General features: G+C 69.4%; 50 protein-coding genes (1 of these 50 cut by a window edge). 24 read left to right on the forward strand and 26 right to left on the reverse strand.

Annotation, left to right across the window (positions count from 1 at the left end; translation table 11 throughout):
- Positions 1-200: 200 nt before the first annotated feature.
- Positions 201-1205: an adenosine deaminase gene (locus GH664_RS08310; protein ID WP_153167606.1), complete on the forward strand. Its 1005-nt coding sequence runs from the start codon at positions 201-203 to the stop codon at positions 1203-1205.
- A 26-nt stretch (positions 1206-1231) separates the two neighbouring features.
- Here the strand turns inward: GH664_RS08310 and GH664_RS08315 are convergent, their stop codons facing one another.
- From GH664_RS08315 to GH664_RS08335, 5 genes are read right to left on the reverse strand one after another with little or no spacing between them, the layout of a single operon-like run.
- The gene (locus tag GH664_RS08315) at positions 1232-1573 is read right to left on the reverse strand and encodes a hypothetical protein (RefSeq protein WP_153167608.1); all 342 of its coding nucleotides are present in this window, start codon (positions 1571-1573) and stop codon (positions 1232-1234) included.
- 44 nt (positions 1574-1617) lie between these two features.
- Complete coding sequence (locus GH664_RS08320; protein ID WP_153167610.1) at positions 1618-2748, reverse strand: GTP-binding protein; 1131 nt, start codon at positions 2746-2748, stop codon at positions 1618-1620.
- Positions 2749-2756: 8 nt separating this feature from the next.
- On the reverse strand, positions 2757-4160 hold the full coding sequence (adeC, locus tag GH664_RS08325) for an AdeC/AdeK/OprM family multidrug efflux complex outer membrane factor (protein ID WP_153167612.1): 1404 nt from the start codon (positions 4158-4160) through the stop codon (positions 2757-2759).
- Positions 4160-7318: an efflux RND transporter permease subunit gene (locus GH664_RS08330; RefSeq protein WP_153167614.1), complete on the reverse strand. Its 3159-nt coding sequence runs from the start codon at positions 7316-7318 to the stop codon at positions 4160-4162. The genes adeC and GH664_RS08330 overlap by 1 nt, the downstream gene beginning before the upstream one ends.
- Before the next feature lie 11 nt (positions 7319-7329).
- On the reverse strand, positions 7330-8529 hold the full coding sequence (locus GH664_RS08335; protein WP_153167616.1) for an efflux RND transporter periplasmic adaptor subunit: 1200 nt from the start codon (positions 8527-8529) through the stop codon (positions 7330-7332).
- 174 nt (positions 8530-8703) lie between these two features.
- Here GH664_RS08335 and GH664_RS08340 point away from each other — a divergent pair, with 174 nt between their 5' ends.
- A complete protein-coding gene (locus GH664_RS08340) occupies positions 8704-9318 on the forward strand; it encodes a TetR/AcrR family transcriptional regulator (RefSeq protein ID WP_153167617.1) in 615 nt (204 codons plus the stop codon).
- 91 nt (positions 9319-9409) lie between these two features.
- Here GH664_RS08340 and GH664_RS08345 read toward each other — a convergent pair whose 3' ends face one another.
- From GH664_RS08345 to GH664_RS08365, 5 genes are all read right to left on the reverse strand, one after another.
- Positions 9410-10201, reverse strand: coding sequence for a YXWGXW repeat-containing protein (locus tag GH664_RS08345; protein WP_153167618.1), 792 nt, complete (start codon positions 10199-10201; stop codon positions 9410-9412).
- Positions 10202-10356: 155 nt separating this feature from the next.
- Positions 10357-11640, reverse strand: coding sequence for a TRAP transporter large permease (locus tag GH664_RS08350; protein WP_153167620.1), 1284 nt, complete (start codon positions 11638-11640; stop codon positions 10357-10359).
- Positions 11637-12131, reverse strand: a complete 495-nt coding sequence (locus GH664_RS08355) for a TRAP transporter small permease (RefSeq protein ID WP_153167622.1) — start codon at positions 12129-12131, stop codon at positions 11637-11639. The genes GH664_RS08350 and GH664_RS08355 overlap by 4 nt, the downstream gene beginning before the upstream one ends.
- 170 nt (positions 12132-12301) lie before the next feature.
- Entirely contained in the window at positions 12302-13333 is a 1032-nt protein-coding gene (locus tag GH664_RS08360) for a DctP family TRAP transporter solute-binding subunit (protein WP_153167624.1), read from the reverse strand.
- A 64-nt stretch (positions 13334-13397) separates the two neighbouring features.
- Complete coding sequence (locus tag GH664_RS08365; protein WP_153167626.1) at positions 13398-15023, reverse strand: bifunctional aminoglycoside phosphotransferase/ATP-binding protein; 1626 nt, start codon at positions 15021-15023, stop codon at positions 13398-13400.
- A 210-nt stretch (positions 15024-15233) separates the two neighbouring features.
- Between GH664_RS08365 and GH664_RS08370 the strand changes: the two genes are divergently transcribed.
- Together GH664_RS08370 and GH664_RS08375 are read left to right on the forward strand one after the other, a co-directional pair.
- Positions 15234-15467 (forward strand): AbrB/MazE/SpoVT family DNA-binding domain-containing protein, encoded by a 234-nt coding sequence (locus GH664_RS08370; RefSeq protein WP_228111436.1) that lies wholly within the window; start codon positions 15234-15236, stop codon positions 15465-15467.
- The gene (locus GH664_RS08375) at positions 15460-15861 is read left to right on the forward strand and encodes a type II toxin-antitoxin system VapC family toxin (protein WP_153167629.1); all 402 of its coding nucleotides are present in this window, start codon (positions 15460-15462) and stop codon (positions 15859-15861) included. Before GH664_RS08370 ends, GH664_RS08375 begins: the two co-directional genes overlap by 8 nt.
- Positions 15862-15912: 51 nt before the next feature.
- Here the strand turns inward: GH664_RS08375 and GH664_RS08380 are convergent, their stop codons facing one another.
- Entirely contained in the window at positions 15913-16464 is a 552-nt protein-coding gene (locus tag GH664_RS08380) for a redoxin domain-containing protein (RefSeq protein ID WP_153167631.1), read from the reverse strand.
- Positions 16465-16487: 23 nt separating this feature from the next.
- Positions 16488-17648 carry a metal-dependent hydrolase gene (locus tag GH664_RS08385; RefSeq protein ID WP_153167633.1) on the reverse strand — a complete coding sequence of 387 codons (1161 nt, stop codon included), beginning with the start codon at positions 17646-17648 and terminating at the stop codon, positions 16488-16490.
- A gap of 150 nt (positions 17649-17798) precedes the next feature.
- Here GH664_RS08385 and GH664_RS08390 point away from each other — a divergent pair, with 150 nt between their 5' ends.
- Positions 17799-22967, forward strand: a complete 5169-nt coding sequence (locus GH664_RS08390; protein WP_153167634.1) for a RecQ family ATP-dependent DNA helicase — start codon at positions 17799-17801, stop codon at positions 22965-22967.
- A gap of 138 nt (positions 22968-23105) precedes the next feature.
- Positions 23106-24893 (forward strand): carbamoyltransferase C-terminal domain-containing protein, encoded by a 1788-nt coding sequence (locus GH664_RS08395; protein ID WP_153167636.1) that lies wholly within the window; start codon positions 23106-23108, stop codon positions 24891-24893.
- A 39-nt stretch (positions 24894-24932) separates the two neighbouring features.
- Here GH664_RS08395 and GH664_RS08400 read toward each other — a convergent pair whose 3' ends face one another.
- A complete protein-coding gene (locus tag GH664_RS08400) occupies positions 24933-25643 on the reverse strand; it encodes a hypothetical protein (protein ID WP_228111437.1) in 711 nt (236 codons plus the stop codon).
- Positions 25631-25840, reverse strand: coding sequence for a hypothetical protein (locus GH664_RS08405; protein ID WP_153167639.1), 210 nt, complete (start codon positions 25838-25840; stop codon positions 25631-25633). The genes GH664_RS08400 and GH664_RS08405 overlap by 13 nt, the downstream gene beginning before the upstream one ends.
- A 212-nt stretch (positions 25841-26052) precedes the next feature.
- Here GH664_RS08405 and GH664_RS08410 point away from each other — a divergent pair, with 212 nt between their 5' ends.
- The 5 genes from GH664_RS08410 to GH664_RS08430 all read left to right on the forward strand — a co-directional run bounded on the left by GH664_RS08410 (position 26053) and on the right by GH664_RS08430 (position 28607).
- On the forward strand, positions 26053-26772 hold the full coding sequence (locus GH664_RS08410) for a CsgG/HfaB family protein (protein ID WP_228111438.1): 720 nt from the start codon (positions 26053-26055) through the stop codon (positions 26770-26772).
- Positions 26773-26795: 23 nt separating this feature from the next.
- Positions 26796-27164 carry a DUF4810 domain-containing protein gene (locus GH664_RS08415; RefSeq protein ID WP_153167640.1) on the forward strand — a complete coding sequence of 123 codons (369 nt, stop codon included), beginning with the start codon at positions 26796-26798 and terminating at the stop codon, positions 27162-27164.
- Positions 27165-27172: 8 nt separating this feature from the next.
- Complete coding sequence (locus GH664_RS08420; RefSeq protein WP_153167642.1) at positions 27173-27868, forward strand: DUF799 domain-containing protein; 696 nt, start codon at positions 27173-27175, stop codon at positions 27866-27868.
- A 92-nt stretch (positions 27869-27960) separates the two neighbouring features.
- Entirely contained in the window at positions 27961-28251 is a 291-nt protein-coding gene (locus GH664_RS08425; protein ID WP_153167644.1) for a nucleotidyltransferase family protein, read from the forward strand.
- Positions 28248-28607, forward strand: coding sequence for a DUF86 domain-containing protein (locus GH664_RS08430; RefSeq protein WP_228111439.1), 360 nt, complete (start codon positions 28248-28250; stop codon positions 28605-28607). The genes GH664_RS08425 and GH664_RS08430 overlap by 4 nt, the downstream gene beginning before the upstream one ends.
- 158 nt (positions 28608-28765) lie before the next feature.
- Here the strand turns inward: GH664_RS08430 and GH664_RS08435 are convergent, their stop codons facing one another.
- Both GH664_RS08435 and GH664_RS08440 read right to left on the reverse strand, forming a co-directional pair.
- Complete coding sequence (locus GH664_RS08435; protein WP_228111440.1) at positions 28766-29680, reverse strand: DNA-3-methyladenine glycosylase; 915 nt, start codon at positions 29678-29680, stop codon at positions 28766-28768.
- A gap of 35 nt (positions 29681-29715) precedes the next feature.
- Entirely contained in the window at positions 29716-30204 is a 489-nt protein-coding gene (locus GH664_RS08440; protein ID WP_153167646.1) for a YbaK/EbsC family protein, read from the reverse strand.
- Positions 30205-30839: 635 nt separating this feature from the next.
- On the opposite strand from GH664_RS08440, the gene GH664_RS08445 reads away from it, so the two are divergent.
- The 4 genes from GH664_RS08445 to GH664_RS08460 all read left to right on the forward strand — a co-directional run bounded on the left by GH664_RS08445 (position 30840) and on the right by GH664_RS08460 (position 34499).
- Positions 30840-31730, forward strand: coding sequence for a hypothetical protein (locus GH664_RS08445; RefSeq protein ID WP_153167649.1), 891 nt, complete (start codon positions 30840-30842; stop codon positions 31728-31730).
- Complete coding sequence (locus tag GH664_RS08450; protein ID WP_228111441.1) at positions 31727-32539, forward strand: hypothetical protein; 813 nt, start codon at positions 31727-31729, stop codon at positions 32537-32539. Before GH664_RS08445 ends, GH664_RS08450 begins: the two co-directional genes overlap by 4 nt.
- Positions 32536-33471, forward strand: a complete 936-nt coding sequence (locus tag GH664_RS08455) for a mechanosensitive ion channel family protein (RefSeq protein ID WP_153167651.1) — start codon at positions 32536-32538, stop codon at positions 33469-33471. Before GH664_RS08450 ends, GH664_RS08455 begins: the two co-directional genes overlap by 4 nt.
- An 89-nt stretch (positions 33472-33560) precedes the next feature.
- The gene (locus GH664_RS08460) at positions 33561-34499 is read left to right on the forward strand and encodes a zinc ribbon domain-containing protein (protein ID WP_194270358.1); all 939 of its coding nucleotides are present in this window, start codon (positions 33561-33563) and stop codon (positions 34497-34499) included.
- Positions 34500-34579: 80 nt separating this feature from the next.
- Here GH664_RS08460 and GH664_RS08465 read toward each other — a convergent pair whose 3' ends face one another.
- From GH664_RS08465 to GH664_RS08490, 6 genes are all read right to left on the reverse strand, one after another.
- Positions 34580-35791, reverse strand: coding sequence for an MFS transporter (locus GH664_RS08465; RefSeq protein ID WP_194270359.1), 1212 nt, complete (start codon positions 35789-35791; stop codon positions 34580-34582).
- Complete coding sequence (locus tag GH664_RS08470) at positions 35788-36057, reverse strand: chromate resistance protein ChrB domain-containing protein (RefSeq protein ID WP_228111442.1); 270 nt, start codon at positions 36055-36057, stop codon at positions 35788-35790. Before GH664_RS08470 ends, GH664_RS08465 begins: the two co-directional genes overlap by 4 nt.
- Positions 36054-37418, reverse strand: coding sequence for a chromate efflux transporter (chrA, locus tag GH664_RS08475; RefSeq protein ID WP_153167654.1), 1365 nt, complete (start codon positions 37416-37418; stop codon positions 36054-36056). The genes GH664_RS08470 and chrA overlap by 4 nt, the downstream gene beginning before the upstream one ends.
- Positions 37415-38353, reverse strand: a complete 939-nt coding sequence (locus GH664_RS08480; RefSeq protein WP_153167656.1) for a chromate resistance protein ChrB domain-containing protein — start codon at positions 38351-38353, stop codon at positions 37415-37417. The genes chrA and GH664_RS08480 overlap by 4 nt, the downstream gene beginning before the upstream one ends.
- 130 nt (positions 38354-38483) lie before the next feature.
- Complete coding sequence (locus GH664_RS08485) at positions 38484-41606, reverse strand: AAA family ATPase (protein WP_153167658.1); 3123 nt, start codon at positions 41604-41606, stop codon at positions 38484-38486.
- Positions 41603-42769: an exonuclease SbcCD subunit D gene (locus GH664_RS08490; protein ID WP_153167659.1), complete on the reverse strand. Its 1167-nt coding sequence runs from the start codon at positions 42767-42769 to the stop codon at positions 41603-41605. Before GH664_RS08490 ends, GH664_RS08485 begins: the two co-directional genes overlap by 4 nt.
- Positions 42770-42947: 178 nt before the next feature.
- On the opposite strand from GH664_RS08490, the gene GH664_RS08495 reads away from it, so the two are divergent.
- Both GH664_RS08495 and GH664_RS08500 read left to right on the forward strand, forming a co-directional pair.
- Positions 42948-43259, forward strand: coding sequence for a BON domain-containing protein (locus GH664_RS08495; RefSeq protein WP_153167661.1), 312 nt, complete (start codon positions 42948-42950; stop codon positions 43257-43259).
- A 138-nt stretch (positions 43260-43397) separates the two neighbouring features.
- Positions 43398-44765 (forward strand): CHASE3 domain-containing protein, encoded by a 1368-nt coding sequence (locus GH664_RS08500; protein WP_153167663.1) that lies wholly within the window; start codon positions 43398-43400, stop codon positions 44763-44765.
- Positions 44766-44810: 45 nt separating this feature from the next.
- Here the strand turns inward: GH664_RS08500 and GH664_RS08505 are convergent, their stop codons facing one another.
- From GH664_RS08505 to GH664_RS08515, 3 genes are all read right to left on the reverse strand, one after another.
- The gene (locus GH664_RS08505; protein WP_153167665.1) at positions 44811-45209 is read right to left on the reverse strand and encodes a response regulator; all 399 of its coding nucleotides are present in this window, start codon (positions 45207-45209) and stop codon (positions 44811-44813) included.
- Between the two features lie 16 nt (positions 45210-45225).
- Positions 45226-45861 (reverse strand): response regulator transcription factor, encoded by a 636-nt coding sequence (locus tag GH664_RS08510; RefSeq protein WP_153167667.1) that lies wholly within the window; start codon positions 45859-45861, stop codon positions 45226-45228.
- 103 nt (positions 45862-45964) lie between these two features.
- Positions 45965-46129: a DUF1328 domain-containing protein gene (locus GH664_RS08515; protein ID WP_153167669.1), complete on the reverse strand. Its 165-nt coding sequence runs from the start codon at positions 46127-46129 to the stop codon at positions 45965-45967.
- Positions 46130-46362: 233 nt separating this feature from the next.
- On the opposite strand from GH664_RS08515, the gene GH664_RS08520 reads away from it, so the two are divergent.
- Entirely contained in the window at positions 46363-47031 is a 669-nt protein-coding gene (locus GH664_RS08520) for a DsbA family oxidoreductase (RefSeq protein ID WP_153167670.1), read from the forward strand.
- A gap of 43 nt (positions 47032-47074) precedes the next feature.
- On the opposite strand, the gene GH664_RS08525 is transcribed toward GH664_RS08520, so the two are convergent.
- Complete coding sequence (locus GH664_RS08525; protein WP_194270360.1) at positions 47075-47302, reverse strand: hypothetical protein; 228 nt, start codon at positions 47300-47302, stop codon at positions 47075-47077.
- A 256-nt stretch (positions 47303-47558) separates the two neighbouring features.
- Between GH664_RS08525 and GH664_RS08530 the strand changes: the two genes are divergently transcribed.
- The 6 genes from GH664_RS08530 to GH664_RS08555 all read left to right on the forward strand — a co-directional run.
- On the forward strand, positions 47559-48560 hold the full coding sequence (locus tag GH664_RS08530) for a YcjF family protein (RefSeq protein ID WP_153167672.1): 1002 nt from the start codon (positions 47559-47561) through the stop codon (positions 48558-48560).
- A gap of 321 nt (positions 48561-48881) precedes the next feature.
- The gene (locus GH664_RS08535; protein ID WP_153167674.1) at positions 48882-50339 is read left to right on the forward strand and encodes a toll/interleukin-1 receptor domain-containing protein; all 1458 of its coding nucleotides are present in this window, start codon (positions 48882-48884) and stop codon (positions 50337-50339) included.
- A complete protein-coding gene (locus GH664_RS08540) occupies positions 50336-54013 on the forward strand; it encodes an AAA family ATPase (protein WP_153167675.1) in 3678 nt (1225 codons plus the stop codon). The genes GH664_RS08535 and GH664_RS08540 overlap by 4 nt, the downstream gene beginning before the upstream one ends.
- Positions 54014-54130: 117 nt before the next feature.
- Entirely contained in the window at positions 54131-54928 is a 798-nt protein-coding gene (locus GH664_RS08545) for an EcsC family protein (RefSeq protein WP_153167676.1), read from the forward strand.
- Positions 54929-55025: 97 nt separating this feature from the next.
- Positions 55026-55988, forward strand: coding sequence for a hypothetical protein (locus GH664_RS08550; protein WP_153167677.1), 963 nt, complete (start codon positions 55026-55028; stop codon positions 55986-55988).
- Positions 55985-56314, forward strand: the 5' end (the start) of a protein-coding gene (locus GH664_RS08555) for an arginase family protein (RefSeq protein WP_153167678.1). It continues 597 nt past the right edge of the window; 330 of the gene's 927 nt are visible here — the first part of the coding sequence; its start codon is at positions 55985-55987; its stop codon lies beyond the right edge, outside the window. The genes GH664_RS08550 and GH664_RS08555 overlap by 4 nt, the downstream gene beginning before the upstream one ends.

Raw genomic sequence — 56314 nt, forward strand, 5'->3', positions numbered from 1 at the left:
GTTTGTGGTCGTTTCGACACTTCCACTTTGGCACATCGATGCCGTCAGGTAACAGGAGGGCTCTTCTCATTGAAGAGCACTGCGGACCCATACCTGAGGCGGGAGGGAGGCGTCCATTACATCTCCTGCGGTACCTGCTCCACGCAGCTTCCCGGCATTCGCTATGATCGTCGCCATCCGCACCTCCCAAGGAAGCCACCATGGAACTCGACAACTACGTCCGCGCGCTGCCCAAGGCCGAACTGCACCTGCACATCGAAGGCACGCTGGAGCCCGAGCTGATGTTCCAGCTCGCGGCGCGCAACGGCGTCGCCCTGCCGTGGAAGAGCGTCGAGGAAACCCGCGCCGCCTACGACTTCACCGACCTGCAGAGCTTTCTCGACCTGTACTACGCGGGCGCCGCGGCATTGATCCATGAACAGGACTTCCACGAGCTGGCGATGGCCTACTTTGCCCGCGCACAGGCGGACGGCGTGGTGCATGCGGAGCTCTTCTTCGACCCGCAGACGCACACCGCGCGCGGCGTCGCCTTCGACACCGTGCTGACCGGCCTGGAGCGCGCCTGCGCCGATGCGCTCGGCCGCTACGGCATCAGCTCACGGCTGATCCTGTGCTTCCTGCGCCACCTGAGCGAGGAAGACGGCTTCGCCACCCTGCAGCAGGCGATGCCGCACCTGGGACGCATCCACGGCGTGGGGCTGGATTCGTCGGAAATGGGCCATCCGCCGTCGAAGTTCGCGCGCCTCTTCGCGCGCTGCCGCGAGCTCGGCCTGCACATCGTCGCCCACGCCGGCGAGGAAGGCCCGCCGGCCTACATCGTCGAAGCGCTGGACATCCTGAAGGTGGAGCGCATCGACCACGGCGTGCGCGCTGCCGAAGACCGGGTGCTGATGGCGCGGCTGGCGCGCGAGCAGGTGCCGCTCACCGTGTGCCCGCTGTCCAACGTCAAGCTGTGCGTGTTCCCGACGCTGGCGCAGCACAACCTGAAGACGCTGCTGGATGCCGGCCTGAAGGTGACGATCAACTCCGACGACCCGGCGTATTTCGGCGGCTACGTGGCGAAGAACTACCTCGACACCGCCTGGGCGCTGGACCTGACCCGCGCGGAGCTCAAGTGCATCGCGCGCAACAGCCTGCAGGCAGCCTTCGTCGATGACGCGCTCCGCGCGCCGTGGCTCGCCCGGCTGGAGGCGCTACCCGACTGAGCAGCGTCCGTGCGCCCGGGGGCCGCTCAACCCGCCTTGCCGCGCAGCGCGGCCTCCGCCCACAGGGCGCGGCCGAAAATCTTCCACACCGGCCCGCCGTGGGTCTCGAAGCCGACCTCGGCGCTTTCTTCCATGGCGCGCAGCATCAGGTTGGCGAGGCCGAACAGCGTCGCCTTGGCGGCGAGCTGCTGGTCCGATGGGTCGGACGCAGCCTGACGCACACGATCCGCGGAATGCTCCAGCGCTTCGCGTGCCAGCGCGCGCACCTGCGCCTCGTCATTCCAGTCCACGCCCAAGGCGACACCCATGCGCTCGATCTCGAGTTCGATGTTGCGGATTTCGTCCTGGTAGTTCTCGAATCCGGCCATGTGGGCCTCCGCGGTAGGTCTGGTTGATGGCGTCGGTGCGCCGGTCAGGTGGGCGCCTGGCCGAGGAAGGACGCGAACATCGCCTCGACGTCCTCGCGCGGCAGGTCGCGCACGATGAAGACCAGCCGCGAGCGGCGGTCGTCGAAAGGCGGCTGCTGCGGCCAGGCGGGCAGGCTGCGCGGCGGATAGACGGAATGCTGCACGCATTGCATCACCCGCGGCAGCGGATCGCCAAGCACATTGAGCAAGCCCTTGATGCGCAGGATACGCTCGCCGTGAAGCTGCAGCAGCAGGCCCAGTGCATCGGAAAACTCGAACCACGGCAACGGTGCGTCGAAGCGCAGCACGAAGCTGGTGACGCCTGCGTCGTGACGACGCGCCGCCGTGTCAATGGCGGCATCGGCCGCGGCGCGCTGCGGCAGCGCACCCGGGCGGCGCCACCGCCCTGCCTGTGCTGCCGCCTGCTGCGCGCGCACTGCCTCCTCGCCCAGCCAGGCGGCAACGTCCGGCGCCTTGCCGGCCGCGTCGTACAGGCCACAGCCGAAGAAGGCTGCGGCATCGGCTGCGCCCGCTCGCACCTCGATCTGCGGCGCCGCCGGGTTGAGCTCGGCCAGGCGCTGCCGCACCGCGTCGCGCGCGGCGTCATCGGCCAGGTCGCACTTGGTGATCAGCAGCCGGTCGGCCATCGCCGCCTGGCGCACCGCCTCGCGGTGGGCGCCGAGCTGCTGCAGCGCATGCGTGGCGTCGACCGCGGTGATGACGCCGTCGCAGCGGTAGCGTTCGGCGATGAAGGGCTCCGCCATCAGCGTGTGGATCACCGGCGCCGGGTCGGCCAGGCCGGTGGTTTCGATCAGCACGCGGCGCAACGCCGGGATCTCGCGCCGCAGCGCGCGCATGAAGAGCCCCTTCAGCGCGCGCACCAGGTCGCCCTGCACGCTGCAGCAGATGCAGCCCGAGTCGAGCACGACGAGCGTCTCGTCGACCTCGCCCAGCAGGCGCGGGTCGAGCAGTTGCGGGTCGATGCCGACCGTGCCCAGCTCGTTGATCAGCACCGCGCTGCCCGCGGCCTGCGGCTGGCGCAGCAGGTGGTTGAGCAGCGTGGTCTTGCCCGCGCCGAGGAAGCCGGTGAGCAGGGTCACCGGGATGCGCCTGTCCTCGCCGCCGGCGTCCGTCATCGTCCGTCCTACTTCCAGCCGCCGCCCAGCGCCTTGTACAGCGCCACACGGCTGGACGCCTCCGACAGACGCACGCCGATGAGGTCGAGCTCGGCACCGTACAGCGCGCGCTGCGCGTCGAGCAGGCCGAGGTAGCTGTCCACGCCGGCGCGATAACGTGCGTCGGACAGCCGGTAGGTCTCGGCCGTGGCCGCCACCAGCTTGCGCCGCGCGTCGAGCTGCTCGGTCACCGTGGCGCGCACCGCCAGGCCATCGGCGACTTCGCGGAAGGCACTCTGGATCGCCTTCTCGTAATGCGCGACGTTGATGTCACGCTGGATCTCGGCGGCATCCAGGCTGGCCTGCAGGCGCCCGCCCTCGAAGATCGGGATGCGGATCTGCGGCAGGAAGCTCCAGGTGCCCGAGCCGCCCTGGAACAGGCCGTCGAGCGAGGCGCTGGCCGTGCCGGCAGCGGCGGTCAGCGTGATGCTGGGGAAGAACGCGGCGCGCGCCGCGCCGATGCTGGCGTTGGCGGCGCGCAGCGCGCGTTCGGCCTGCAGGATGTCGGGCCGCCGCACCAGCACCTCGGAGGGCACGCCGGCGGGCAGCTCGGCCACCGTGGTGAGCGCATCGGTGAGCTTTTCCGGCAGCGTCTCTTCCGGCAGGGGCGCACCGACCACCAGCGCCAGCGCGTTGCCGTCCTGCGCGACCAGCGCGGTGTAGCGCGCCACGTCGGCGCGCGCGCCTTCGAGCAGGGTCTCCGCCTGGCGCAGGTCGAGCGCCGACACCGCGCCTGCGTCGAAGCTGCGTTTCGTCAGATCGTAGGATTTCTGCCGCGTGCCGTAGGTGCTGCGCGCCAGCGCCAGGCGCTCGCGGTCGGCCGCCAGCGTCAGCCAGGTGTTGGCCACCTCCGCCACCAGCGCGATCTGCGCGCTGCGGCGCGCCTCCTCGGTGGCGAGGTACTGCTCCAGCGCCTGCTCGTTGAGGCTGCGCACACGGCCGAAGAAATCCAGCTCATACGCAGAAAAGCCCAGCGTGGCACTGAACTGGCGGCTGATGCCGGCCTCGCCGCCCTGCCGCAGGTCGCCCGGCAGGCGCTGCGCGTTTTCTGCACCGGTGGCGCCGATCGCCGGGAACAGCGCGGCGCGCTGGATGCCGTACTGCGCGCGCGCCCTCTCGATGTTGAGCGCGGCCACGCGCAGGTCGCGGTTGCTGGTCAGCGCCAGCTCGATCAACTGGCGCAGACGCGCGTCGGCAAAGTAGTCGCGCCAGGCAAGCGCGTCGGCCTGCGGCGCCCCGGTGGCGGCTTTGGACGGCGCGTTCGGGAAGGCAGCCGGCACCGGCGCCGCGGGGCGCTGGTATTCCGGGATCAGCGAGCAGCCCCCCGCCAGCATGGCGGCGAGCGCGATCGTCGTGATGCGTAGGCGGTTCATTACTTGAGCTCCTGTGCGGGGCTGGCCACAGCCGATTCCGCAGGTTTGTCCTTGAAGACGCGCTTGATGGCGACGTAGAACAGCGGCACGAAGAAGATGCCCAGCACGGTGGCGCCGATGGTGCCGCCGAGCACACCGGTGCCGATCGCGTTCTGGCTGCCCGAGCCGGCGCCGGTGGCAATGGCCAGCGGCAGCACGCCCAGGCCGAAGGCGAGTGACGTCATCAGGATGGGGCGCAGACGCATGCGCACCGCCTCGAGCGTGGCGGCGATCAGTTCCTTGCCCTCCTGCTCCATCTGCGCCTTGGCGAACTCCACGATCAGGATCGCGTTCTTCGCCGAGAGGCCGATGGTGGCGAGCAGGCCGACCTGGAAATACACGTCGTTCGACAGCCCGCGTCCGGTCGCCGCCAGCAGCGCGCCGAGCACGCCCAGCGGCACCACCAGCATCACCGCGAACGGCACCGACCAGCTCTCGTACAGCGCCGCCAGGCACAGGAACACCACCAGCAGCGACAGCGCGTACAGCGCCGGCGCCTGGGCTCCGGAGCGGCGCTCCTCGAACGAGGTGCCGGTCCATTCGTAGCCGACGCCCGGCGGCAGCTTGGCGATGATCTCCTCGACCGCCTTCATCGCCTCGCCCGACGACAGCCCGGGCGCGGCCTGGCCGAGAAGTTCGACCGACGACTGGCCGTTGTAGCGCTCGAGGCGCGGCGAGCCGTACACCCACTTCGCGGTGGTGAAGGCGGAGAACGGCACCATCTCGCCCGCCTTGTTGCGCACGTACCACTTGCCCAGGTCCTCCGGCGTCATGCGCGCGGGGGCGTCGGCCTGCAGGTAAACCTTCTTGATGCGGCCGCGATCGAGGAAGTCATTGACGTAGATGCCGCCCCACGCGGTACTCAGCGTGTCGTTGATGTCCGCCACGGTGACGCCCAGCGCGCCGGCCTTGGCGTGGTCGATGTCGAGCTGGTATTCGGGCGTGTCGTCCTGGCCGTTCGGCCGCACCCCCACCAGGCGCTTGTCCTGCGCCGCCATGCCGAGGAACTGGTTGCGGGCGTCGATCAGCGCCTTGTGGCCGATGCCGGCGCGATCCTGCAACTGCACGTTGAAGCCGTTCGAGGTGCCGAGCTCGATCACCGCCGGCGGCACGAAGGCGAACACCATCGCCTCCTTGATCTGCGCGAACGCGCCCATCGCGCGCCCCGCCACCGACTTGACGTCCATGCCGGGCTTCTTGCGCTCGTCCCAGTGCTTCAGGTTGACGAAGCCGATGCCCATGTTCTGGCCGCTGCCGCCGAAGCTGAAACCGGCCACGGTGAAGACCGCGCGCACCGTGTCCTTCTCGTTCTCGAGGAAGTGCTTCTCGACCTTTTTCAGCACCTCGACCGTGCGCTCCTGCGTCGCGCCGGCCGGCAGCATGATCTGGTTGAACATGACGCCTTGGTCTTCCTCGGGCAGGAAGGAGGTGGGCATGCGCACGAACAGCAGGCCCAGCACCACGACGATCGCGAGGTAAATCGCGAGGTAGCGCTTGCTGCGTTGCAGGATGCCGCCGACGCCCGATTCGTAGCGCTGCGTGCCGCGCGCGAACTTGAGGTTGAACCAGTGGAAGAAGCCGCCGAACAGGCCGCCCTCGCCATGTTCGTGGCCCTTCTCCACCGGCTTGAGCATGGTCGCGCACAGCGCCGGGGTGAACACGATGGCCACCAGCACCGACAGCGCCATCGCCGCGACGATGGTGATGGAGAACTGGCGGTAGATCACGCCGGTCGAGCCGCCGAAGAAGGCCATCGGCACGAACACGGCCGACAGCACCAGGCCGATGCCGATCAGCGCGCCGGTGATCTGGTCCATCGAGCGTTTGGTCGCCTCCTTGGGCGGCAGGCCCTCTTCGCTCATCACCCGCTCGACGTTCTCCACGACGACGATGGCGTCGTCCACCAGCAGACCGATGGCGAGCACGATACCGAACATGGTCAGCGTATTGATCGAGAAGCCGAACGCCGCCATGACGCCGAAGGTACCGAGCAGCACCACCGGCACGGCGATGGTCGGGATCAGCGTGGCGCGGAAGTTCTGCAGGAACAGGTACATCACCAGGAAGACGAGGACGACGGCTTCGATCAGCGTCATCACCACTTCCTGGATGGAGATCTTGACGAAGGGCGTGGTGTCGTAGGGCACCACCGCCTTCACGCCCGCCGGGAAGTAGCGCTCCATCTCGGCGATCTTGGCGCGCACCGCGGTCGCGGTGGCGAGCGCATTCGCACCGGAAGCGAGCTTGACGCCAACGCCCGCGGCGGGCTGGCCATTGAAGCGCGCGATGGTGCCGTAGTTCTCGGCACCGATCTCGATGCGCGCGACATCCTTCAGGCGCACCTCACCCCCCTGCGCCGAAGTGCGCAGCAGGATCTGCTCGAACTCCTCGACCGTCTGCAAACGGCTCTGCGCGGTGATCGTGGCGGAAAAACCCTGCCCTGGCAGGGCCGGCGTGCCGCCGAGCTGGCCTGCGGACACCTGGGTGTTCTGCGCCAGCAGTGCGGCGCGCACGTCGGCCGGCACCAAGCGATAGTTGGTGAGCCGGGCTGGATCCACCCACACCCGCATCGCATACTGCGCGCCGAATACCTGGACCTCGCCGACGCCGCTGACGCGCGACAGCGGATCCTGCACCGTGGACACGAGGAAGTCGGACAGGTCGACCTGCTCCTGGCTGCCGTCCTCCGACACGAAGCCGATCACCATCAGGAAGTTGCGCGACGACTTCGCCACCTGCACGCCCTGCTGCTGCACCGCCTGCGGCAGCAGCGGCAATGCCGTCTGCAGCTTGTTCTGCACCTGCACCTGGGCGATGTCGGGGTTGGTGCCGGCATCGAAGGTGAGCGTGACCGAAGCATTGCCGAAGGCGTCGCTGGACGAGTTCATGTACAGCAGGCCGTCGAGCCCGGTCAACTTCTGCTCGATGATCTGGGTGACGGAGTCTTCCACCGCCTTCGCCGAGGCGCCGGGGTACTTGGCGTTGATGACGACCGCGGGCGGCGCGATCGAGGGATATTGCGACACCGGCAGCTTCAGGATCGACAGCGATCCGAAGAGCATGATGACGATGGCGATGACCCAGGCGAAGATGGGCCGGTCGATGAAGAAACGAGCCATGGCGGGCTACCTCACTTCGCCGCCGCGGCAGGCGCGGCGGGTGGCGTCGCAGGCGCGGCGCCGGCTTCCTGGGCCTGCACCTGAGTGCCCGGGCGGGCGCGCTGCAGCCCCTCGACGATGACCCGCTCGCCGTCGGCCAGCCCTTCGGTGATCACCCACTTGTCGCCCAGCGACTGGCCGGCCTTCACCGGCCGCGCCTCGACCTTGCCCTCGCCATTGACCACCATGACCAGCGCGTTGCCACGCGGATCATGGCTCAGTGCGGCGTGCGGCACCAGGAAGGCGGCACCCTGCACGCCCTGCGGCAGCCGGGCGCGCACGTACATACCCGGCAGCAGCTCGCCCTTCGGATTGGCGAACACCGCGCGCAGGGTGATGCTGCCGGTGCCCTGGTCGACCGTGACTTCGGAAAAGGCCAGCTTGCCCTCGACCCCGTACAGCGATCCATCTTCCATCACCAGCCGCACCGGCACGGCATCGCTGCCATTGCGCTGCACCTTGCCCGCCGCGATCTCGCGCTTCAGGCGCAGCAGGTCGGCGCTGGATTGCGTCACGTCGACGTAGATCGGGTCGAGTTGCTGCACCGTGGCCAGGGCGGTCGCCTGGTTGGCGGTGACCAGCGCACCCGGCGTCACCGCGGAACGGCCGATGCGACCGGAGATGGGCGACGCCACGCGGGTGAATTCGAGGTCGATGCGCGCCTTGTCCGTCGCTGCGCGCGCTGCGGCGACGTCGGCGTGGGCCTGCTTCAGCGCGGCTACCGCATCGTCATTCTGCTGCTTGCTGACAGCCTCGATCTTCACCAGATCGGCATAGCGCTGCGCCTTCAGGCGCGCTGCGTAGACGTTGGCCTCGGCGCGCGCCAGGCTGGCCTTGGCGCTGTCGTAGGTCGCCTGGTAGGTGGCCGGATCGATCTGATAGAGGGACTGGCCGGCCTTGACTTCACCGCCTTCGGTGAACTGGCGCTGCTTGACGATGCCGGTGACCTGCGGCCGCACTTCGGCGATCAGGGAGGGCGTGGTGCGGCCGGGCAGTTCGGTCACCTGCGGCACCGCCTCGCTCCTGACCGTCATCACGGTCACCGCGGGTGCCGCCGGCGCACCGCCTTGCTGCGGGCCGCCCTGCTTGCTGCCGCCGCAGCCTGCCAGCACCAGGGCGCCTGCCAGCGCCAGAGCGGCCGGGGTGAGCACGGAAATACGGGGAATCTGCATGGTTCGCCTCTCGCGATTGGGGCACGGTGCAGGGAAGCGCACACTCATGGCGTCCGCGTCCTGCGACCTCACATTAGAATGTTGGTTCTAGATTGAACGATCATTCTATGCTAGCCTTTCTCCCGGTGCAAGGTCGTCGAGACGCATTCTCAATCACTCATCACTCTGGCCCAGATGTCCGCTGAATACCGCAGCCCTTCCGAACAGCAGCGTGCCGAAGCCCGGCGCGAGCAGATCCTGTGCGCCGCCGCCACGTGCTTCCGCAACCATGGCTTCCATGGCGCCAGCATCGCGCAGATCTCCAAGGCGGCGGGGATGAGCGCCGGCCACATCTACCACTATTTCGACAACAAGGAAGCGATCATCGCCGCGATCGTCGAGCGCGACCTGGAGTACCTGCTGACGCTGAGCGCACAGTTGCGCGCGGCACGGGACACGCGCGAGGCGATGATCGAGCACGTGACCGAGGGCGTGCGCAGGAGCCTGGAGCCGCACGACGCCGGCCTGAAGCTCGAAGTGGTGGCGGAGGCGGCGCGCAATCCGCAGGTGGCCGAGATCGTGCGCGAGGCCGACCGTGTCTGCCGCGCCAGCCTCGCGACCACGTTGCGCGCCATCCGCCGCGCCGACGGCCACGACGACCACGAAGGCGCGATCGACACGATGGTCGAATTGCTCGCCGCGATGTTCGAGGGGCTGATGATCCGCGGCATCCGCAATCCGCAGATGGATCGCGCCGCCGTGGCGCGTCGCTTCCAGGCTACCGTCCGCCAGTTGCTGACCCAGCCCTGAACTCACGAAGGCGCGGAGCGAACGAGCGCGCAAAAAGGCCGCCTCGGCGAGGCGGCTTCGGAAAAATCCAGTCTGCGGCCTGGCGGGCCGCTCAACGCTCCTGGACCTGCCGCAGGCGATCGGCCCATTCCGGGCGGACGCGCTCACCCGACTGCCGCTGGCGGCCAGCGTCGTCGGCGCCTCTCCCGTCCTGGTCGCGGTCGCGATTGCGCAGCCACTCCGGCCGCCGCTCCTGCTCGCGCGGGCGGTCCTGCGCGCGCTGGCGCTCCTGCTCCAGATCACGCTGCCGTGTGCGATCCACATCACGCTGCCGCTCACGCTCCATGCGCAACTGCTGATCGCGTTCGCGCTCCGTGTCACGCTGGCGGTCACGCTCCATGCGCAACTGTTGATCGCGCTGACGGTCACGTTCCATGCGCAACTGCTGATCGCGCTGGCCGTCACGCTCCATGCGCAACTGCTGATCGCGCTGGCGGTCGCGCTCGCGGGCCAGATCGCGTTCACGATCTCGCGCTTGCTCGCGATCCCGGCGCCACTCCTCCTCTCGCGCGTGTTCGCGCTGGCGGACGATCGCGCGCTCGCGCTCACGTTCCCAGGCGCGCTCGCGCTCGATGCGCTGCTGCAGGCGCCAGCGCTCACCCGGCGGGGCCCAGTAGCCCGGCTTCCAGTCGTAGCCACGGCCGGCGCGATCCCAGTAGCCGTCGATCCAGATGTAATCGACCGCCGGCGGATAGCCGCGGTATTCCACCCGCGGCGGCGGCGGCGCGACATAGACCTCATCGTCATAGTAAGGATCGACCGGCGCCACCACGCAACCGCTGAGCAGGGCGGCAGCCGCGAGGGAAAGAACCCAGATGCGCGAACCTGCAATGACGGACTTCATGCTTGTGGCCCTCGGCTGGCGGGAAACGGCGCAGTCTCACCGGCGCGAAAAGTCGCACCGGTGCCTGCCTGCGCACGATAGGGCAATCGTTTCAGCAAGGGTGTTACGCCGGGTAATGAGTTGTAAAGGGCCATTTCGTCGTCCACGCGATTCGGCTACAGGTAGCCCAGCCTGCCCGGCAACCACAGCGCCAGTTCCGGAAACACCACCATCAGCGCCAATCCGGCGCCCATTGCCAGCACCAGCCAGATCACCCAGCGGAAGGTCTCTTCCATCCCGATGCCGGCGATCCGCGATGTGATCATCAGCGCGATCGCCATCGGCGGCGTGAACTGCCCGATGGCAAGGTTGATCGTCATCATCACGCCGAACCACACCAGGTCCCAGCCCATCGCGATGGCGATCGGCACCAGTAGCGGCAGCAAGATCAGGAAGATGGAGATCGCGTCGAGGAACATGCCCGCCACCAGCAACAGCAGGTTCACCGACAGCAGCATGCCCCATTGCCCGGGATGCATGTCGACCAGCGCCTTCGCCGCCGCGTCGAAGATGCCCAGCGTGTTGCCGGCCCAGGCGAACACCGACGCGATGCCGATGATCATCATCACCACCGCCGACAGCTCGCCGGCATCGACCAGCAGGCGGAACAGGTCGCGCACGCCGATGCTGCGATACACGACCATGCCGACGAAGGTGCCATAGGCCACCGCCACCACCGCCGCCTCGGTGGGCGTGAAGATGCCGGTGCGCAGCCCGCCGAGGATGATGACCGGCGCCAGCAGGCCCCAGATGGCATCGATCAGGCTCTGCCCCAGCGGCGGACGCGGCTCGCGGTATTCGCGGCCGAAGCCGTAACGGCGGCTGATCACCACCGCCGGCACCAGCAAGCACAGCGCGGCGATGATGCCGGGGAACAGGCCAGCGGCGAACAGCGCCGGCACGGTGGCCGCCGGCACCATCACGCTATAGACGATGAAGGCTACCGAGGGCGGGATGATGATCGCCGTCGAGCCCGACGCAGCGATCAGACCGGCGGCAAAGCCCTTCGGGTAGCCGCGCTTCACCATGGAAGGCAACATCACCGCCGCCACCGCCGCCGCGTCCGCCGGCCCGGAGCCTGAGATGCCGCCCAGCAGCATCGACACCAGCACGGCGACGACCGCGAGCGAGCCGGTCCACTCGCCGACGATGGCGGTGACGAAGCGCACCAGCCGCAGCGCCACGCCGGAGCGCTCGAAGATCATGCCGGCGAGGATGAACATCGGGATCGCCAGCAGCGGATACTTGGCGATGCCGGCGTAGATGTTGGTGGGCACCGCCAACTGGTCGAAGCCGGCCAGCGCCAGCACCGCCACGCTCGCCACCCCCAGGCCCACCGCCAGCGGCACGCCCGCGACCAGGGTCAGCAGGAAGAGACCGATCAACACCGCGCCGTTCATGCCCGCCTCCGCAGCCGCGTGACGACCAGGCGCAGCACGATCGCCGCCGCCAGCGCCGGCATCCAGATCGTGTACCACCACTGCGGCACGCCCAGTGCCGGCGAGGTCTCCTCGAAGCGGTACTGGTCCCAGGTCAGCCGCCCGGCGTAGAAGGCGATGAAGCCGAACAGCGCCGCGGTGACGACGAAGGACAGCCAATCCGCCGCCGCACGCCAGGCGGCGGGCAGCAGGTCGATGAAGAAGGTGACGCGGATATGGCGGTCCAGCGCGAAAGCCACCGACGAACCGAGGAAGGAGAGGATCAGCAGCAGCGCGATGGAGAACTCCTCGGTCGCGGCGAAGGACTGCGAAGTGAAATAGCGCGCCACCACGTTGCCGAAGGTGATCAGCACGATCAGACCCATGGCAACGCCGGCAAGGATCTGCTCGATGGTGTAGGAAGGCGGTGCGGCATCGTGCGCGCCGCCGTCGGGTGAAGCTTCAGGGTTCATCAGGAAAGGATGTTCGAGTTTTGATGGGCGGGCAGCGGGTGCAAGAAAGCGGTCCAGTCCGCCCCCACCGCCTCGCAGCGTGTCGTGGGAGCGGGCTTGACCGCGATCTGCCGTGCGAGGTCGCGGTCAAGCCCGCTCCTACAGCGACCGCGACGGTCTGAGCCGGAAGCTCAACGCCTGGCGATGTCTTCCTCGGCCTGCTTGACCAGGTCGGCGCCGATCTTGTCGGCCCATTCCTTGTACACGCCGGCGGTGGCCTTGCGGAAGGCGCCGCGCTCGGCGTCGGTCAGCGTCACCACCGACACGCCGTTAGCCTGGATCTCCTTGAGCAGCGCGTCGTCGCCGGCCGAGATGCCGGCGCGGGCGCGGGCCACCTCTTCCTTCGCCGCCTGCAGCGCCGCCTCGCGCACCGCCTTCTGGTCGTCGGCGCTCCAGGAGTTCCACACGTTCTTGTTCACCACGAACATCAGCGGATCGGCGACGTAACCCCACAGCGTCAGGTGCTTCTGGCCCACCGTGTGCAGCTTGGCGGCGTTGAACACGGCCAGCGGGTTCTCCTGCCCATCGACCGCGCCGGTGGCCATCGCCGGCTGGGCGTCGGCCCAACTCATCTGCGTCGGGTTGGCGCCGAGCGCGGTGAAGGTGGCGAGGAACAGCGGCGAGCCGACCACGCGCATCTTCAGGCCCTTGAGGTCTTCCGGCGAGCGGATCGGCTTCTTCGAGTTGCTCACCTCGCGGAAACCGTTCTCGCCCCAGGCCAGCGGCACCACGTCACGCTCGGCGAGCAGGTCGAACACCTTCTTGCCCACGCGGCCCTGGGTCAACGCGTCGAGCGCCTTGTGGTCGGGCATCAGGAAGGGCAGCGCGAACAGGTTCAGTTCCTTGATCTGCGGCGACCAGTTGATCGTCGAGCCGACCGCGATGTCGATCACGCCCTGGCGCAGCGCAGTGAATTCCTTGGTCTGGTCACCCGACACCAGCGAAGCGCCCGGATAGACCTTGATCTTGATGCGGCCCTGGGTCTTCTCGGCGACGAGATCGGCCCAGCGCTTGGCGCCCCAGCCCCAGGGATAGGCCTCGCCCAGCACGGTGGACAGCTTGTATTCGTCCTTGTAGGTGGCCGACGTCGCGGGCAGCGACAAACCGAGCGCGGCGGACGCGAACATACCGGCGATGAGGGCGGTGAAGCGGCGTTTTTGCATGAGAAGCTCTCCCTGGGTGAAGCGCTGTGCATCGTGTTGGTGCGCGGCGTCGAGACCCGGGATTCTACAAACCGCCGCCGGAATGACCAAACCGCGCAGATTGGCGCGCCACCAGGGCATCGAGGGCCGGCAGCAGCGACGGCCACGACACCGCCGTCGCCGTGTCCACCGCCAGCGTCATGGCGCGCTCGTCATCCGACAGCGGCTCGCGCAGCGCGAGCTGCACGTCGAGCACCGCCACGTCGGCCTCCGACGCATCGCCGCCCCGCGCCGCACGCGCCGCCACCCGCGCGCGCAGCGTCGCCTCGGGCGCATCGAAGGCAAGGATGGCGAAGGGCACCTGCAGCCGGCGTGCAAGCTCGGCGAAAGCGGCGCGCTGGCCCCGGCGCAGGAAGGTGGCGTCCGCCAGCACCGGCCAACTGGTCATGAGCGCGATGGCGGCCACTTCCGCCAGCCGCGCGTAGGTGCGCCGGCTCGCCTCCGCATTGTAGATGCCACCCGCCACCGCAACGCTGGAATCCTCCGCCGCGAGGCCGAACAGGCGCTTGCGCTCGACATCGGCGCGCACGCGGATCACGCCGCGCGCCTCGATGAGGCCCTGCGACTGGCTGGTCTTGCCCGAACCCGATACGCCACTGGCGATGGCGAGGAAAGGCTGCGCCGCCTGGCCCTGGGCCACCGCCAGCGCAACGTAGGCGCGGCATTCCTGCAGGCAGTCGGCGCGCGCCTCGCCGTCGAGCTGGGCGAGGCGGATCGCGGCGATCTTGGCACGCACCATCGCGCGGTAGGCGATGTAGTAGCGCATCACGCGCAGGCTGTCGTAGTCGCCGGTCCGCTCCAGCCAGGCATTGAGGAAGCGCGCGCCCAGATCGGAGCGGCCACGCCGCTGCAGGTCCATGAAGAGGAAGGCGACATCGGCGGCGACGTCGATCCAGCGCAGTTCGGCGCTGAACTCGATGCCGTCGAACAGCCGCGGCTCGCCGTCGAGCAGGATCAGGTTGCCCAGGTGCAGGTCGCCATGGCATTCGCGCACCCGGCCCTCCGCCAGCCGGCGCTCGAACACCGGCGCCAGCAGCGCGAACTGCGCCTCGCTCCAGCGCTCGGCCGCCGCGGCCTGCGCCAGCAGCCCTGCGTCGTCGATGAACTCACGCAGTTGCGCGAAGTTCTGCCGCACCGGGCCGTGCACCGCCTGCGCGTCGCCGTAGCCATCACCCGGCGCAGCAATTGCCGCCGCCGCATGAAAATCCGCCACATGGCGCGCCAGGCGATCGAGCAGTTCGGGCGGCAGCGCGCCCCGTTCCAGCGCATCGCCCAGCAGCGCCGACTGCGCGAAGCGCCGCATGCGCACCGCGTACTCGATCGGCTCGCCTTCGCCGCCGATGTGCGGTGCCTCGACGCTGCCGGTGACCGGCACCACGTCCAGGTACAGCTCGGGCGCGGTACGCCGGTTCAGCCGCAGCTCCTCGTCGCAGGCGCCGCGGCGCTTGTCCAGCGAACTGAAGTCGAGAAAGCCGAGATCCAGCGGCTTCTTCAGCTTGTAGGCGAAATCGCCCGCCAGCACGACGGAAGAGATGTGCGTCTCGATGCAGGCGATGTCGGCGGCGGGATGCGGAAAGGCATCCGGCCGACGCAGGTTGCGGATCAGGCTTTGCTGGTCTTCGGGAGAGCAGTCGGCAGCATGGGAGTTCATGGTCTTCACCGTGATTGCGGCGGGTCGGGCAGGTCGGCCGGGCAGATGGACACAGCCGGCAGTGTTGCAGCAAGCCCGCCGCGCGTCGAATCGCGACGGGCCGTGACCGCTTCGCCTGGAGTACCAGACAGCTCCACGTCCATGACAAACCGCACCTTGCATTCTAAAATGTCAGGAAGACCCACACATGGAAATCAACCCGTGATAACGATGAAAATGTCAGATGGAGGACGTGTTGTCATTCCAGCCGAGATCCGCCAGGCGCTCGGCATCAAGGAAGGCGACCTGGTGTGCTGGGAGCTGGTCGATGGCGAAGCACGGCTGTCGACACGGGCGACGCGTTTGCGTCGCGCGCAGGCGCTGGTGCGGCGCCACGTTCCCGAAGGCGTCTCCCTGGCCGATGAGCTGATCGCCGAGCGGCGGACCGAGGCGGCGCATGACTAAGGTCGTCCTCGATGCCTCCGCCGTGCTCGCCCTGCTCAATGCCGAACCGGGCGCAAACGAGGTCGAGTCCGTGCTCGGGCAGGCCGTCATCTCGACCGTCAACGTCACCGAGGTTTTCAGCCGGCTGCTGGACTGGGGGATGTCGCCCGCCGAAGTCGAAGCCGTGTTTGCCGCGCTCGACCTCGAACAGCAAGCCTTCGATTCGGTCCTGTGCCGGCGCGCCGCGTGGCTGCGCAGCGCCACACGAGCATCTGGGCTTTCGCTCGGCGACCGCGCCTGCCTGGCGCTGGCGCAATCGCTCGCCGCGCCGGTGCTGACGACTGACCGCGCCTGGCTGGCGGTCGCGGGCGAGTTGCAGATCGATGTGCGCGTGATCCGGCCCGATTCGCGCTGAACGCCTCCGGCCGCCGGGGTGGCATGCCGCGCACAGCCGCAACGCGCACGATCAGGCCAGCCCCGCCCACCACAGCCGCAGCCGCATGCCCAGCTCGGTAGTGAAGCCCACCGACACCGAGCGGACGCGGCCCTCGCCGTCGATCACCACGATTGCCGGCACACCGCGCAGGCCGTAGCCGCTGGTGATCCGCCCATCGGCATCGATCGCGGTGGGCCAGTCGAGCCCGCGCTCGCGCAACACCTTCGCCACCGCGGGCGCATCGCCCGACTGCATCGCCACGGTCAGCACCGGCCAGTCGGCACGCAGTGATTCGACGCTGCGCTGCTGCGCCTTGCAGATCGAGCACCAGTCGGCCCAGAAATACACCGCTACCGGCTGGCCCGGATAGGCGCCGCGCCACTCGTCAAGGCTGCCATGGCGGCCATCGGCGAAGGGCGCCTCGATCGCGGGCGCAGGCCCATCGGGCACGTTCCAGCTCTGCCACCACTGGATCGCGATCAGCGCCAGCACGAAGACCGCCAGCTCCACCAGCCAGCGGCGCCTGGGTTTGCGCGTTGGCGCGGCGGGCGCAGCAGCGGCGCTGACGCGTTCTTGCTGCATGCTTGTCTCGCTGTCGTCCGGCGTCATCGTGCGACGACCCACCGCCGCCCGTCCACCATGCGCTCGAACAGCCGCCACCCGCCTTCACGACTGCATAGCCCGTAGCGGAAGGGAATCTCGTCGCGCCCCGGCGTCAGGAAGCGCAGGTCCATGAAGTTCGCACACGCGTTGCCGCCGGCACCATGCTCGGCGTGATCCAGCACCGGGAACATCGCGAACCAGCGGTAGAAGGCGAAGTCCTCGGCGTTCCACACCGTCTGCGCCAGCGCTCGCGTACCGTCACGGCCGAAGCGTTCGCGCACCTCCCAATGCGCCTGCGCCACCGGCAGGTAGGGCGCGGAGAACCGACGGATGAAGCTGTCATCGGCGCCAGCCACCAGCGCTTGGCTGCGCCGCGTGTTGATGTGCGCATAGTGGTAGCGTTCGCCGTCGAACACGATCGCCGTCCAGTTGAAGGGCGAAGCCGGCCGCGGCGCGGCATCCACCTGCACCACCGGGATGTGGTTGGCGGCCGCGTAGGCGCGCGCCGCATCGATCGCCTCGGAACGCCCCATCCATCCCACGCCCACCCAGCCGGCCAGCATCACCAGCGAGATCGCCGCCGGTACCCGGCTGCGCCGCCAGATCGCGCTCGCCGTCAGGCCGGCGACGATGATGCCGGTGAACACCAGGTCGATGATGAAGGTGGTGCCGATGCCGAAGCGCCGGTCGGAGAACGGCGCCAGGATCATGGTGCCGAACTGGGTGATGAGGTCGCCGGCGATGTGGATCAGGATCGCGCTGCACACCACGAGGTAGAACGAGCGCCAGCTCGGCACCCCGGCCGAGTCCTGCTCCCGCCCGCCGCGTCCGCGATGTCGCCGAAAAAACCGCGCCAGCAGCCAGGCGATCGCCAGGCCCCACAGCGGCAGCAGCACGATGGAATGGGTGACGCCGCGGTGCCCGCGCAGATAGGCGAGCTCCGACACCCAGCCGAGCACGAAATCGAGATCGGGAAAGGTCGCTGCCACGGTGCCGGCGACGACGAACTGCCACACCGGCGGCACGGCCGCGGCCACGCCGCCAAGCGCTGCGAAAGAAGATCCGGCAGCCGAAGAAGCAGATGAAGACGACGCCGCCGCCTGGCGACGTGCGAGCAGGCGGCCCACCAGGGCGCCGGAAAGGGCATGAGTCAGGGTATCCACGGCGGGTTGGAGGTGAGACCCCGGGCTTGGTTCCCGGGCGGGATAGCGTTCACCGCGCCCCGGAGATGTCGCCAGTTCCATGACATCCGCCCGCGGCGACCGCGGCTCAGCATGGCATCATCGGCTGTCCGATTGATTACACGCGCCGGAATGAGCATAGCCGGTCCTTTGCCGAAATTCGCACCAAAAGCGCTCTGCCTCGACATCGAGACAGCCGCCGACGACCGCCTGGACCTGCGCAAGCTGGCAGCATGGCGGCCGGATACCGGCGCACAAATCGAGGTGGCCAACCTCGGCCGGACGCCGGACCTCGCCGAACAGCTCGATGCGCTGACCGAAGGCGCCGTCTTCGTGCTCGGCCACAACCTGGTGCAGCACGACCTGCCGGTGCTGAGGCAACGCCTGCCGCAACTACGCCTGCACGCACTCCCCGCGGTCGACACGCTGATCCTGTCGCCCATCGCCTTTCCGCAGAACCCGTATCACAGCCTGGTCAAGGACTACAAGCTGGTGCGCGACGCGCGCAGCAGCCCGCTGAAGGATGCCCAGCTCGCACTGAAGCTGTGGCAGGACCAGTTCGACGCTTTCGCCGCGCTGAAGGCCCAGTCTCCGCAGGAGCTGGCCTGCCACCACTTCCTGCTGACGCGCGACCCGGCGCTGGGCTACGGCAGCTTCTTCGCGACCGTGCGCCGCGCCGTTCCGCCACCCGCCGGCGAAGTGCGCGAACGCTTGCTGGCCCTCACCGCCGGCAAGGTCTGTGCGACCCGCATCGGCACGCTGGTCGATGACTGCCTTGCCGAGCCCGCGCTGGCCTTGCCACTGGCTTACCTGCTCGCCTGGCTGCGGGTCAGCGGCGGCAACTCGGTCCTGCCACCCTGGGTGCGGCTGAACTACCCGCAGGTGCGCGAGTTGCTGCGCCAATTGCGCGAAACGCCATGCGACGCACCCGACTGCGCGTACTGCCGCACCTATCTCGATGCGCGCCGCGAACTGTCGCGCTATTTCGGCTTCGACGCCTTCCGCCCCGAACCGGCGAACGCGGACGGCGATTCGCTGCAGGAGGACATCGTCAATGCCGCCTACGCTGGCCGCTCCATCCTCGCCATCCTGCCCACCGGCGGCGGCAAGTCGATCTGCTACCAGTTGCCGGCACTGTCGCGCCACTGGCGCAGCGGCAGTCTGACCATCATCGTGTCACCGCTGCAATCGCTGATGAAGGACCAGGTCGACAACCTGGTGCGGCAGGGCATCTTCAGCGCGGCCACGCTGAACGGCATGCTGAGCCTGCCCGAGCGCCGCGACGTGCTCGACAAGACGCGGCTCGGCGACGTCGGCATCCTGCTGGTGTCACCGGAGCAGTTCCGCAACCCGGCCTTCGCCGAGGCCATCCGCCATCGCGAGATCGGCGCCTGGGTGTATGACGAGGCGCACTGCCTGTCGAAATGGGGACAGGATTTCCGCCCGGACTATCTTTACGTGTCGCGCTTCATCCGCGAGCGCAGTCGTGATCGCCTGGCGCCGGTCTGGTGCTTCACCGCCACCGCCAAGCGCGAGGTGGTCAAAGATCTGCGCCAGCATTTCCACGATGCGTTGGGCATCGAGCTCGACAGCTTTGACGGCGGCCACGAGCGCCACAACCTGCACTACGAGGTGATGCAGGTGGGCACGGCCGAGAAGTCGCCGGAGATCCATCGCCTGCTGCAACGCGAACTCGACGCCAGCCCCGGCGGCGCGGTGGTGTTCGCCGCAAGCCGCAAGCGCTGCGAGGAGATCGACGGCTTCCTGCGCGACATGGGCTGGCCAAGTGCGCACTTCCATGCCGGCCTGGACCCGGGCGTGAAGAAGGAAGTACAGCGCGCCTTCATTGCCGGCGATCTGCGCGTGATCGTCGCCACCAACGCCTTCGGCATGGGCGTGGACAAGCCCGACGTGCGCATCGTGATCCACGCCGACATTCCCGGCTCGCTCGAAAACTACCTGCAGGAAGCCGGCCGCGCCGGGCGCGACCGCCAGGATTCACGCTGCGTGCTGCTCTACGACGAGGCAGACGTCGAGACGCAGTTCGGCCTCGCGGCGCGCTCGCAGCTTTCGCGGCGCGACATCGCCGGCATCCTGCGCGCGCTGCGGCGCTACTCCGCGCGCACGAAGAGCACCGAGGTCGTCGTCACCCCCGGCGAGATCCTCGCCGACGACGACATCGACACCTCCATCGAAGCCGAGAACCCCGATGCCGACACCAAGGTCCGCACTGCCATCGCGTGGCTCGAGCGCGCCCGCTTCGTGCAGCGCGACGAGAACCACACCCGCGTCTTTCCGGGCAGCCTGCGCATCGGCTCGCTGGCCGAAGCGGAGAAGCGCCTGGCGCGCGCCAACCTGTCGGACGACATGTGCCGGCGGCACCTGGAACTCGTCGGCGCGCTGATCAACGCCGACGACGACGAAGGCATCAGCACGGACACGCTGATGTTGCAGCTCGGCCTGCCAAGCCAGGACTGCATCCGGATGCTGCACCAGCTCGAACAGCTCGGCATCGTCTCCAACGACCTCGCACTCACCGTGCTGCTGCGCAAGGGCGTCAAGGATGCATCGGCCGCCCGTTTCGAGCGCCTCGCGCAACTGGAGTCGGCCCTGCTCGACCTGCTGCCCGAACTCGCCCCCGACGCCGACGCCGGTAGCGCGGCCGGCTCGGACTGGCAGGACATGAACCTGCGCGGCCTGTGCCAGGAGCTGAAGACCCGCGCCGCACTGGACTTCCGGCCGGACGAGCTGCTCACCCTGATGCGCTCGCTGGCCCGCCCCTTCGGCAGCGAGGAGGCAGGCCGCCGAGCAATGTTCGATGTGCGTCTGCTGCGCCGCGAGCTGTTGCGTGTGCGCCTGCTGCGGCCATGGCGCAGCATCCGTGAGATCGGCGGGCGCCGCCGCGCCGTCGCCGCGGTGCTGCTGCAGAACCTGCTCGCCCGGCTCGACGGCCAGCCCCCTGGTGTCGACCTTCGCGTGGCCTGCAGCATGGCCGAACTGGGCACCGCGCTGCGCGCCGACACCGAGGTCGGTCCCGGCCTGAAGGATGAAATGCGTGCGATCGAGGCGGGGCTTCTATACCTTCACGACAACGGCGTACTGATCATCGACCGCGGCAAGAGCGTGTTCCGCTCGGCGATGACGATCCGCATCCGCCCCGAGGAAAAGGGGCGGCGCTTCTCGGCGAGCGACTTCGAGCCGCTCAAGGAGCACTACAGCGAGCGCACCTTCCAGGTCCATGTGATCCAGGAATACGCCCGCCTCGGCCTCAGGAAGCTGTCCGACGCGCTGGCCTTCGTACTCGCCTATTTCACGCTGCCACGCATCACCTTCACCCGCCGCTATTTCGCCGGCCGGCGCGAGATGCTGGAGCGTGCCACCACCGAGGAATCCTGGCGCCGCATCGTCGAGGATCTTCGCCACCCGCTGCAGGAAGCCATCGTCTCGGCAAAGGCCGACGGCAACCGGCTGATCCTCGCCGGCCCCGGGTCGGGCAAGACCCGCGTCATCGTGCATCGCGTCGCGTACCTGGTGCGCGTGGCGCGCGAGCCGGCGCGCGGCATTCTGGTGCTGGCCTACAACCGCGCAGCAGCGGCCGAGATTCGCCAGCGCCTGCGTGCGCTTGCCGGTGCCGACGCCGCCGGCGTCACCGTGCTGACCTACCATGCGCTCGCGCTGCGCCTGACCGGCACCAGCCTCGCCGGGCTGGCAACACACGGCGCGGAAGCGAACTTCGACGCCATCCTTGATCGCGCGCTGGCATTGCTCGAAGGCCGCGGCGAAGACGCCAATGACGGCGACGAACTGCGCGAACGGCTGCTGGCAGGCTACCGCCACATCCTCGTTGACGAGTACCAGGACATCGACGCGCGCCAGTATGGCCTGATTGCCGCGCTCGCCGGGCGTCGACTGGCGGATGGGGATGCACGCCTGACGCTGCTCGCGGTGGGCGACGACGACCAGAACATCTACGCCTTCCGCCACACCAGCAACGAATTCATCCAGCGCTTCCAGACCGACTACGAGGCCGGTACCGACTATCTGGTGGAGAACTACCGCTCCACCGCCCACATCATTGCCGCCGCGAACGCGGTGATCGCCGGCAGCCCGGGACGGCTCAAGGCGGATCACTCGATCCGCATCAACCATACGCGGCGCAATGATGCTCCTGGCGGCCGCTGGGCCCGGCTGGACGCAATCGCCGGGGGGCGCGTTCAGGTGCTGGCGGTGCCGCGCGACCTGCGCGCCCAGGCCGCGATCGTGATGGCGGCGCTGTCGCGGCTGAAGACGCTCGATTCCGGCGCCGACTGGTCGGAGTTCGCCGTGCTCGCGCGCAACCGCGCAAGCCTGGCGCCGATCCGCGCATGGTGCGAACTGGAAGGCGTGCCCTACTGCTCCAGCGAACGCGACGCCAGCCAGCCCCGCCTGCACCAGACGCGCGAGGCGCGCGCCCTGCTCGACCTGCTCAATGCCCGGCCTCGCCGGCGGCTACGCGCGGCAGCGCTGCTGCGCTGGTTCGCGCGGCGCTTTGGCGGCACCGGCGCCGACGATCCCTGGCTGGGACTGCTCGCCGAGTTCCTTGACGAACTGCACACAAGCTGGCCCGAAGGCCGCGTCCCAACCGGCATCGTCATCGAGGCGCTGTACGAGTTCGGCAACGAGGCCCGCCGCAGCGAGCGCGGCCGTCTGGTGCTGTCGACCGTGCACGGAGCGAAAGGCCGCGAATTCCGCCATGTCGCGCTGCTGGACGGCGGCGATTGGCGCAGCGCGGCACCGGACGAGCGCCGCCTCTACTACGTCGGCATGACCCGCGCGCGTGACAACCTGGTCCTGTGCGAAGGAAGCGCCGACACCAACCCTTTCTCGCCGGCATTGGGCGGCGAAGGCCTGCTGCGCGCGCCATTGCCGGCGCAGCTCGATTGCCGGCCGGAGTTGGGCCGCCTCTACCTTGCACCCGGTCTTGCCGACGTCGACCTCGGTTTTGCGGGGCGCCAGCCGGCCGGCCACCCGGTGCACCGCGCCATCGACTTGCTCCGCCATGGCGACTCGCTGCAATGGCTCACCGACAATGGCCGCCACCGGCTCGTGACGTCCTCCGGCATCGTTGTGGGCCGGCTCGCCGCTCGTTTCAACCTGCCGCCAGGTCAGGTCTTGCGCGTCACCGTCGCCGCGATCGTGCATCGCACGCGTGCGCAGATACAGGATTCGCAGTGGCGCGACGCGGCGAAGGTCGAAGAATGGCGGGTGGTCCTGCCGGAAATCGTGCTGGCGCCCTGCGACCCCCCGACGGTTCCCGGATAGTCGTCTTCGTGCGCGCCGAAACGCATGACCCGCTCGCGCAGGATGAGGTTGTCTTGGGCCGATCGCCTGCGGAGCAGAATATGATTGAAAGCCGCTGCGGAAAACCCGCAGGAATGCGTCGAACTCAGAGTTCCCAGAATGAACGTCCTCGGCATCTCGGCCTTCTGTCATGACGCCTCGGCCGCGCTGATCGCGGACGGCAGGCTCTTCGCGGGGGCGGAAGAGCGCTACACCCGCATCAAGCACGACCGCGGCTTCCCCGCGCTCGCCATCGCCGATTGCCTGCGCCGTGCGGGGCTGACGAGCGAAGAGCTGGACGCGGTGGTCTTGCACGAGGTGCCGGATGACGCACTCGCAGCGCGGGCCGGCGATACGCGCACCGGACCGACGGCCACCCGCGCTGAGGATGGGACACTCGCCCGCCTGCGGCTGCGCGACGAACTGAGCCGGCGCCTGCACATCCCACCGTCGCGGGTAGCGTTCTGCCCGCATCATCTGAGCCATGCCTGCCAGGCGTTCATCGGCGCGCCCTTCGACGAAGCGGCGGTGCTGGTCGTGGATTCGGCCGGCGCGGGCACGAGCACCGCGCTGTTCCATGGCCGCAAGGGCGAAACCCTGGAGATGCGGCTGCTGCAGGACATCCCCCATCCGCACTCCCTCGGGCTGCTGTATTCCGCCTTCACCGCCTTCCTCGGCTTCCAGCCCGACGACGGCGAATCGAGCGTCATGGCGCTCGCCTCCTTCGGCCGGCCGCGCCATCTCGAGCAGGTCGGCAGGATCCTGCGGCTGCAGACGGACGGCAGCTACGAGATCGACCCACGCTATCTCGACCCGTGCGGCGACGTCCCGTACACGTCCGCCTTCCTCGCGCTGTTCGGGCGTCCGCGCGGCGCCCGCGACCCACTCCCGTTCGACACCCTGGCCACCGGGCCCGTCGCCGTCGGGCCGGACCACCAGCGCTACGCCGACATCGCCGCCAGCATCCAGCGCGCGCTGGAAGAGGCATTGCTTCATCTGGCGCAGCGGCTGCACCGGCTGACGGGGCTCACGAACCTGTGCCTGGCCGGCAGCGTCGCGCTCAATTGCGTGGCCAACAGCGTCCTGCTGCAACGTTCGCCATTCTCGCGCCTGTACGTGCCGCCTGACCCCGGCGACGGCGGCGCGGCGCTCGGTGCGGCGGCCTTTGGCGCCTTTCGCGACCACCCGGTGCCACCGCTCGAGCTGCATCCCTATCTCGGCAGCAGCCATGACGAGGAGGAGGAGATCGCCATGCTGTCGGCGATCGACCTCGAGCAGTGGGAGGCGTACCGCCCGCCTGGCGCACCCTCGCTGCGCGACCTGCGGCTGGACATCCAGCGCCATCGGCATGTCGACGATCTCGTCGCCACGGTGGTGGCGGATCTGAGAGCCGGCAGGGTCGTCGGCTGGTATCAGGGTAACTACGAGATCGGGCCGCGCGCACTCGGCAACCGCTCGCTGCTCGCCGACCCCAGCCGTGTCGACGTGGCGCGCCGCCTGAGCCGGAGCATCAAGAGCCGAGCCGGTTTCCGGCCCTATGCCTTCTCCGTTGCTGCCGAGCACGCCCACCGCTGCATGGAGCTGCCCGCGGCGCTGCCGGCGCCGTCGAAATGGATGCAGATGGTGGCGAATGTGCGCGACGAAGCACGCGACGCGGTGCGCGCCGCCATGCATGTCGACGGCACGAACCGAGCGCAGGTCTGCGCGGCTGCGGACAATGCCCGCTACCACCGCCTCCTCGCCGCGTTCGGCGCCGCCTCGGGCCTGGGCGCCCTCCTCAACACTTCGTTCAACGAGAGCGGATTTCCGATCGTGAGAACGCCGGCGGAGGCAGTGCGGATGTTTGCCCGCACCGATCTCGACACGCTGGTGCTGAACGACTCGATCGTCCGGAAAGTCGCAGGCTAAGCCGGCCGGATGTCGTCGGCCGGATGTCGCCCGCCACCCTCAGGCCGGCCGGCAATACTGCTCGATCGCGCGCAGCGACACCGAGTACGAATGCCGCACTTGCTCCTCGTCGTAGCGGTGTTCGCGGCCCACCGGGCAGGCGTCGCGCGCCACGCAGGCCGTGCGGCAGCGCGAATCCGGCTGCAGGCGGTAGCGGGCGCACTTGTCGAGCACGAATTCCCCATCCGCCATCGCCTGCGCCGGACAGGCGGCGATGCACGGCCGCCCGGCGCACGATGCGCACGGCGACGCCATCTGCAGCGGCGCAGTCGGCGCCAGGTCGGTGTCGGTGAGCAAGGCGGCGCGGTAGCCGAACCACGAGCCCCACTGCGGCAGGATGCCGAGCTTGAACGGCGTCGGCTGATGCCAGCCGGCGAGCCGGCCGAGCGTCTGCAGGCCGAGCGGCTTGTCGCCCGGGTACAGCAGCGTGCAGCAGTGCCCCGGGAACTGCGCGGCAAACCACTGCATGACCGTGCGCACGCTGAAGTCGTCGATCGGGTCGTCGGACTCGACGCCCGCCGCCCGCAGTGCCGTCCACATCGCACGGCCGGCGTTGCCGATCAGGATGATCTGGCGACAGGCGTGCGCAGGTGCGAAGTCGCGTCGCAAGTCGGCAACAACCTGCGGCGGAAGGTCGGCAAGGTCGAGGACGGCCTGCAGGTTCAACCCGGCCGCATCGAGCGCGGCGAAATCCGCGCTCAAAACCAGCACCCGCACAGCCGGTGCGCACCCGGCCGCAGCACCGCCTCGACGCGCGCGGCCTCGACCAGCTTGAGTTCCTCGAGCGCGCGCAACTGGCCGGCGCAGTAGGCGTCGTAGCGGCCGCCCTCGGCGGCGCGGATGAAACCCGCCGCCGCGCGCTCGAACAGCGCCTTGGCCGCATCCGTGAGTGCATTGCTCTGGTCCATCGAATCCTCCGGCTGCTGTGATTGATCGGTCGTTCCGCACCGAGTGTACGACGACTGTCGCCCCCGGCGGGAACCACCTTTGTCCGCCAGGCCTCGCCGGCGGCCGTCCGGGTCACGCGAACTGCATCCCTTGTGAGCTGGATCATGGCAGCACCCAAACCCTTCCGGCAGAATTGGTCAATGTTCATTCGACATGCATCGGAGCCCACCTCATGTCTCGCACTTCGACCTTCCGACACTCGACTCCCCGAAACTCGACCTTCCGAAACGCCGCCGCCGCTGCCCTCCTGATCGGCAGTGCCGCCCTGCTCGCCGGCTGCGCCACCGAACAATCGCGCACGCTGGAAGTGGCCAAAGTCGCTTCCGCAGGCACCACATACAACGGACCGCGCAGCCTCATCGCCGTGGGCAAGTTCGACAACCGCTCGAGTTTCATGCGCGGCATCTTCAGCGACGGCGTCGACCGCCTCGGCAGCCAGGCCAAGACGATCCTGATCACCCACCTGCAGCAGACCGGCCGCTTCAACGTGCTCGACCGCGACAACATGCAGGAGATCAAGCAGGAGGCGGCGCGCGCCAAGTCGGCGCAGAACATCAAGGGCGCCAGCTACGTCATCACCGGCGACGTCACCGAGTTCGGCCGCAAGGAAACCGGCGACAAGCAGTTGTTCGGCCTCCTCGGCCGCGGCAAGTCGCAGGTCGCCTATGCCAAGGTCAATCTGAACGTGGTCAACGTCGAGACTTCGGAAGTCATCTACTCGACCCAGGGCGCCGGCGAGTACAGCCTGGACAACCGCGAGGTGATCGGCTTCGGCGGCACTGCCAGCTACGACTCCACGCTCAACGGCAAGGTGCTCGACCTCGCCATGCGCGAGGCGGTGAATCGCCTGGTCGAAGGCATCCAGTCCGGCGCCTGGCAGCCCGGCCGCTGAACGGATCGATGCGGAAACCGACGATGAAGCGCCTTTCCCTCGCCCGGTTCGCGACCGGCCTTCCGCTCGCGGGCGCCCTGCTCCTTGCCGGCTGCGCCACCGGGCCGCAGCCGCTGTATTACTGGGGCGACTACCAGCCCGCGCTGTATGGCCACTTCACCAAGGAGAAAGGGCCGCAGGAGCAGATCGCTGCCCTCGAGGCAGGCATCGAGAAGGCGCGCGCCGCCGGCAAGCCCGTGCCGCCCGGCTACAACGCCCACCTCGGCCTGCTCTACGCCGAAGGCGAACAGACGGACCAGATGCTGAAGTATTTCGAGGCCGAGAAGGCCCTCTACCCGGAAGGCGCGTCCTACATGGACTTCCTGCTGGGCAAGTTCAAACGTGAGAAATGAGGCGCTCGATGATGCGAACCCCGACCCTCAAGGCCCACCTTCCCCGGGCTGCCCTTGCCGCCACGGCCGCCGCCCTTCTCGCCACCGGCTGCGCCGCACCCGGGCCTTCCTACGATTACAGCGCCTTCAAGCAGAGCCGGCCGACTTCCATCCTCGTGCTGCCGCCGCTCAACAGCTCGCCGGACGTGGGCGCCAGCTACAGCATGCTGTCGCAGGTCACCTTGCCGCTGGCGGAATCGGGCTACTACGTGCTTCCGGTCAGCCTGGTGGACGAGACTTTCCACCAGAACGGCCTGCACAACCCGGCCGAGATGCACGACGTGAAGCTGCAGAAGCTGCGCGAGATCTTCGGCGCCGATGCCGCGCTGTACATCGACATCAAGCAGTACGGCACCACCTATGCGGTGTTCGCGAGCGAGAGCCGCGTCACCGCAGAGGCCAGGCTGATCGATCTGCGCTCGGAGCAGTTGCTGTGGCAGGGCTCCGCCACCGCCTCCAGCGCCGAGGGCCGCAATTCCAGTGGCGGCCTCGTCGGCCTGCTGGTGCAGGCGGTGGTGAGCCAGATCGTGGAGAGCGTCACCAACCAGTCCCACCCGGTCGCCGGCATCACCAGCAACCGCCTGCTCGCCGCCGGTCGGCCCAACGGCATGCTGTATGGTCCGCGCTCGCCCAACTACCAGAAGGACGGCAACGCACAGCAGTGACACTGACGCGTGAGGACGCAATGCGATCACAGGCGTGCGCCCCACCCGTCGAGTCGCTACACTTCAGACGAAGCTTCGCTGGGGACACACCGATGACCACTTACGAGGAACTCAGTCGCCGCCGTACCGAACTACTCAGCACCGCGGCTGCACACAAGGCCCGCAGCCTGAGCGTCTTCGGCTCAGTGGCCCGCGGCGAAGACCGCCCCGACTCGGATATCGACTTCCTGGTCGAGTTCGAACCCGATGCTTCCCTCCTCGACCTGATCGGGCTGCAGCAGGACATCGAGGCCATGCTCGGCCGCCGTGCAGACGTCGTCACTCCCAATGGCGTCAGCCCGTTCCTGCGCGATCGTATCCTCGGTGAGGCGCGCGCCTTGTGAGCCGCAACCCGGCGGTGCTCCTGCGGCACATCCTGCTTTGCCTCGACCGCATCGCCGACTTTACGGTCGACGGCAAGAACGCCTTCCTGGCGGACGCGAGGACTCAGGACGCCGTCATCCGAAACCTGGAGGTCATCGGTCAGGCGGTGAAGGACATCGGGGCGGAGGATCTCGCAGCACGACACGCCACGATTCCATGGCGGCAGGTAGCCGGCTTTCGTAACGTGCTCGCGCACCAATATCTTGGCGTTGACCTGATTCTCGTCTGGAATGTGGTCACGATGCATTTGCCTTCGTTGCGTTTGGCTATCGAATCCGAATTGTCCAGGTACTCAGAATCCGGTTCCAACGCCTGACTCGATCGAACCATCAGGAATCGAAGAACGAAGCGTCGGTGTGATATCACGCGCCTCGGGAAATCAGCCGACGACAGGCAGCCCGACAACCGTCAGCTCATCACGGGCATTCAGCGTGCCGAATTGATGGTTGCTCCGCGTCCACATTCCCCTGCCCCTCAAGGCGCAGCCGATGCCCCTGCCGCCCACAGGTGCGCGGCGAGCAGCGCGCGCCAGGGCGAAAACGGGGCGAGCCAGGAGCGCGCTTCGTTCTCCGCGATCTTGTCCTCGCGGCCGAGCAAGGCCTGCAGCCCGCGCCGCACCGCGGCATCGCCGTGCAGGGAGCCGTCCATCCAGCCGAAGCCGCGCAGCAGCGTGTAGTCGACCGTCCACGGACCGACGCCGCGCACCTCCAGCAGCCGCCGGCGGATCTCGTCGACCGGGGGCGCATGCAGCCAGGCGTCGAGCGGCAAGCCGCCGTCCGCGGCGAGGCGCGCCACGGTGAGCAGGGTGTTCGCCTTGGCGTTGGAAAAGCCCGCCTGGCGCAGCACATCCACCGATAGGGCGGCGACCCGGCCCGCGTCCGGATAGCACATCAGGCCGCCCGCATTGCGCACGCCGGCCGCCAGGATCAGCTTGCGCCGCAAGGACACCGCCGCGCCCAAGCTGATCTGCTGCCCGGTGACGGCCCAGGTCAGCGCCTCGAACGGCGTCGTCGCCACCGGCACGCGCAAGCCGGCCTGGCGCACGATCAGGACACCGATCTGCGGATGGTCGCGGTGCTGCCGCTCGAAGGCGTCCACATCCTGCGCCAGGCCCAGCATGCGATCCAACATGGCTTCGAAGCGCTCCGCCCCCGCGGCATCGCCCGCACCGTCGATCACCATCGACGCCTCGACGCAGTCCGCACGGAAACGCACCTGCAGATGCGCGGGGGCACCGTTCCACACCAGCCCCTTGCGCAGCAAGGCGTCGGTTTCCGATTCGGCAACGGCCTCGGCGATCTCCTGCGCATCGCGCCGGTGAAAGGCCAGGATTTCCCTGCGCCGGAAAGCGGCGGGCAAGGACATGGCGCAGGAAAGGACAGTCGCCACCTTCAGTCTCCAGAGCGGATTTCAGCGGCTTCGGGTCAGGCCTCCTGCCGGATGTCGGTCCAGGCCGCTGCGGTCAGCGCCGCCAACGGCCCCGGCGTGAGCGGAAACACCGAAAACGGCGTCCCCGCCGCCGCCCAGATGCGCGCGAAGCGCTGCAGGTCGGCATCGAGCAGCAGCCTCACCGGCCCGGCGTGCCCCAGCGGCGCCACGCCGCCAATGGCGTAGCCGGTCGCCGCGCGCACGAAATCGGCATCGGCCCGCCCCAGCTTCTCTCCCACCAGGCGCGCCACCTTGTCCTCGCACACCCGGTTGTCCCCCGACGCGACAACGACCACCGCACCGCCGCTTTGCTTGGCACGAAACACCACCGACTTGGCGATCTCCGCCACCGTGCAACCGATGGCCGCCGCCGCTTCGGCGCTGGTGCGCGTCGGCTGCTCGAACTCGACGACCTGGGTGTCGATGCCGGCCTCGGCGAGGAGGCGCTGGGTGCGGAGGGCGGTGGGGTGCTGGGCGGGCTTCATGATGACGAAAGGCCGACGGCCATCCTCATTTGTCGTTGCGGAAGAGCCGGGATGCTACCAGCTTGGCCATGGGGGCCTCCATACCGGATGTCAGCGGGTCCGCGACCGCGGTAGAACTCACCGCAGGGCGATGCGCTGCGTTGATCGAGCAAGCGAATCTCTGTCGCGCAACGGCGGGCCTAAGTGCTTGTATTTTGTGCTAAAGTCTTGCCTTTCTCGTCGATCGAGCGTCGCATGACCCTGCCTGCCCACCGCCGCTTCGCCCGCTGCCGCGCACCGCTGCGCGCGGGTGGACGCGTGCGTGCGCGCAGCATGATGTCGCCACTGCGCGGCCTCGCGACCCAGCTCGCATTCAAGGTCACAGGGTCTCCCGCCGTGCTTTCTCAGGCCGTGCGGGGACACCACCGGGGCTGAGCCCCACCCCCGCACGGCACCTTGCCCGGGACGCGCACACCGCGCATCCCGTTCAACGTGCAGCCGCCGCGGGCCATGGTCCATAACTCCCGCTCATCGACCGCCAGCGCGGTCCGGCCCCGGTCCATCGGGGCCACCCCGGCCATCGGCATTTCCCCCGCAGGGCTGCATCCGAAGCGCCGCGCCACATGCGCGGCGGTGCAACGCACGAGGGTGATGCAATGGTTCTCACACGCAGTTTCGTCAGGGCGAAGCGGCCCTGCACCGATGGATTCCGCTGGTTCGTCCGCCAGTTCGGCGAAGGCGGCAACTACCAGGACCTGCTCGACACGATGGTGGCCGCCGGCCGCGTCGGCGACGCCTGCTGGCTGCTCGAACAGTTCGGCCCCACCGACGAGGTGCGCGTGGTCGATGCTATCGAGGCCGATGCGGTCGTGTTCGCCGGCACGCTCGAGGTGCGCGGCGGCGTGGACGTCGACGGCATCGTCCGCGTCGGCCGTTCGCTGCGCGTCGGCGGCGGCATGCGCGTCGGCGGCGAGTTGGGCGTGGGCGGCGATGTGCACGTGGAAGGCGGTATCCGTGCCGAGGCTCGCGTGACGGTCGGTGGCGACCTGCGCGCCGGCTGGGGCGTGGATTGCGCCGGCACACTGCACTGCGACGGCGGGCTGCGCACTGGATGGGATCTGCGCTGTGGCGGCCGGCTGCACATTGCCGGCAATGCCACCGTCGGCCTCGATGTGCAAGTGGCTGAAGACATGCGTTGCGCCAAGGGCCTGCAGGCGGGCGGCGACATCCGCGTCGAGACCAGCTTGCGCGCCGGCCAGGGCGTGGTCGCGGGTGGCTCGATCGAGGTCGGCATGCATCTCGAGGCCGGCTGGGGCGTCAAGGCGGTCGGGGTGATAGTGGCGGGCGGTGCGATCCGCGCCGGCGAGAGCCTGAGCGCCGGCGAGGCGATCCGCGCAGGCAGCGGCTACGGCGTGTTTGCCGGCCTCGACGTGCGCATGGAAGCCTGGGAGCGCTGCGCGCAGGTGAGCGCGGCACAGCGCCCCGACGCGCTGATGAGCGGCTGGTGGTCCGGCCCGGTGGCATGCCGAGCGGAGGAACGGGCATGAACGCCATCGCCCTGTGCCAGCCGTCCATCTTCTCCCCGCGCTCGGCCCCCGCCTTCCCGCAGCCGCCGCTGCGCGTGCTCCGTGCCGCGCTCGCCGCCCGCCTTGGCCGGCTGGTGCAGCCGACGCGCACGGAACTGCGCATCGACGTGAACCAGCCGGACGAAAACATCGAAGTCGAACTCGACGCCCTCCACCGCCGGCTGCACACCGCGGCTGACCCGATGAACGCCTGCACCCGCCTGCCCGCGCCGCTGCCCGGCCTGATCCTGCACCACCGCGAAGCCGACGGCGAGCACTATGTGTATGTGGAGGACACGACTCGCGGCTGCCTGGCCGGTTACACCGTATTCAGCCGCCTGATCGAGGTCGACCGCCGCACCGACCGCCATGTTCGTTCGCCGCACTCGAAGTACGCACCCGCCTACCGCGGCCGCGGCATCGCCAGCGCGGTGTACGACTGGGCGCTCGGCCGCGGCTTCTGTCTCGTCAGCGGTGCCCGCCAGTCCGCAGGCGCGCACGCCCTGTGGCGCGCCCTTGCCCGCCGCCACCCGCTGCGCTGGGTCGCCCTGCGCGACAAGCGCATGCACGACCTCGGCACGACTGTTCCGCCCGAGCGGGCCAACGAACTCGACATCCGCATGATCCTCCTCGGCCACGGCTGGAGCCTCGCCCAGCTCCACGCCGGCAGCCTGCTGCATCCGGCAGCCAGGGCTGTGGCGACGAAGGACGGCGACACCCTTGCTCGGCGCCACGCCCAACGCCTGGCCCGAGCCGCCCCGGATCGTCGTTCGCGTGGGGAGTTGCCATGAAGGCCGCCGATCCGGTGAAGCCCATTTCGTCTTCGCTGCGCGCTGCGGCGGGCTTCACCATCCTGATGCTGATTGCCGTGTTCGTGGAGCCGCTGGCGCAGGTGCTGTGGCCGAATCACGTGGTGCACGGCTGGCTCGGGCCGCTGCGCCAGGCCGCCATTGCCCTGGCCACGTTCAGCGGAGCCCGCCTCATCCACACCCTGGTTGCCGCACAGCTCCTGCGACATCGCACGGGACGCCGACCGGTGCCCAGGGTGCTGCTGGATCTGCTGAGCGTGGCCCTGTTCGCGCTGGCCACCCTGATCAGCCTGTCGCTGCTGTTCCGCCAGGACCTGTCCGGCATCCTCACCGGGTCGGGCCTGGTGCTGGCCGTGCTGGGATTCGCCATCCGCAACGTGGTGGCCGACACGCTGTCGGGGATCGCGCTCGGCATCGAGGCGCCATTCCGCATCGGTGACTGGGTGCGCATCGAAACGCTCGCTCAGGGGCGCGTGCAGGAGATCGGCTGGCGCACGACTCGGCTGGTCACGCGCGACAGCACCTATGTGATCCTGCCCAACAGCCAGATCTCGCGCCAGCGCATCACGAACCTCAGCGCGCCGCGCAAGGAATACCGCGACAACGTGGAATTGACGCTGCCGGTGGATCTGCCCGTCGCCGCAGCCAAGGAACTGATACGCAAGGCGCTGTCCGGGGCGGAAAGCATCGTCGCAGGCAAGGCGCCGGAAGTGCAGGTGGTGCAGTACGGGCCCCAGGGAATCACGTATCGGGTGAAATACTGGATCCCCCAGCACGACCGCGAGCCGGTCTGTCGCAACGAAGTCTTCAGCCTGATCGACGCGGCGCTGCGCGAGCGTGGCATTGCCCTCGTGCCCGCGCCGGCGGCTTCGCCGTGCGCGCCGCAAGACCCGAGATGGGACGAGGCGGCCTAGGCTGCGGGCCGGGCAGGCTGCAGCCAGTGGCCGACCGGGCGTTCTCGCGGCATCATGCCGCCGTTGTAGTGCGCTGTCGGAGAGTCAATTTGAGCCGGAATTTCTGCGCTTCACCTGCCGGGCCCACCCCGCTCTGCTGCCCCACCTGCGGATCTCGGCTGCATGCCAGCGCCCGCTTCTGCAGCGCGTGCGGCACGGCCCAGGCCGCACCGGCGCAGCAAGAGGCAAAGGCGATACACAGCCAGTTCGGCGCCAGCAGCGCCGATCTGGCCGAGCTGCTGTCGGCCAGGGGCGATGTGTTCGCCTGTCCGCGCTGCGACGCATTGAACAAGACCAGCGCAGCCTATTGCGGGCATTGCGGTCAGCGACTGGCGACCGCCGACAGCGCGCATCGGACCTCCCCGGTCGACGAGGTTCCGCGGGCAAGCGAATCGCGTCGCGCGGGCCCGGATGCGCCCATTCGGCCAGCCGCGCGCCCGGGCAGGCAGTCCGCGCGCCGCTACGGGCCCGCCATCGCCCTGGCGCTGCTGGGCATGGTCAGCCTGGCGGCGTGGCAATGGAATGCGCCTGCGGTGCCAGCCAAACCGGCGACCGACAGCGCCACCCCGCACAGCCTCCCCGCGCCATTGCCAGCCGCGCCGGTCGCCATTGCCGAGCCGGTCGAACCCGTCCCCACCGTCGAGCCGGCCGATCCAATCGCGCTCCTGATCGCCGCGCAATCGCCGGCGTCCGGAATCGATCGCGCGGAACAGGCACAGGCAACCCCACCCGTCCCGCCCCCCGCTGCGACGCACAGGCGCACGCCGCCGCGCGAGGACGCGCGCAAGCAGGAAGTCACGAGAACCGCGATGCGTCGCACCGCTGCGCCGACTGCCGTCGACGAGCTTTACCGCCGGCGTGCCGCCGAACGCTGCGCCGAAGGCCTGTACGGCCTGTTGTGCCGCGAAGCACTCCGCTTCGAGCTGTGTGAAGGCAAATGGAGCCGTGAGGCGCGGTCAGGCATGACGACCTGCCGTCTGAACGGTTAGCGGAGCGCCGATCGCGTCCCATGATGCCCGTCGTGGGCAAAGCATTCGTGGGCAGGGATGGGGGTGGGCCAACAAGCAGCTTACTTGCTGCGATGTCGAAAGGCCTTCCACAGCATCAAGTCGTAGCCTATCTTCAAGGCCCCGCAGGCGACCAAGGGTGCAGCAAGCCAGCCCGCAGCGAACAGCGCCCCACCGATCGTAGGGCTGATGGCAGAGGCCAGACTGCGCGGGACAGCGGTGAAACTCGCGGCAGCGGCCCGCTCTGCCGGCGTCACCACTTCCATCACGAAGGCGCTGCGCACCGGCACATCCATCTGCGACAGCAAAGCTCGTAAGAAGAGCATTGCAAACGCGAGTTCGAGTTGTGGCACAAACGCCGCCGCGATGAGGCAGATGCTGGCGGGAATGTGGGTGAACACCATCGTGTTCACCAAGCCAATGCGCTCGGCCACCTTCGGAGCAATGAGTTGCGACGCAGCCGACAACAATCCGGCCCAGAAGAAGAAGGTGCCTGCAGCCAGCAGCGACAGGTCGAAGCGCTGAAAGAGCCAAAGCGCCATCAAGGCGTTGATGGCCAGCCCGCCCGCGAAGGAATCCAGGGAAAACAACAGCGCCAACCGGACGACAACGTCCTTCGATTCGCCAAGCGGCTGTGGCGCGGAGACTTCTGATTCCCGTTCCGGCGTGGGCATTCTTCGGTACAACAGCCATACCACGCCGCCCACCAGGCCATAGAACGCGAACATCGCCCTGAATGCAGTCAGTTGTTCGACCCCCGTAGCCACCACCAACAGTTGCGGCACCGCGGAAGCCAACGCGCCCAACGCAGCAAACAGAGCGCCCAATAGGGAATAGCGAGCAAACAAGCCCGTCCGAGCGGCGCCGAGGCTGGACTCGGCCAGCCGCGCGTGTTCGAGCGGCAGGAACACGCTGACATCCCCGGAACTTGGGTTCAGGGTCCCCACGAACGCGACCAGTAGCAGCGGCCAGAAGCCCGACAGGCTGGCGAAAGACAGTCCGGTGCCAAGCATGAGCAGCGCGGCGCCAAGCAGCAGACGCCGGTGATGGAAGCGATGCCCCCAAGCCCCCACTGCCAGGGTCGCGAGTGCCGACCCCAGCAGCGTGGCCGTACTCAGGAGGCCCACGTCCAGCGTTCCGAAACCGAGGGCCAGCAGATAGGCCGGCAACAGGACCGCCACATAGCCGTCGGCAAAGGCCCGCAGCGCTTTCCCCATCAGGAGCGGCAGCACGACTCGGTCGGTACCCGCCGGCAGCAACCAGCGTTCAATCACATCAGCCCCAGGAACCGCCCCATTTTCTCGACCGGGATATCGGCACACCAGGCGTAGAGCGCGTCGTAGATGACCATGCCATGGGCGAGCATCTCATGGTCATCGGTGAAGTTCAGAGACAGCCCCCTTGAGATGGCCAGCAGGCCGGCTGCTTCCCTTGCGAGCGCTGGCTGTCCGCAACCCCTTTCCGCGGCAGTCGCGTTGAAGGCGGCTGCCAGAGTCGCCACTGCGATGGGCCATCGAGCCGCGCGCATGTCGCGTTTCACAGGATGAAGGTCTTCAGCAGGAAGCCCACCAGCGCACACCCGGCAATCACATGAATCACGTTTGCCTTGAAGCGGAACAGCGCAATCGCTGCCCCCAGGGCAATGAGCGCAGACGCCCACTCGAACGAGCCTTCGAAACCCTTGGGCCACAGGACGTGGTAACCAAAGAAAAGCGCCAGATTGAGGATGACGCCGACCACCGCCGCCGTGATGGCGGTCAGCGGCGCGGTGAACTTCAGGTCGTTGTGCGTCGTCTCGATGAAGGGACCACCCAGCAGGATGAAGACGAAGGACGGCAGGAAGGTGAACCAGGTGACCAGCGTCGCCGCGACCGCACCGGCGAGGAACAGGCTATCCGGGCCAAAGACCGTTTTGACATAGCCACCGACGAAGCCCACAAAAGTGACGACCATGATGAGCGGACCGGGTGTCGTCTCCCCCAGCGCCAGACCGTCAATCATCTGGGTCGGTGTCAGCCAGCCGTAGTGGCCGACCGCCCCCTGATAGACGTAGGGCAGCACGGCATAGGCCCCGCCGAAGGTCAGCAAGGCCGCCTTGGTGAAGAACCAGCCCATCTGGGTCAGGGTGTGGTCCCAACCCAGCCCGGCGTTCAGCATCCCCATCGGCACCAGCCACAGCAGGCCACCGATGAGCGCGACCTTCACCAGCTTGCTCCAGGCGAAGCAGGCATGCGCCGGCGTCGGCGTATCGTCGTCAATCAACGCCCGGCCAAACGACGTGCCCGCCTTGCCGTGCCCGCCGCCGGCCTTGAATTTTCCCGGCGCGATGCGCCCGCCGAAGTAACCGGTCGCCGCCGCCATCGCGACGATGGCCGGGAACGGCACGTTCAGCGCAAAGATGGCAACGAAGGACGCGGCGGCAATCGCCCACAGCACATTGTTCTTCAAGGCGCGCGAGCCGATGCGGTGCGCCGCCTGGACGACGATGGCCGTCACCGCCGGCTTGATGCCATAGAACAGGCCGACCACCAGCGGGACTTCGCCAAACGCGATATAGACCCACGACAGCCCGATCAGGATGAACAGCGAGGGCAGCACGAACAGGCCACCCGCAATGATGCCGCCCCAGGTGCGGTGCATCAGCCAACCGATGTAGGTGGCCAGTTGCTGAGCTTCCGGTCCGGGCAGCACCATGCAGTAGTTCAGCGCATGCAGGAAGCGGCGTTCGGAAATCCAGCGCCGGCGTTCCACCAGCTCCTGGTGCATGATGGCAATCTGCCCTGCAGGGCCGCCAAAGCTGATGAAGCCGAGCTTCAGCCAGAACAGGAAGGCTTGCCAGAAGCTGACGTCCGCTGGGCAGTCATCGCGTGTTTCGTCTGTTGCGCTCAGGGTCGTATTCATGTTTTCGGGCCTTTCTGAAAGGAGGCCAGTAGTCCGTCAAAGATGCGGCTCGCCAGTGCGAGGAACTGATCGTCGTCGGGGATAGTGTCGCGCAGGCCAGCCAAGGCGCTCTCGATACCTGCCGCCTCCGGGGGCTGTACGCCACCCACGTCGAGGAAATGCACCAACGCCCCAAATCTCTGAAGGGGCGGCGTCTCCAGGTTGAAGCTGGCAAGCAGCACTTCGAAACTCACCCGGGCGCCGACGTGGGTGAATGTGGCGCCGTCGAAATCGAACCCGAGTGCATCGGCCGGGCAATCAGACGGCGTCGCCAGCCAGAGCAGCTTCGCTTGCGGGTCGATGCAGCGGCGAATCAGCCAGGCACAGGCCAGCCGGTCCACCCAGGGACGGCGTCGCGTCGCCCAGCGTCGCCCTTGGTAGTCCTGGATACTCAAGCGGGCAATGGCCTCATCGACCGGGTGAGGCTCATCGGGGGACAAGGCCCGGGCCGCCCGCTGTTCGAGGTCGCGTAATGCCTCGTCGGCCTGTTTCTGGGCTTCGCCGGGGAAGAAGTCGATGGCCGCCAGGTTGGTGAACGCCTTGCGCAGCTTGCGGGCTTGCTTCACGGCTTCGTTGGCCGTGTCCGGGCTGAGCCCCTCGCGCGCCACCGAAATGTCTGCCAGCAGATTGGCGAAGTCGGCACTGCGGTCGAACAACGCCTTGAAGTTGCCGTCATGGGGCTCTTCAAGACGAACAACCAGCGCCATCCCCTCCGCTGCGCGAACATCCGCAGCGACAGCATCCAGCGTGCTTTGGCAATCTTCACGTTCCGGCACGAGATAGACGCCATCCCGCAGGACCGCAGCACCCGAGGCCTTGAGGTTGCGCCAGGCACGCATGCGGGCCGTGGCGTTCTCGGTGGGGAGGCTGGTGATGAGTGCAATCCATGTGCTCATGAATGCACTCTACAAATCAGTAGAGATCTCTACAAATATTTTCTTCTGCTACACATATCCTTTTATCCTCAGTCGCGGGCCACAAGTTGGCGACGCGCTCGCGACGGCTGCCTTGAGTCTCTCGTCGCCTTCACGCCCTCACTCGCACCCTGCTCCCCCACACCCCCTGCACCACCTCGATCGCCACGTCGATCTGCTGCTTCATCTCCTCGACGTGCGAGATCACGCCCACCATGCGGCCGCGCTGCTGCAGGTCGATCAGCGCCTTCATCGCCATGTCGAGCGATTCGGGGTCGAGGCTGCCGAAGCCTTCGTCGATGAACAACGTGTCGAGCTGCACGCCGCCGGCGTAGGCCTGCACGACGTCGGACAGGCCGAGCGCGAGCGACAGCGAGGCCATGAAGCCTTCGCCGCCCGAGAGCGTGCTGGCCGGGCGGGCGCGGCCGGTGTAGTCGTCGAACACTTCGAGGTCCAGCCCGGCGGCGCGGCGCGCGTCGGCGACGTCCTCGCGGCGCTGCAGCAGGTAGCGGCCGCGGCTCATCGCTTTCAGGCGCAGCGAGGCGGCGCGCAGCACGTCGTCGAGCAACGCGGCGAGCACGTAGCGCTGGAAAGTGAGCTTGCGGCCGTTGTCGCCGTTGGCGATGTCGGCGAGATGGCCGACGACGCGGTATTCGGCCTCGATGGCGCCGGATTCGCGCGCGATGTCGTCGAGCGCGGCGAGGAGCTTCGCGAGCCGGGCCTGCTCGCCGCGCTGGTGGGCGATGCGGGCGAGCACCGCCTCGATGCGTTCACGGCAGGCGGCGGCGCGGGATTCGAGCGCGGCCAGATCGGGCGCGACGATGCCGGCGATGGCGCGGGTGGCGCGCTCGGCGCGTTCGCGCGCGGCGGCGAGCTGTTCGTCGGCGCTGCGGATGCCGCGCGCGAGGCGCTCGATGTCCGGCGCCGGCAGCACCGCGGCGCGCCAGGCGGCCTCGGCCCGCTGCAGCGTGTCGGTTTCGAGCGGGGCGGCCGGATGTGCGCCGGAATCGGCGGCGGGATCGGCGGCGGGATCGGCGAAGCCTGCCGCGCGCAGCGCCTCGCCGAACTGCTCGCCGGCTTCCGCCACGCGGGTTGTAGCGGCCTGCGCGGCTTCGGCCAGGGTTTCGCGCTGCGCGCCGAGCGCGGTGGCGCGGGCCGTGGCAGCCTGCTGTGCGGCCTGGGCGGACTGCAGCGCAGCCTCCAGTTGCGCGCGCTTCGCGCGAGCGGCGGCGATGGCGGCATCGAGCGCAGCACGCGCGCGGAGGTTCTCCGGCACGGCGGCGCGGCGTTCCTCCGCCAGGCCCAGCGCGGCCTGCGCCGCGGACGCGGCGGCAACAGACGCCTCGCGCGCCTGCTCGAAGGCGGCGCCGGCGGTGGCGATGTCGGCATCGAGCGCCTGCAGCGCGTCGCGCAGCGGGCCGATGTCGGCGGCGGCTGTCCGCGCGGCATGCAGGGCGGTGCGCAGGTCGGCGAGCGGAGCCGGCGCCGCCTCCCCCAATGCGCTGTCTTCCGCCCGCAGGGCAGCCTCGCGCGTGCTCACCTCGGCCTGCGCCGCGGCGCGCGCCTGCGCGGCGGCGTCGAGCTTGCGGCGTGCGGCTTCGGTGGCGGCTTCCGCCTCGCGCACCGCAGCAGCCACAGCCTGCAGCGCCTGCTCGGTGGGCAGCTCGCCGTCGTAGCGGGCGGGCGCGGGATGCTCGGCACTGCCGCACACCGGGCAGGCGTCGCCGTCGTGCAGATGGCGGGCGAGGATGGCGGCCTGGGCCTGGCGCCAGCGCGCGTCGAGCGCGTCGAGCTGCGCGCGGCGCTGCTGCAGCGCCTGCTGCGCGTCATCGAAGGCCTGCTGCTGGCGCGCTTCGGCCGCCTGCTGCGCAGCCAGTTGCCGGGTGCTGGCGACGAGGCTGGCTGCGGCCTGCTCGCGGCGCTCGGCGCGCTGCACGCGCAGCGCCAGGGCTTCGGCCTGCGCGGCCTGCGGCTGCAGCGCGTCGATGCGTGCGGCGAGCGTGCCGCGGCGCGCGGCCAGCTCGTCGCGCCGCGCGACAGTGGTGGCAAGCCTGCGCCCGGCTTCGGCGCGCCCTGCTTCATGCGCGCGCAGTGCGTCTTCAGCATGGGCCAGGCGTGCGACCGCGTCGCCCAAGGCGTCGAGCCGCATCAGCTCGCGCTGCGCAGTCTCGCGCTCGGGGGCGCGGGCGGCCTCCGCCTGCAGGCCGGCGTCGGCCTGCTGCAGGGCCGCGGTGGCGCGGACAAGGTCGGCGGCGGCCTGCGCCTCGCGCTCACGCGCCTCGGTGGCGGTGCGCCGGGCGGCGGCGAGCGCGGTTTCGGCGGGCTGCACCTGCTGCGCGCGTTGCGCCAGTTGCAGCCGTGCGCGCTGCGCCTCGACTTCGCCGGCGCGGGCGATCAGCGCCTGCAGCGCCGCATGGGCGGCCTCGGCCTCGGCGAACAACGCGGCGCTGGCCTGGCCCTGCTGCAGCGCGGCGCGCGCGGCGGCATCCTCGTCGCGGGCGCGCTGCTCCTCCTCCACCAGCGTGGCGAGCGCGGCGGCCAGTTCGGCCTGCTGCACGGCCAGCGCTTCCGGCGTGGTGGCGCCGGCCTGCTGCAGCAGGGTTTCACGCCGCAGCCGCGCCTGCTCGCCGCGCTCGCGCAGGCTGGCGGCCTCGGTCTTCAGCGCGTCCTGCAGGCGCTTGTAGGTGGCGGTGCCGAACAGGGTCTCGAGGATCTTCTCGCGCTCGCCCGAACCGGCGGCGAGCAGCTTGCGGAACTGGCCCTGCGGCAGCAGCGCGACCTGGCGGAACTGGTCGGCCTTGAAGCCGAGCAGCTCCTCGACCTGCGCCGTCACCTCGGTGGTCTTCTGCGCCAGCGGCGTCCAGGTCTCGCCGTCCAGGCGCGACAGCTCGGCCTTGGCCAGCACCTTGACGAGACCGGAGCCGCGCAGCGCAGCACGTTCCTGCTCCGGCACGCGCTTGACGCGGTAGCGGCGCTCGCCGAGGGCGAATTCGAATTCGATCTCGGTCTGCAGCCCGTCGTCGGCGTGGTGGCTGCGCATCTCGCGCGCGCTGCGCTCGCCGCCCGAGGTGTCGCCGTACAGCGCGTAGGTGATGCCGTCGAGGATGGAGGTCTTGCCGGCGCCGGTGGGGCCGGAGATCAGGAACAGCGCGCCGGCGGGCAGGCGGGTGAAATCCACCTCCTCGCGCCCGGCGAAGGGGCCGAAGGCCTGCAGCGTGAGCTTGAGCGGCTTCATGCGTGGCGCTCCTCGTGTTCCAGGCCGTCGATGATGCGTTCCAGTGCGGCGGAGGCCTCCGCTTCGAGGGCGAGGCCGGTGGTTTCCTCGTGGAAGCTGGCGAAGAGGTCCTGCATGCGGATGCGGCGGTGGTCGGCAGCGGCGCGGCCCGGGCCGTCGCCCACCATGTCCGGGCGCTCGATGGCGAGCGCGTTGGGATAGGCGGTGCGCAGCTTGCCCATGGCGTCGAGCAGTGCGCCGCGGTCGGTGAGCCGCGCCAGCAGGTAATCGTCGCGCGCCGGGTCGGCGGCCGCGGCGGCGATCAACGCATCGAGCTCGCCCTCGACGATGCGCAGGTCGCGGCGCGGCGCGAGCGGGATGCGCTGCACGGTGCAGCGGCCCTGCGCATCCATGTCGACCAGGTTCACCGACTTCGCATGATCGGCCTCGGCGAACGAATACTTCAGCAGCGAGCCGGAATACTGGATGCGCGCCGCATCCTCACCTTCGGCCGCTCCGCCCAGCGCCTGTGGCCGATGCAGATGGCCGAGCGCGACGTAGTCGAAGCCGTCGAACACGCCGGCGCCGACCGCGCCGCTGCCGCCCACCGACAGCGGGCGCTCCGACTCGCTCTCGCTGCCGCCCAGCACGAAGGCGTGCGCGACCACCACCGAGCGCATGCCGGCCGGCTGCCTGGTGCATGCCGCGTGCAGTTGCGCGGCGAGCGCCGCGTGATGGTCGGCGATCGCCTCGTCACCGCAGGCGCCGCGGACCACCGCGGGTTCGCCGTAAGGCAGCGCGTGGATGGCGACGCCACCATGCGCGTCGTGCAGGATCAGCGGCGGCGCGTCGAAGTCGACCGGCCCGCGCACGGTGAGGCCGGCGCGCGTCAGCAACTCCGAGCCGAAGCCGAGACGGTCGGGGCCGTCGTGGTTGCCGGCGATCACCACCACCGGGATCTTCAGCTCCAGCACCAGCTCGGTCAGCACCAGGTCGAGCAGACGCACCGCTTCGGCCGGCGGCACCGAGCGGTCGTAGATGTCGCCGGCGATCAGGATGGCATCGGGCCGCGTGTCGGCGGCCAGGCGGATGAAGCCCTGCAGCACATGGGCCTGGTCTTCGAGCAGGGAAACGCCGTGGTAGACACGGCCGAGGTGCCAGTCGGCGGTGTGGAGGAAACGCATCGGGGAAGAAGTCTCGGAGCTGAGATGGGCAACAGCGGGGCGCGCTGCAGGACGAATCCTACAGCGACATCCGCGCCGTCGGACATGACGCCGCCGATGCGGGGTCTATATTGAGGTTGCGTAACGCGGCGGAAGCGCATGCCGCGCCACGACATCCACAACCAGGAAGGAGCTCGACATGAAACACACTGCCGCCACCCTCGCCCTGTCCGGCCTGCTCGCCTTCACCGCCGTCGGCTGCGCCGTCACCCGTGACCAATCGACCGTGGGCGAATACGTCGATGACGCCACGATCACCACGCGGGTAAAGGCCAAGTTCGCGGAAGACCCGACCGTGAGCGCGATGGCGATCAGCGTCGAGACGCTGCGCGGCACGGTGCAGCTCTCGGGCTTCGCCAAGAGCGCGACGGAGAAGAGCCACGCCGAAAAGATCGCGCGCAGCACCTCGGGCGTGAAGGGCGTCAAGAACGACATCGTGGTTCGCCCGTAGATCCGCGCGTCACATCAGGCAAGGGGATGGTTCGCCATCCCCTTTTCGCGCGTGGACGGGCGGCATCGGGCGGCCCGGACTCGGCCGGCATGCTGCTAACATCGTGCCGCCGGCCTGGCAACTCGAGGATGCGCCCCCATGTCACTGAAACCCGCACTCCCGCTGCGGCCGCGACCGGCGCGCGCACTGCTGGCCTTGCTCGCGGTCAGCCTGGTCCTCGGCCTGGCCTGGCTCGCTTCCAGCCAGTGGCAATCGAGCTCGAGCCGCTCGGCGCTGGAGCGCCTGCGCGCCGACGCCAACCGGCTGCACCACCTCGACGCGCTGCTGCTGCAGCTGCTCGATGCCGAGAGCAGCGTGCGCGGCTATCTGCTGAGCGGCAATCCGGTGTATCTGGGGCCGTACCAGGATGGCGGCCTGCGCGTGGCGGAAACGCTGGCCACGCTGCGCGCCGACGACTGGCGCGACGCGGCACAGCGCGCGAAGCTGGCAGAGCTGGCGCAGAGGGTCGACAGGAAGCTGGCCGTGCTGGCGAGCGCCGTGCAAACGGGAGTGAGCCCCGGCATCGACGCGCCGGAGGGCGGCCCGGGCAAGCAGACCATGGACGACATCCGCCGCATCATCGGCGAGCTGCGCGGCGACACGCTGGCCGAGATCGACCAGTCCCTGATCGCCTCCTTCGCACGCTTCGGCAACGCGCGCGAGCTCAACCTGCTGCTGGGCGCCGGCATCCTGGTGCTGCTGCTGGCGCTGGTCGTCGCCCTGTACCGGCAGGGCCTGCTGCGCGAGAAGCTGGCGGCGATGCTGCACTCGGAGAACGAGCGCCTGCAGGCCGAGGTGGAGCAGCGCACCACCGAGCTGAGCAGCCTCGCCACCTACCTGACCAACGCCCGCGAACAGGAACAGGCCCGCCTCGCACGCGAACTGCACGACGAACTCGGCGCCCTGATGACCGCCGCCAAGCTCGATGCCGGCTGGATCGCGCGCAAGCTGCCCGCCGACGTGATGGCGCCGCTGCGCGAACGTTTCGACCGCCTGCTCGACACGCTGAACCAGGGCATCGCGATCAAGCGCAAGGTGGTGAACGACCTGCGGCCGCCGCTGCTGGCCGACCTCGGCCTGGTCGAGGCGCTGCGCTCGCTGGCCGACTCCGCCGCGATCGGCGACCGCGAAGGGCGCATCGAACTCGAGCTGCCAGAGGAGGCGCCCGATCTGCCGCCGGACACCGCGCTGGCGCTGTTTCGCATCGCCCAAGAGGCGCTCACCAACGTGCGCCGCCACGCGAAGGCGACGCATGCGACGCTGGCGCTGCGGGTGGAGCCGGGCGCGCTCGTGCTGCGCATCGCCGACAACGGCATCGGCTTCGATCCGGCACGGCTCGGGCGCGCACGGCACGGGCTGGCGGGGATCGCCCATCGCGTGCAGATGCTGTCGGGCCGGCTGCAGGTGACGAGCGCACCGGGCAAGGGGACGGTGATCGAGGCGCGCATCCCCCGCACGCGGACCTGAAAACGGCCACGCGCGCCTGTGGGAGCGGCGCCAGCCTGGCGAGGCTCAGTCGCCCGCGACCGCCGCCTCGATGTAGTCCAGCAGCTCATCCATCTGGAAGGACTTGTCGAAGAAGCGTTCCACGCCGAGCTGCTCGCAGCGCGCGCGCACCGCCTTGTGGCCGTGGTTGGACAGCACCACCGCGCGCGGCGCACCGAAGCGCTGCGGCTCGGCCTGCAGCGTGCGCAGCACGCCCAGGCCGCTGCCTTCGCGCAACTCGAGGTCGACGATGGCCAGATCGGCCTGGTGCCGTTCCAGTTCGGAGAGGGCACTGCGCTCGCCGTCGGCGTCGGCGACGACCTCGACACCGGGCAGCTCGCCCAGCATGTCGCGCAGCATCGAGCGCAGCTTGGGCGAATCCTCGATCAGCACGACGCGAAAGGCGGTGCGCGCGGCGTCGCTCATGCTCTTTTCTCCCGCATCAATCCACGATCAGGCCGTGGCGCAGCGCGTACGCGGCCAGTTCGGCATTGCTCGCCACGCCCAGCTTTTCCAGCAGGCGGGTGCGGTAGGTGCTCACCGTCTTCACGCTCAGGTGCAGCGACTCGCCGATGTCGGACACCGACTCGCCGCGCGCCAGGCGCAGGAAGACCTGCAGCTCGCGGTCGGACAGGCGCTCGTGCGGCGCGCCCACCGCGCCGCCGGCCAGCTCCTCGGCCAGCAGTTCGGCGGTGCGCGGCGACAGGTAGCGGCGCCCCTGCGCCACCGTGCGGATGGCCTGCACCAGTTGTTCGCGGTCGCAGTCCTTGCACAGGTAGCCGTCGGCGCCGTTGCGGATCATCGCCAGCGCGTAGCGGTCTTCGGGGAAGCCGCTCAGCACCACGATGCGGAGCGCCTCGAAGCGCTGGCGCGCGGCGCGCAGCACGTCCACGCCGCTCAGCCCCGGCAGGGAGAGGTCGAGCAGCAGCACGTCCGTGTCGTCCTCGCGCAGCCGCTCCAGCGCCTCCTCGCCCGTCGCGGCCTCGAAGGACACGCGGAAATCGAGCTCCTCGGCGAGCAGCTCGCGAAACCCGGCACGCACGATCTGGTGGTCATCGACGATGGCGATACGCAACATGGGAACTCCGTACCGGCGCAGCCGGACGTCCGGCATGGCGAGCTTGCGGCCCGCCCGCCGCGCCGAAGAGGCGTGCGGGCGAGCCGGCCGCCGCGGCGGCCGCTCATCGGCCGCGGGCGATGTTGGCGAGGAAGCTTAGCACCGCCAACACCAGGAACACGAAGAACAGGATCTTGGCGATGCCCGCCGCACCGGCAGCGATGCCGCCGAAACCGAGCACGGCGGCGACAATGGCGATGATGAAGAACACCACGGCGTAATGCAGCATGATCGTCTCCTTGAGGAAGGGCGCCGCGGGAGCGGTGTGTCGCTGGCCCCTCGGGCGGGACGCCCGCCCGGCGCTCGATTCCACTGTAGGCGCCGAGCCGCCGCGGCCCCATCGGCCGCATCCGAAACCCGCGTCGGACAATTCCGACACGCAATCGCGGCGCGCACCAAGGCAAGAGGCGAGGTTTTCCGCTAGCCTGTCGGCCTTTCCTCGCATCCCGCACAGCGCTCGCCATGATCCTCGACATCGATCTCGTCTCCGACTTCGTCTGCCCCTGGTGCTTCCTCGGCAAGACCCGCCTCGAACAGGCGCTGACCGAGCTGAAGGCATCACGGCCGGACATCGAGGCGCGCATCAACTGGCTGCCCTTCTTCCTGAACCCGGACACGCCGCCTGAAGGCGAGCCCTACCGCGCCTTCCTCGAAGCAAAGTTCGGCGGGCCGCTGAAGGTCGACGAGACGCTGGGCCGCATCGCCGAAGCCGCCGCGCCCGACGGCCTCGTCTTCGCCTTCGAACGCATCCAGACGCGGCCGAACACGCTGAAGGCGCATCGCCTGTGCTACCGCGCGCAGTCGCTGGGCTGGGCGCAGGACAAGGTGCAGGCGCTGACGCAGGCGCTGTTCTCGGCCCACTTCCAGCAGGGCCAGGACCTCGGCGACAGCGCGGTGCTCGCAGACATCGCCGCCGCCTGCGGCGAAAAGCGCGACGACGTGCTCGCCTGGCTCGACAGCAAGGCCGACACCGACAAGGTGCTGCGCATGGCCGACGGCATCCGCCGCCAGGGTATCCAGGGCGTGCCCTTCTTCATCCTCAACCGCAAGCTGGCGGTGTCCGGGGCACAGACGACGGCCGTGCTCGGCGCGGCGATCCTGCAGTCGCTGGAGACGGGCAAGCCGTCGTGAGGGATGGTGCAGCGGGCGGGCTCAGCGCGAACGCTGCGCCACGCTAACGCCTATCGTCGTCACGCCAGCGCAAGTCACCGCGGTCGCGGTCGCCCCAGTCGTGCCGATGCCGGTAGCCGCGGTCCCGGTAGTCTCGGTCCCCGTCGCGATAGCCATAGTCCCGATAGCCGCGATCTCGATAGTCGTAATCGCGATAGGCGTAGTCCAGCGGCAGCACGACGCACCCGCCGAGCATGGCAGCGGTGCATAGCACGATGGTGGAGCGGATCATGGCCATTCCCCTTCGTTGATCGGTGCTGCTTCGACCCGGCGCACCGTGCTTCGTCTTGCGGGGGTTTGTAAGACTGTGTACTTGGCGGCGAAAGCGCGGTGACTTTCGCACCGCTTGGCCGCCTGTCATCCGATACATCCGGTTGCGGGTTTTCGCGCTAAGGCCGAGAACCCGATCGCTGCCGCACCTGTCCACCGCGCCGACGCATTTCAATCTGCCGCGTCCTCACGCGACAACTGCTCTTCAGGAAGCAAGAATGAACCCCGAACAGACCCGCGCCATCGTCTCCCTCTGCCTGCTCGCCGCCTTCGCCGACAAACACAAGGACGACCGCGAGCGCGAACACATCCGCCGCGTTGCCGAATCGCTGTCGGCCGACAGCGGGCTCGACCTGATGAAGCTCTACCAGGACGTGCTGCTCGGCCGCGTCAGGCTGGAGGAGGCCGCCGCCTCGCTGGACACGCCGGAGCTGCGCCAACTCGCGTTCGAGATGGCGGTGGGGGTGTGCGATGCCGACGGCGTGCATAACGCCGAGGAGACCGCCTTCCTCGACCGCCTGCGCGGCGCGCTCGGGCTCTCCGCGGCCAGCGCCGACAGCTACACGCGCCAGGCCGACGAGATCGCCAGCCTGCCGCTGGACGTCGCAGCGGCGGGCGCCGGCCCGTCGGCGGCGCCACGGCCGGCATCGGCGCCGCTGCCGCCGCAGGCACCCGGGGCCGCCCCCGGCGCGCGCGTCGCCAACCTGAGCGACGCCGAGCTCGACAAGATGATCCTCAACGCCGGGATCCTGAACGGTGCGCTGGAGCTGCTGCCGCAGTCGCTGGCGTCGATGGCGATCATCCCGCTGCAGACACGGCTGGTGTATCGCATCGGCAAGGCCTACGGCTACGAACTCGACCGCGGCCACATCACCGACTTTCTCGCCACCGTGGGCGTGGGGCTGACCTCGCAGTACGTCGAGCAGTTCGGCCGCAAGCTGATCGGCGGCCTGCTCGGCAAGATGCTGGGCAAGACCGGCCGCGCCATCGGCAGCGCCGCCACCGGCTCCGCCTTCTCCTTCGCCAGTACCTGGGCGCTGGGCCATGTGGCGAAGCGCTACTACGCCGGCGGCCGTTCGCTGAGCGGCGAGGCGCTGAAGAATTCCTTCTCCGGCCTGGTCGGCGAGGCGCGCGGTCTGCAGCAGCGCTACCTGCCCGAGATCGAGCAGCGCGCGCGCACACTGGACGTCGGCAAGCTGATGCAGGAACTGCGCGCCTGAGGCCGGCGCCCCGGGCCGGTGTCCCGCCGAACCCGGTCCGGCGGCGGGGAATGCGCTCCGCGTTCTGCGCAACTCGACCTCGCTGCGCTCGGGACTCGAGCAGTGCTCGCCCGCTCCGCGCATTCCCCGCCGCCGGACCTAGCCGCTTGCCGGCCTCTGCCTGACGGTCTCGACAAGCTCTTGCGCGATTGCCCCGGCCACCCTGACCCACTCGCCCGGCATGACGCCGGGTCGCGAATCGCGCCGCGCCGGACTACGCTTTGAGTGGCGGTGCGCAGCCCGACGACGGGGCGACACACGCCGTTCGCCGGGAGGAGCGGGATGGGATGGGTGCCGGGTTATGACTTCGACCTCTTCGTCAGCTACGCGCACATCGACGACGAACCGGACGTCGGCCAGCCGGTCGGCTGGGTCAGCACCTTCAAGGACAACCTGAAGGCCCGCCTCGACCGGCGCCTGGGCATCCGCTCCAGCATCTGGATGGACCAGCGCCTGGTCGCGGAGTCGCACCTCGGCGAACCGATCATGGCCGGCCTGCGGCAGTCCGCGGGGCTGCTGGTGGTGCTGTCGCGGGCCTACCTCAACTCCGCCTGGTGCGCGCGCGAGCGCGGCGGCTTCCTCGACGGCCTGCGGGATCGCCGCGCGCTGCGGCGGCCGGTGTTCGTCGTCGAATGCGACGACCTCGAACGCGAGCGCCTGCCCGAAGCCTTCGGCGACCTGCTCGGCGTGCGCTTCTGGCAGCGCCAGACGGACGGCGCCGCGCCCGGCCGCCTGGGCGATCCGCTGCCGACGCTGGAGGATCGCAGCTACTGGGCGCGCCTGAACGACCTGTCGTTCAAGGTGGCCGAGGGCCTGTCGCGGCTGCGCGATGTGCCGCCCGGGCACGCTGCGGCGCCCGCTGCGGAGGCCTCATCCGGCCGTCCGGCGGTGTTCCTCGCCGAAGTGGGCGACGAGCTGATGGACGAGTACGAGCGACTGCAGCGCAGCTTCGAGCAGGCCGGCCTCGTCGTGCTGCCCGAGCGCGCCTACCCGCGCAGCGATGCCGACGCCTACGCCGCGGCGATGGCCGAGGACCTGCGCCGCTGCGCGCTGTTCGTGCAACTGCTGGGCGAATACCCGGGGCGGGTGCGCGGCTGGGACGTCGCGCTGTCGGCGCTGCAGTACCGCACGGCGCAGCAGGCCGGCGTGCCGTTGCGGCGCTGGCGGCGCTTCGGACTGAACCCGGAGGACATCCGCGACGAGGTCCACCGCCAGTCGGTGTTCGCCGCCGACGTCGTCAATGAAGGCCTGGAGGTGTTCGCGGCCGGCGCGCTTCAGGCGCTGCGGCAGACCCGCCCGCCGCCCGCGCCGGCGGCGGGCGACCTGCTGGTGTTCGTCGATCACGACCGCAGCGATGCCCGCATCGCCGGCGAGCTGTGCGATTTCTTCGATGCGCAGGGGCTGGGTTTCCTGCGCCCCGAAGCGCAGGACAGCGCCGAGGCGATGCGTGCCGACCTCGAGGACAACCTGCGCCTGTGCGACGGCCTCGTCGTGGTCTACGGCAGCACGCAGCCGGTGTGGGTGCGCCAGCAGCTCAAGGAGACGCTCAAGATCAAGAGCGTGCGCGAGCGGCCGCTCGGCCGCGTGCTGCTGTGCCAGGCCGAGCCCGACGCCGACAAGCCGGACCCCGGCATCAAGCTGCCCAACCAGCGCGTCATCGACTGCCGCCGCGGCATCGACGCCAGCGCGCTGCAGGCGCTCACCGACTTCGTGCGCGACCTGCGCGGCACGGCGCCATGAACGCGAGCCCGCCCGGCGACTTCGCGTCGTCGCCCTACCCCGGCCTGCGGCCCTTCGGCGAGGACGAGGCGGAGCTCTTCTTCGGCCGCGAAGAGCAGACCGACCAGTTGCTCGACCGCCTGCAGCGCACGCGCTTCCTCGCCGTGGTCGGCCCGTCGGGCTGCGGCAAGTCCTCGCTGGTGCGCGCCGGCATGATCGCCGCGCTGCAGACCGGGCTGATGTCGGGCACCGGCGCGCACTGGCGCATCGCCCAGATGCGCCCCGGCGCGCGGCCGCTATGGCGCCTGGCGAACGCGCTGGCGGCACCGGAGGCGCTCGACATCGAGCGCCAGGGCGGCGCGACCGCGCTCGCCTTCGCCGACGCGACGCTGCGCCGCGGGCCGCGGGGCCTGGTCGAACTGCTGCAGGACCGCTGGCTGCCTGAAGATGCCAACCTGCTGCTGCTTGTCGACCAGTTCGAGGAGATCTTCCGCTTCCGCCAGGAGGGCAGCGCCGACGAGGCCGACGCCTTCGTCGCGCTGCTGCTGGCGTCCGCGGCGCAGGCCGACTTCCCGGTGTACGTGGTGCTGACGATGCGCTCGGACTTCCTTGGCGAGTGCGCGCTGTTCCACGGCCTGCCCGAGGCGATCAACGACGGCCAGTACCTGACGCCGCGCATGACGCGCGAGCAGACGCGGCGCGCCATCGTCGGCCCGGCGCGGGTGTTCGATGCCGACGTCGAGCGGGCGCTGGTGACTCAGTTGCTCAACGAGATCGGCACCGATCCCGACCAGTTGCCGCTCCTGCAGCACGCGCTGATGCGCATGTGGCAGCACCTGCAGGCCCGCCGCGGCGCAGCCGGCGGCACGCCGGTGCTGACGATGGCCGACTACGCGGCGGTCGGCTCCATCGCCCGCGCGCTGTCGGCGCACGCCGATCAGGTGTTCGACGAGCTTGACGAGCGCGACGAACTCGATGCTGCCGACCAGCGCGACGCGCGCGGCCGGCACATCGCCGAACTCATGTTCCGCCGGCTGACCCACCGCGCCACCGGCAAGCGCGACACCCGCCGCCCGGCGCGGCTGGACGACGTCGCCGCGGTGGCGGGCGTGCCGCAGCAGGCGGTGATCGCGGTGGTCGAAGCCTTCCGCCGCCCCGACCGCAGCTTCGTCACGCCGCCGGCGGGTGTTCCGCTCGCCGCCGACACGGTGCTCGACATCGGCCACGAAAGCCTGATCCGGCGCTGGGACCGGCTCAACGGCTGGGTCGATGCCGAGGCCAAGTCGGCCGACATGTACTTCCGCCTGAAGGATTCGGCGCGACGCGAGCAGGACGGCCGCGCCGCGCTGTGGCGCTCACCCGAGCTTGAGGAAGCGCTGGCCTGGCGCACCCAGGAGGCGCCGAACGCAGCCTGGGCGCTGCGCTATGGCACGGCCGACGACTTCGCGCTGGCGATGCGCTTTCTCGAGCGCAGCGCCGGGCAGCAACGCACCGAGCAGGAGCTCGCCGAACAGGCGCGGCGCGACAAGGAGGCAGCGGAACGGCAGCGCCGCGACGAACGCGAACAGTGGCTGCAGGCCCAGGTGCGCGCCGGCCGGCGCTTCCGCCTGCTGTCCTTCGCGCTCGGTGCGCTGGCCCTCGTCGCCCTCGTGCTGCTGTACGCCGCTGTCGATTCCACCCGCCGCGCCGAAGTCGAACGGCGCAACGCCGAGGCGCAGGCGGCGCTGGCACTGGCCCGCCAGCTCAACGTGTCGGCCGAGGTCGCCGCCGACGACACCATGCAGGGTCTGCAGCGCAGCCTGCTGCTGACGCTCGAGTCGCTGCGCACGCAATGGACGCCGGAAGGGCATGCGGCGCTGCTCGCCCGCATGGACCTGCTGCCCGACGCCCCGCGCCGCACCTGGCGCCTGCAGGCAGGCCGCATCGGCGCGCTGGCACCCGGTCCGGACCTGCGCTGGCTGGCCGTCGCCGCTGAGGGCGGCACCTTCGTGCTGTCGCCCGACGCCGCCAGCGCGCCACTCAAGCTGAACCCGTCGGGCCACGGCGACGTCGCCACGCTGGCCGCCAGCCCGGACGGCCAATGGCTGGCGGCGCGCTGCGACGTGGAAGTGTGCCTGTACGACACCGCGGACTGGCAGGTCGCCCGCCGCCTGCCGGTGCCGCGGCCGGCGCGCAGCTTCCTCGACTTCAGCCGGGACGGCCGCTGGCTGGCGGCAGTGAGCTTCCGGCCCCCGGTCATGAAGCTGTACGACACCGCCACCTGGCAGGAGCGCGCATCGGTCGAGATGGAAGCGGCCCCCGCCTGGGTGCTGCGCTTCGGCCTGGACGGCAAGCTCATCGCCACCTCGGGCAGCGGCCGCCTCGGCCTGTGGCGCACCGACGGCCTGCAGCCGCTGGCCTCGCTCGAGATCAGCAACTCCTGGGGAGAACCGCTCGCCTTCGCCCCCGACGGGCGCACGCTCGCGGTGCAGGGCGAAGGCAACACGCTGCAACTGGTCGAGGTCGGGACCGGCGCCGACGGCACGGCGATGCTCGTCATCGACCGCGAGCGGCGCATGCTGCGGGCGTCCTCGCGCGGCCCCGCGGTGTTCAGCACCGACGGGCGGCAGGTCGCCGTCACCCAGCCCGGCCACGACGCAGTGCGCGTCGGCGATATCGACGGCGGCCGCGAGCGCACCCGCATTCCGCGTGCCGCCGGCGCGCTCGCCTTCCTCGCCGGGGGCCGGCTGCTGGTAGGCAACCTGGACGGCACGGTGGACGAATGGCAGGCGATCGAGAAGTCGGTGCGCAGGCTGCCGCACGACGCTGCCGTGCGTGCCGTCGCCTTCGGCGCCGCCGACCGCAAACTCGCCACCGCCAGCGGCACGACGCTGCGCGTGTTCGACACGGCGAACTGGGCGGAAGCGACGCGCCTGACGCTGCCGGCCGCACCCGAAGGCCTGGCCTTCAGCCCCGATGGCCGCTGGATCGCCGCGCTCGCAGAGGACGGCCTGCGTCTGCTCGACACCACGACCGAGCCCTGGCAAACGGTCGGCCCGCTGCCGCACGAAGGCGGGATCCACACCGTCGCCTTCAGCCCCGACGTCAAGGCCGTGGCGACGACCACCGCCGCCTCGTTCTCGCGCGGCATCGGCTTCAACCGGCCCACCACGCGCCGCGTGTGGGCGCTGGCCGATGGCCGCGAACTGGGCTGGATGTTCGATGTCGAGCACGACCGCAAGGGGCCCTACGGCAGCTTCAATGCCGCGCAGGAATCGCTCGACAAGCTGGGCGCGACCTCGGGCGGCGACGGCACTCTTGCTACGCAGGCGGCAAGCTGGCCGGTGGCCTACACGGTCGACCGCGAGGCCGGCGCGCCCGACCGGCCCTGGCTCAGGTCGCTGACCGCGCGCAAGACCGCGCTCGTCAGCAGCGCCATCGAGCGCGCGGCGCGCGCGCAGGTCGGGTCGTTCTCCGACGCCGCCTTCAGCAGCGATGGTCGCTGGCTGGCGACGGCCGGCGAGGACGGCAATGTCCGGCTGTGGCACCTGGCGCCCGACGATGTCGCCGCCGACACCTGCGCCCGCCTGACGCGCAACCTGAGCTGCGGCGAGTGGCAGGAGACGCTGCCCGACAGGCCCTGGCGCAAGACCTGCCCGGCGCTGCCGGACCCGCCGGACATCGCCGACTGCCGGCCGACGCCACAAACGCGGTGAAAGCGCGGGAAGTGGGGAGGGAAGGCACAGGCGGGTGGGCAAGCACAGGCCTTGCAACCAATCCGCACGATCGTGATCGAATTTCGCTGACTAAAGAATTGATCGGGCTCGATCGACATGGAACTCACCGACCTGCGCGCGCTGGCCGACGCTCGCGCGCTGCTGGAACAACCCACGCTTGCCGCACGCCTGAGCGACTTCGTCGGCAGCCCGCTGGAAAAAGGCATGGCGCGCCTGCCGTCGGGCTGGCGCGAGCGCATCGCCACGGCCACGCACGACGCCCTCGGCCGCGCCATGGACACCGCCGCGAGGACGCTGGACGAGGCGCCACAGCCCGCCTCGCCGCGCCTGCACAAGGCGCTCGGCACGCTCAGCGGCGGCGTGGGCGGCGCCTTCGGGCTGGCAGGGCTGACGCTGGAGATTCCCGTCTCCACAGTGCTGATCATGCGTTCCATCCTCGACATCGCCCGCGCCGCAGGCGAGTCGCCCACCGATTCAGGGACGCGGCTGGCGGCGCTGGAGGTGTTCGCGCTCGGCGGCCGTGCCGATAGCGACGACGCCGCCGAATCCGGCTACTACGCGATGCGCGCGGCGCTCGCCGGCGCGGTGAGCGAAGCTGCCCGCCACCTGGCGCAGAAGGGCCTCACCCAGGAAGGCGCACCGGCGCTGGTGCGACTGGTGGCGATGGTGGCCGCGCGCTACAAGGTGCAGCTCACGCAGAAGGCGGCCGGCATGCTGGTGCCCGGCATCGGCGCCGCCGCCGGCGCGTCGATCAACCTGATGTTCATGAGCCACTTCCAGGACGTCAGCCGCGGCCACTTCACCATCCGCCGGCTGGAGCGGCGCTACGGCGCGGACGCGGTGCGGGCGGCGTATCAAGCAGGCACAGGCACGCGCGGAAGCGGCACGGGGTAGACACCGCGGGTCATTCTTGCCCCCCTCCTCCCCAGCTTCTATGTTGCGGGTATGTCCTTCCCTGCTTCCGGCACGATCGACAAGGAGCCAATCGCGGATGACTGCCCCGCCGACAAGGACGCGTCCTTCCGCCATCGCCGGCGACGCGTCCGCCGGGCGCGATCGCGGCTTCCTGGCCGGAGCGGGCAGGTTGCTGGGGAGCCGGTTCTTCTGGTTCTTGCTGCTGACCTTCGTCGCGGGGCTCGGACTGTTGCACCCGCCTGCAGTCGAGCCCTTCCCCGGCGGCACGACGCTCAACCGCCTGGCCAACGCCATCCTGGGCCACGAACTGCGCCACAAGCTCGGCGACGCGTTCATCATCGCGGCACTGCTGTCGATTCTCCTCGATCGCTACCTCAAGCACGAACTGCTGCGGGAAGCCACGAAGGACGTGCTGTCCTTCGCTGCCGGCCATAGCGTGCCGCCGAAGCTGAAGGACGTCATCGCCGCCATTCTGCGGCAGCCCTACATGCGCCATGCCTTCGAGCTCACCCTGGCACTCGAACCTCTCGGGAAGACGGCTTTCGTCCGCCTGGTGCTGAAAACACGATATTCGGTGCGCAATCTGACAGACGACAGGCAGCACTACCCATTCCAGAGTGCGATCGAGAAGTCCTACGTGGCCTTCGAGTCCAGCCGCATTCGCCGAGTGAAGGTCAGTGACGAGGCCGGCACTGCGATCGATCTCTGCGACTTCGATCTCATCCCGCAAAAGCCCGGAGAAGATGGCTACGTGCGCTTCGCGAAGGACGTAGTGCTGCCCCCGTCGAGCGAGCTGTCGGTGGAAACGGAACGCTCCACCGTCTATCCGGACAGTTATTTCTACGTCCTGGACATTCTCCAGTTCACGGAAGGCGTCACCGTAAGGGTGAGTTCGGGCGATGATTACGAGTGGAACGTCGTGTTCGGCGCGGCAGGCACCCCGCAGCGGGTTGGCCCGGTGTGGACGCATCCAGGCGCCCATCTGCCGGGCCAGTACGTCCGCATCACCTGGAACAGCAAACATCGAGGAACGGGATGAAGCCGCAGGCGGAAGATGGCAACTGGCCGAGGGCCAGTAACTGGCTGAGCGGCGACCACTTCCGCCCGCCGCTCGGGCTTCTCGGGCTCCTGGGCGTACCGCTGCGCGACGGCGCCATCACACCGGGGCGATGTGACCTTGCACCGGCCGCGTTCCGCGCCGCCCTTGCCCGCTTCAGCACCTGGGACCTGATCCACGGCTGCGACCTGCGGGACATCGCGGTGCGGGATCACGGCGACCTGCCGGTGAGCGACGCCGTGCCAGAGGACGCTGCCCCGGACATCGGCAATGCGGTGCGGGCCGCCTTGCCGGCCGCGGACGCACTT

This window comes from Thauera sp. 2A1, from assembly GCF_009469595.2.
Taxonomy (GTDB): domain Bacteria; phylum Pseudomonadota; class Gammaproteobacteria; order Burkholderiales; family Rhodocyclaceae; genus Thauera.

Excerpts from the sequence above, each read along its gene's own strand:
- GH664_RS08340 (WP_153167617.1), top strand. The coding sequence starts at position 8,704 with ATGTCCGCTGAATACCGCAGCCCTTCCGAACAGCAGCGTGCCGAAGCC.
- GH664_RS08450 (WP_228111441.1), top strand. The coding sequence starts at position 31,727 with ATGAACGCCATCGCCCTGTGCCAGCCGTCCATCTTCTCCCCGCGCTCG.
- GH664_RS08520 (WP_153167670.1), top strand. The coding sequence starts at position 46,363 with ATGATCCTCGACATCGATCTCGTCTCCGACTTCGTCTGCCCCTGGTGC.
- GH664_RS08360 (WP_153167624.1), bottom strand. The coding sequence starts at position 13,333 with ATGCAAAAACGCCGCTTCACCGCCCTCATCGCCGGTATGTTCGCGTCC.
- GH664_RS08545 (WP_153167676.1), top strand. The coding sequence starts at position 54,131 with ATGGAACTCACCGACCTGCGCGCGCTGGCCGACGCTCGCGCGCTGCTG.
- GH664_RS08540 (WP_153167675.1), top strand. The coding sequence starts at position 50,336 with ATGAACGCGAGCCCGCCCGGCGACTTCGCGTCGTCGCCCTACCCCGGC.
- GH664_RS08535 (WP_153167674.1), top strand. The coding sequence starts at position 48,882 with ATGGGATGGGTGCCGGGTTATGACTTCGACCTCTTCGTCAGCTACGCG.
- GH664_RS08330 (WP_153167614.1), bottom strand. The coding sequence starts at position 7,318 with ATGGCTCGTTTCTTCATCGACCGGCCCATCTTCGCCTGGGTCATCGCC.
- GH664_RS08425 (WP_153167644.1), top strand. The coding sequence starts at position 27,961 with ATGACCACTTACGAGGAACTCAGTCGCCGCCGTACCGAACTACTCAGC.
- GH664_RS08375 (WP_153167629.1), top strand. The coding sequence starts at position 15,460 with ATGACTAAGGTCGTCCTCGATGCCTCCGCCGTGCTCGCCCTGCTCAAT.
- GH664_RS08320 (WP_153167610.1), bottom strand. The coding sequence starts at position 2,748 with ATGACGGACGCCGGCGGCGAGGACAGGCGCATCCCGGTGACCCTGCTC.
- GH664_RS08505 (WP_153167665.1), bottom strand. The coding sequence starts at position 45,209 with ATGAGCGACGCCGCGCGCACCGCCTTTCGCGTCGTGCTGATCGAGGAT.
- GH664_RS08525 (WP_194270360.1), bottom strand. The coding sequence starts at position 47,302 with ATGATCCGCTCCACCATCGTGCTATGCACCGCTGCCATGCTCGGCGGG.
- GH664_RS08335 (WP_153167616.1), bottom strand. The coding sequence starts at position 8,529 with ATGCAGATTCCCCGTATTTCCGTGCTCACCCCGGCCGCTCTGGCGCTG.
- GH664_RS08480 (WP_153167656.1), bottom strand. The coding sequence starts at position 38,353 with ATGAGCACATGGATTGCACTCATCACCAGCCTCCCCACCGAGAACGCC.
- chrA (WP_153167654.1), bottom strand. The coding sequence starts at position 37,418 with ATGAATACGACCCTGAGCGCAACAGACGAAACACGCGATGACTGCCCA.
- GH664_RS08395 (WP_153167636.1), top strand. The coding sequence starts at position 23,106 with ATGAACGTCCTCGGCATCTCGGCCTTCTGTCATGACGCCTCGGCCGCG.
- GH664_RS08445 (WP_153167649.1), top strand. The coding sequence starts at position 30,840 with ATGGTTCTCACACGCAGTTTCGTCAGGGCGAAGCGGCCCTGCACCGAT.
- GH664_RS08310 (WP_153167606.1), top strand. The coding sequence starts at position 201 with ATGGAACTCGACAACTACGTCCGCGCGCTGCCCAAGGCCGAACTGCAC.
- GH664_RS08550 (WP_153167677.1), top strand. The coding sequence starts at position 55,026 with ATGACTGCCCCGCCGACAAGGACGCGTCCTTCCGCCATCGCCGGCGAC.
- GH664_RS08390 (WP_153167634.1), top strand. The coding sequence starts at position 17,799 with ATGAGCATAGCCGGTCCTTTGCCGAAATTCGCACCAAAAGCGCTCTGC.
- GH664_RS08490 (WP_153167659.1), bottom strand. The coding sequence starts at position 42,769 with ATGCGTTTCCTCCACACCGCCGACTGGCACCTCGGCCGTGTCTACCAC.
- GH664_RS08420 (WP_153167642.1), top strand. The coding sequence starts at position 27,173 with ATGATGCGAACCCCGACCCTCAAGGCCCACCTTCCCCGGGCTGCCCTT.
- GH664_RS08495 (WP_153167661.1), top strand. The coding sequence starts at position 42,948 with ATGAAACACACTGCCGCCACCCTCGCCCTGTCCGGCCTGCTCGCCTTC.
- GH664_RS08415 (WP_153167640.1), top strand. The coding sequence starts at position 26,796 with ATGAAGCGCCTTTCCCTCGCCCGGTTCGCGACCGGCCTTCCGCTCGCG.
- GH664_RS08355 (WP_153167622.1), bottom strand. The coding sequence starts at position 12,131 with ATGAACCCTGAAGCTTCACCCGACGGCGGCGCGCACGATGCCGCACCG.
- adeC (WP_153167612.1), bottom strand. The coding sequence starts at position 4,160 with ATGAACCGCCTACGCATCACGACGATCGCGCTCGCCGCCATGCTGGCG.
- GH664_RS08530 (WP_153167672.1), top strand. The coding sequence starts at position 47,559 with ATGAACCCCGAACAGACCCGCGCCATCGTCTCCCTCTGCCTGCTCGCC.
- GH664_RS08500 (WP_153167663.1), top strand. The coding sequence starts at position 43,398 with ATGTCACTGAAACCCGCACTCCCGCTGCGGCCGCGACCGGCGCGCGCA.
- GH664_RS08370 (WP_228111436.1), top strand. The coding sequence starts at position 15,234 with ATGAAAATGTCAGATGGAGGACGTGTTGTCATTCCAGCCGAGATCCGC.
- GH664_RS08410 (WP_228111438.1), top strand. The coding sequence starts at position 26,053 with ATGTCTCGCACTTCGACCTTCCGACACTCGACTCCCCGAAACTCGACC.
- GH664_RS08485 (WP_153167658.1), bottom strand. The coding sequence starts at position 41,606 with ATGAAGCCGCTCAAGCTCACGCTGCAGGCCTTCGGCCCCTTCGCCGGG.
- GH664_RS08315 (WP_153167608.1), bottom strand. The coding sequence starts at position 1,573 with ATGGCCGGATTCGAGAACTACCAGGACGAAATCCGCAACATCGAACTC.
- GH664_RS08345 (WP_153167618.1), bottom strand. The coding sequence starts at position 10,201 with ATGAAGTCCGTCATTGCAGGTTCGCGCATCTGGGTTCTTTCCCTCGCG.
- GH664_RS08515 (WP_153167669.1), bottom strand. The coding sequence starts at position 46,129 with ATGCTGCATTACGCCGTGGTGTTCTTCATCATCGCCATTGTCGCCGCC.
- GH664_RS08365 (WP_153167626.1), bottom strand. The coding sequence starts at position 15,023 with ATGAACTCCCATGCTGCCGACTGCTCTCCCGAAGACCAGCAAAGCCTG.
- GH664_RS08440 (WP_153167646.1), bottom strand. The coding sequence starts at position 30,204 with ATGAAGCCCGCCCAGCACCCCACCGCCCTCCGCACCCAGCGCCTCCTC.
- GH664_RS08455 (WP_153167651.1), top strand. The coding sequence starts at position 32,536 with ATGAAGGCCGCCGATCCGGTGAAGCCCATTTCGTCTTCGCTGCGCGCT.
- GH664_RS08510 (WP_153167667.1), bottom strand. The coding sequence starts at position 45,861 with ATGTTGCGTATCGCCATCGTCGATGACCACCAGATCGTGCGTGCCGGG.
- GH664_RS08380 (WP_153167631.1), bottom strand. The coding sequence starts at position 16,464 with ATGCAGCAAGAACGCGTCAGCGCCGCTGCTGCGCCCGCCGCGCCAACG.
- GH664_RS08405 (WP_153167639.1), bottom strand. The coding sequence starts at position 25,840 with ATGGACCAGAGCAATGCACTCACGGATGCGGCCAAGGCGCTGTTCGAG.
- GH664_RS08350 (WP_153167620.1), bottom strand. The coding sequence starts at position 11,640 with ATGAACGGCGCGGTGTTGATCGGTCTCTTCCTGCTGACCCTGGTCGCG.